This window comes from Halorubrum sp. CGM5_25_10-8B (assembly GCF_005435095.1).
GTDB lineage: Archaea > Halobacteriota > Halobacteria > Halobacteriales > Haloferacaceae > Halorubrum > Halorubrum ezzemoulense.
On record NZ_SGTY01000012.1, the window covers coordinates 20439 to 75381 of the forward strand.

The window sequence follows — 54943 nt, forward strand, 5'->3', positions numbered from 1 at the left end:
CGTCCTCGCCTTCTTCGTCCTCGCCTTCTTCGTCCTCGCCTTCTTCGTCCTCGCCTTCTTCGTCCTCGCCTTCTTCGTCCTCGCCTTCTTCGTCCTCGCCTTCTTCGTCCTCGCCTTCTTCGTCCTCGCCTTCTTCGTCCTCCTCTTCGCTCGCCTTGGCCTCTTCGTCGTCGCAATAAATCTCGAACGTCCGCGTCTTGTCTACGGTCGTTCCGGTTTCGATGACCGTTCCCTCAAACCTGAGCGTGAATTCCGCACGTCCGGATCTCTCGCATTCAACGGTAATGAATGCTTCCGCACCAATACAGAGGAGTCCGTCGTCATCTTCACACCTGTCATTCTCGTCGGCCTCCTCTCCACTGTCGTCCTCTTCATTTCTATCATCTTCAACTTTGATCTCTTCCCCCTCTATCTCGTCAATTGCGCTGCCTTTCTGATCGACCGTTATCGTTAGATCGAGTGCTCCGCCGAACTGGTTCGTGACCTGTATCACACGGGTTCTGTCGTCACCGGAGACCGTGTGAGCGATCTTGTCCAGACCCAGATACGCCTCATCGTCTTCGACGACGTTCACCTCCACGCCGCGCTCGGCCTCCACGCTGGAGAACGCCCCGGTGCCGACGCTCATCGCGCCGGAACTCGCGCCGCCGAGCAGCAGGATGAGGGTTCGTCGTTTCATATTGAGGGTGTCGTCACGCGTCGTTTGTCGTTTATAGCCCGTTTCGACCCTAAGTTATGCGGCGCCGGAACCGCAGAAGGCACCGCCTGAACCGCTGCGCCCTACGTCAGTTCCGGGGGTTCCTCGGGTTCGCCGACCTTCATCTCCGCGGTGTAGTACTTGTGCGTGATCGCGGAGAACGCGAACGCGACGACGATGGCGACCGTCCACGCCATCTCGGGCAGGAGGGTGAACGGCCACGCGCCGAGCCACACCGCGCCGGCGAGCGCGGCGGCGACGCCGGAGAGCCCGAGATAGTAGTCGCTCCACGGGATCTCCTTCCCCTCGACCACGTCCATGTACAGGTCGACGTTCTGAAGCGCGGGCGTCGGCTCGACGATCCCCCGGTCCTTGTTGAACTCGACGACGCCCGCGTCGTCCATCTTCGGCAGGTGGGACTGCTGGAGGGCGGTGTACACGCGCTTGCGCTCGTCGCCCGTGATCTCCGCCATGTCGGTCCCGTTCTCCCACGCCGCGATCTGTTCGGCCATGTCGCCGATCTCGACTCTGTCCTTCTCCTCCCGCTTCAACAGATGGACCGCGAACCGCCGACGCTGGTTCGCCAACACGTCGAACAGGTCGTCTTCTGACACCTCAGTCGTCGGTTCTGCCCCCCGCCCGTCCGGCCGCTGTACCGACGCCATTTCTGTCTGACATATATGAATAGGCCAACATAAATCCCGTGGTTATGATAATCTGCTAAACTTTCTCCTCGTTCACTCGCGGGTCAACACGAACGCGTAAGTCGGCTTTTGACGGTCTAAAAAGCAGATACGTGGCGTAATACGGATTCTATTCGCGGGCGCTCTCCCCGATATTATCAGGTTTCAGTAACTACCACCCTCGTCACACGGACGATGATCACCGCTTCAGGCCGGGCTTGAACGCGGTCTCAGGACCGGCCTGAACCGATCGAACCGGGGTTCAGGCGGGGTCGGAACGGAGCGGGCGGGGCTTCAGTCCCGCCCGGAAGTGTTTCTGGAAATTCATAACGATATGGGATAGGCCCCATGGGTGTAGTAGAGCGACCCCGGGTGACGCGGGATGTCTCGCGTCGGCGGCCCGCGGGTCGTGTGCGGACAACGAGGTTACACAACTATGGCAAACCGACGCAAGTTCCTCGCCGGAATCGGCGCATTGGCTTCAGGTAGCGCGGCCGCAGTGGGTACGGGAGCAGTAAGCCAGATCACTGCTGACCGTGACTTCAATCTGCGTATTGCGCAGGACCAGAACGCATACCTCGGTCTCACTCCGAAGTCAAATGCGAACGACTTCGTGAATGAAGCAAGTGATGGTACCCTGACGATTGACTTCACTAGCAGTGTCTCTGGAGCTAGCGGACAGGGTGTTAACAACCGTGCGGACACAACCCTTGCCGACGCATTCCAGATCACCAACCAAAGCGATCGAAAGCTCTACGTCTGGGCTGGCTTCGCCAATCCCAGTAATGGTAATGCTGTTGACCCGACAAGTGGCGGAGCACGCTCCGTTGAATTGCTCGCTGACGGTGACAACAGTACCGATAAAGACATCACGTATCCGGGTGGTGAGGACAAGACCAGTAAATCCGCAACCACAACAAGTCGCGTCTTAGGTCAGACCAGTACTGCCGGTGCTATTGAGCTGGGCTCGGGTAACAGCGCCGATGTTGATATTCGTCTCCTTGTGTACGGATCGAACAATCCGCGTAATAGCAACTTCCTGACCGTCTTCCGGGCGGAGGAAGACGACCCTGGCAGCACTACGATTAGTGATCACCAGTTCAACGTGAACATCTAAGGATCAAATTAATCACTCACACCCATGAAGCGAAGAAACCTCCTGCTCGGTCTTGGTACTGCGGCCTCGGTCGGAACGGGTGTGATCGGTACGGGGGCAGTTAGTCAAATAACCGCGGACAGAGAGTTCAATCTGAGCATTGTCCAAGATCAAGATGCGTATCTGGGTATCCAATCCTCAACCCCAACGGATCTGGTTGGTGAAAATAGCCCACCAACTGGGAGTGGAATTATTCAAATTGATTTGACTGAATTCAACGACCTTGCGGTTGGAAGTGGGTTTAATAAACGCGCCACAACCGAACTAACAGATCCGGCCGATAGGTCAGGGCCAGCTTTGTTCACCGTCCAAAATCAGTCAGATCGCGATATTCAATTTGCCGCTGCTACGGTCGGTGATACAGATGACCTCCAAGATATACGACCTATTGGGGCAGATGAGAAAATCCCGAAACCGGCGGATGATCAGATCCAGATTGAACTCTTCGATGTTACCGATAATCAAAGGAAGGCGATCAATCAGAATACTCCCCGTACTCTTGAACCGGGTGAAATTGGAATCGGAATCGGTGTCCGTGTGATCGTACCCAGTTCAGTCGAAACCGGTGAGCACAACGTTACTGTGCTACTGCGAGCGACGGAGCTCTAGTACCCCACCGGGCATATATTTCAATTCATATTGCTTATTTATAAATGCTGTCGAGATATCCGAATCCGGCTGCCACTTTATATTATCAAATTCTGTTGGTGTTCGTTATATTAACCAGAACCACCTAGTTCTATACGGCTCTGATTCCCCAATAAATACGATGTTTACCACTCGCCGCACCCTGACCCTCGCCCTACTCCTCGTAGCCGCAGGGTCGCTCGCGTTCGCTACGGGTGCGGTGGTGATCGACGGCGACGCCGACACCGTCGCCGACGGCGACCTCGCGATCCAGCCAGCCGACGGGCCGAACGGGCGGTACGCCTACCTGAACGACGCCAACGAGATCGCGATCGACGTCTCGGCGTCGAACCCGAACATCCGAGATCCCTCATTCGACGGCGTGAACGTCGACACGACCGGAAGGATCGACAACGTGTTCACGATCACGTACACGGCCGACCAGTACGCGCACGTCTGGATCGGGGACGGAAGCGAGAACGTCACCTTCGTCGCCGGCGGCGACTCGATCGAAGGCGAGGCGAACAACGTCACGCTCGCGCCGAACGAGACGGTCTCGGTCGGGCTGGCGTTCGACGCGCGCGGCGCGACCGCCGGGACGCGGCTGGACGCCGACGAGTTCTCGATCGAGGCGAAGGTCGCGGAGCCGGACGAGGTAGAGGGGACGGGCGGCGGCACTGTCCAGCGGCTCGGCGACGGCGGCCCGACCACGGCGGTCGCCTCGCCGAGCGCGGACCGCCGCGAGTTCGTCGCGAGCGGCGTCGAGTCCGGTGCGGAGGTCCGGTTCCGGGCCGACGGGATGCCCATCGACCGCGACAACGTCACGCTGGAGGGGATCGACCTGGCGGGCGTCCGGAACGACCGCGTCGAGCTGAACGCAGCGGGGAGCCCGGTCCCCTTCGCGAACGGGAGCGCGCTGACCGCGCCCACGCGTCCCCGTCCGGTCGGGTACCTCTCGCTCGCGCACGAGTTCGCGCCCGACGCGGTCGACGCGATGACGATCCGGCTCAGCGCGGACCGGGACTACCTCAACGCGACCGGGACCGACCCCGCGGACGTGACGCTCTACCGGCAGACGGACGCGGGCGACTGGGAGGCGGTGTCGGTCGAGGTCGTCGACGAGGCGGTCGTCGATATCCTGGGGCTCCCCGAGGACCGGGTCCACTTCCGCGCGACGACGACCGAGTTCTCGACGTTCGCGGTCGCGACGCGCGAGCCCCGGTTCGACGTGACCGCGGCGGCCGTCTCGCCCGAGGCGATCGATCCCGGCGAGAACGTCACCGTCCGGGCGACCGTCCGAAACGGGGGCGGCGCGGCGGGCGAGCGCGCGGTGCCGCTGACCGTCGACGGTAACTCGGTCGCGAGCGAGATGGTCGCGCTCGCGCCCAACGAGACGGCGACGCTCTCGTTCGACGAGACGGTCTCGGCCGCCGGCGCGTACGACCTCGCGGTCGGCGGGACCCCCGCCGGGACCCTGCTCGTCGGCGACCCCGGCGGCGACCCGGCGGGCGGTGAGGGGAGTAACTCCGAGGCGACTGGCGGCGACGGGGAGAGCGCCGAGACGGCGAGCGGCTCCGATGCGGCGAGTAGCGCCGCCGACACCGAGGCCGGGCCGACCGAGGAACCCGGGGGGATCGAGTTCGTCGAACTCGGCGGGCTGCTGGCCGCGCTCGCCCTCGCGGTGGCCGGACTCGCGCTGTTCCGCCGGATGCCGCGGTCGTGAGCCCCGGGCCGCATCCGGGGCGCGCGCCGACAGGTCTTAACCGCTGGTCGACGACCCACGGGCCGTGAGCACGTCTGCGACCGACGAGCGCGATCGCTCCGTCGACGGCGGCCCGTCGGATCGCTCCGTCGACGGTAGTCGGCCGGACCGCACGTTCAGTCAGGAGATGCTCGCCGGCGTCCGCGCGACCGACCTGCTCGTCCTGCTCGCGGTGCCCGCGGTCCTGCTCGCGGTCTTCGCGCTGCCGGAGGCGACCCGCCGCTCGCTCGCGTTCGCGTACGCGGACCCGACGGTGCCGTCGGCGTTCGCGGCGCACTACGTCCACCTCGGAACCGATCACCTCCTCGGGAACCTCGTCGGATACGGGCTCCTCGCCGGCGTCGGCTACGCGCTCGCCGTCCTTGGCGGGCGACGGCGGCTCTTCTTCACGTCGCTCGCGACGTACCTCGGCGCCTTCCCGTTCGCGCTGTCCGCGCTGAACCTCGCCGTCCCGCGGGACGCGATCGGCTTCGGCTTCTCCGGGATCAACATGGCGCTCGCCGGACTGCTCCCGATCCTGTGGTACTGCTACGCCCGCGAACACTTCGCGCCCGCGGCCTCGCTGCGCGCGCTGCCGGCGGTCTTCTTCGCGCTCGTCGGGTGGATCGCCCTCCTCGCGCTGCCGGTCTCGACGACGGGCATCGGGGTCGCGGGGCTGGCGATCGGCGTCGCGGGCGCGCTCCTCGCGGTGCTGTACGCGGCCAGCAGCGAGGTCCGGTTCCCGCCCGCGGTCCGGACGCACGCGGCCGCCGTCGCGTCGCGTCCCGGCTACGGGGAACTGCTGGTCGTCGGCGGGCTGGTGGCCGTCGGCTACCCCGTCGTCGGCTTCCCGTCCGACCCCTCGGGTGGCGGGAGCGTCGTGAACCTGTACGTCCACCTGCTCGGGTTCTGCCTCGGGTTCATCGGCCCGTTCGCGCTGCTCGCCGCCGGCGCCTTCGACGAGTAGGGCCGACGGCGGCCGCCCGATCCGGTTCGCCGCCACCCACGAAGTTATAAGGACACGCCGCCGTTCAGCGATCGACGACTACCTGACGGCCGCGCGACAGGTACCGCCTCGCGGCGGTCGCCGCCCCGGGTCCGTCTCCGAGCCGAGTTCGACACCATGTCACTCAAACGAACGCTGTCCGTCGCGCTCCAAGCGGCCGCGGTGCTGGTCGTCGTCTCGCTGGTCGTCGGACAGCTCCTCGGCCAACCGGTCCTCCTCAGCTACGTCGAGACCGGGAGCATGCAGCCGACGCTCGCTCCCGGCGACGGGTTCGTGGCGGTCCCGGCACAGCTCGCGGGCGGGATCGGGCCGGGCGACGTGGTGACGTTCGAGGCACAGGAGATCCAGGGCGGCGGGCTGACGACCCACCGGGTCGTCGAGGAGGCCGAGCGGGGCTACATCACTCGGGGAGACAACAACCCGTTCACCGATCAGGACGGCGGCGAGCCGGTCGTTCAGGACGCGGACGTGGTGGCGAAGGCGCTCCAGATCGGCGGCAGCGTCGTCGTGATCCCGCACCTCGGGACCGTCGCTATGGGGTTCCAGTCCGCGTTACAGTCCGTCCAGACGTGGCTCGCGGTGACGTTCGGCGTCCGTTCGTTCCAGGGAACGCAGGGGCTCGCGTACATCATCTTTGGGCTGTCGCTCGTCGCCTACGCGGTCGACTGGTATCTCAACGCCGGCTCGCGCGACCGCGACTCGCGCGACCGGTCGCGCGACGACGGCACCTCCGTGCTGGCGATCCTCGGCGCGCTGGCGCTGGTGCTGATGGCCACCGCGACGGCGGCGATGGTCCTCCCGGCCGGCACGCAGGAGTACGGCGTCGTGAGCGCCGAGTTCGAGTCCGAGAACCCGACCGTCATCGAGCGCGGCACGAGCCAAGAGATCGAGTACGTCGTCCCCAACGCGGGGCTCGTCCCCGTGTACGCGTACGTCACGCCGGCGAGCCCGGGCGTCGACGTCGAGCCGGAGCGGCTCTCGGTCGCCAGTCGCGGCGAGGCCTCGACGACGGTGACGCTGTCCGCGCCCGACGAGACGGGATACTATCGGCTGTTCGTCGTCGAACACCGCTACCTCGCCGTGCTGCCGCCCGGCATCGTCGACGAGCTGTACGGCGTCCACCCCTGGGCGCCGCTCGTCGCAATAAACGGGCTGCTCGGCGGCGGTATCGTCGGCGTCGGCCTCCTGCTCTTACGCGGCGAGCCCGCGCGGATCCGGTCTCGCGACTCCCGCGAGCGCCCCCCGCTCTACAAGCGACTCCTCCGCGAGCTCTACAGGTAACACATGTCTTCAGAACCAAACGAACGTCGACTCAGACTCCGCGCCGTGCTGAACGCACAGTCCGCCGCGATCCTCGCGGTCTGCCTCCTCCTCGCCGCGGCCGGCGCGGGGCTCGTGTACACGACGCACGTCGACCCCGGCACGGAGACGGAGCGCCGGACGGTCTCCTCGCTGACCGTCGAAAGCGAGTACCGCCACAGCGCGACCGTGACGGAGCCGAACACCGTCTTCGAGACCGGCGTGGTGCTGGACGGCCGCGACACGTACTTCACGCGGATCGCGCCCGAGCTCGACGTGAACGTGACGACGAGCTACGCGGCGTCGACCGCGGAGAACGTCACCGTCCAGCTCGACTCCGCGCTCGTCACCCGCAACGTCGGCGATGAGGGGACCGTCTACTGGCGCGAGACGGAACCGATCGCGTCGGAGACGGCCGCCAACGTCGCGCCCGGCGAGACGGTGGACGCCTCCTTCGAACTCAACAGCACCGCGATCGACGGGCGCGTGGCGTCGATCGAAGAGCAGCTCGGCGCCTCGCCGGGGGAGACGGAGACGTTCGTCACGACCGAGGTGGCCGTCGACGGGTCGATCGGCGGGGTTCCGACCGCGTCGACGCAGACGCTCGACATGACGGTCACGCACGGGGGCGACACCTACTCCGTCTCCGAGCCCGGCGTCCGGTCCGACACAACCGAGCGGACCGAGTCGGTGAGCGTCGAGCGGGAGTACGGCGTGCTCCGGTCGCTCGGGGGTCCCCTCCTCCTGCTCGCGGGGCTCGTCGGCGCCGGCGGCACCGCGTACGCGACGCGGGAGTTCGACCTCGCGCTCACGCCCGCGGAGCGCGCGTACCTCTCGTACCGCGACGACCGTTCCGAGTTCGCGGAGTGGATCACGACGTTCCGCCTCCCCGCGTCGGTCCACGAGCGTCCGACCGCCGAGGCGGGGTCGCTCCGCGACCTCGTCGACTTCGCGATCGACAACGACACCGGCGTCGTGGAGGACCCCGAGACCGGCGCGTTCCACGCCGTCGCCGGGGAGTTCGTCTATACCTATCGCCCGCCCGAGCCGACGGTCGAGGACGGTGACACTGCCGACGAGGACACGGTCGGCGGTGAGGGAGCGATCGGCGATGAGGAGACGGTCGACGACGCGGGAGCGGTCGGCGCCGCCGACTCGATGACGGCCATGACCGAGGGTGCGGACTCAACCGCGGCCGGCGCGGCGCCCGCCGAGGACGGCGACTCGCCGGGCGACGCGGCCGACTCGGAAGACCCGGCCGACGACTGAGCCTGACGTCCCCCGAACACCCCGGCTCGACCGCGATCCCCCCGCCTCGATCACCCGTCGTCGCGTTCCGCTCCCCGCTCTGCGCCGTCGCGCCACGAGTGGCCCGGTTCCCACCCGAGCAGGCGCTTCGCCTTCGAGCAGTCGAAAATCGACTCGTCGCCGTCGAGGTCGCACTCCGCGGGGAGTTCGCCGCGGACCGCCTCGATCGTCGCCGCGGTGTCGCGACCGAGGAAGTTCTCCGCGGCGACGATCAGCACCGCCTCGTGGCCGTCGACCGCTGTTTCGGGGTCGATCGCGGCCTCGACCGCCGCGACCACGTCGCGCACGTCGACGTACGACCAGCAGTTCCCGCTCGGGGCCGCGGTCGCGGGGTCGAACGTCTCGCGCGCCTCGCGGCGCCGCTCGTCGCCCGGGAACGTGACCCACGAGAGGCGCAGCGAGACGGCGGAGACGCCGTGTCGGCGGGCCGCCGCGGCGGCCACCTCCTCGCCGACGACCTTCGAGAGGCCGTACGGGTCCTCGGGCTGGGTCGGCGTCTCCTCGTCGATCGGGAGCCGGTCGGGCAGCCAGTCGTCCGCCGCGAAGACGGTGCCGTAGCAGCTCTCGCTCGACGCCCAGACGATCCGCGCGCCCGCGGCCCCGGCGGCGTCGAAGACGTTGTACGCGCTCTCGACGTTGTTCGCGAACACGCGCGACCCGGCGTGGTCCTCGGGGTGCGGGATCGCCGCGAGGTGGACGACCGCGTCGGGCGCGGCCGCGTCGACCACCTGTCGGGTCTCGCCGTAGTCGGTGAGGTCCGCCGCCACGTAGTCGACGCCGTCCCGGCGCTCCTCAGTCGGCGGCGCTTCGCGGTCGACGGCGACGACCTCGCGGCCCGCGTCGGCGAGCGCGTCGACCGTCCACGCGCCGACGCCGCCCGCGCCCCCGGTGACGAGTACGCTGTCCATGTCTCGGCGAGCGCGCTCGGGCGAAAAAAGTCGGCGGTTCGGGGTGTGCGGTGCTCCGTCCGCACGTCGGGTCTCCTACGCCGACGCCTCGTAGCCGGCGTCCTCGATGGCGGCCACGACCGCGTCTACGTCCACGTCGCCCTCGACGGTCGCGGTGCCCGCCTCGTGGTCCGCGCTCGCGGACTCGACGCCCGGCAGCTCGCCGAGCGCGTCGGTCACGTTGTCCTCGCAGCCGGTACACGACATCCCGTCGACGTCTATCGTCGTCATGGGTGCCCGTTCGCGTCCCGGGCACAACTGCCTTTCCGTCGCCCCCGACGCCGACCGGTTTCCCCGCCACCGTCCCGTGTTCCCGACGCCGACCGGGTCCCGCGACCGCCCGCCCCTCCCGGACGCCTTTTGCCCGCGCCGGGTGAACGCTCGCCCATGCGAACGCTCGACGAGACGGACCGGGAGATCATCCGGTTGCTGCTGGCCGACGCGCGGCGCCCGTACAGCGATATCGCCGAGCGCGTGGACCTCTCCGCGCCCGCGGTGTCGGACCGGGTCGACCGGCTACGCGAGGTGGGCGTCATCGAGGGGTTCACGCTTCGGATCGACGGTGACGCGCTCTCTGACGGGCTGCGGGTCCTCGCGACGCTCGCTGTCGCGCCCGCGGACGCCGAGCGCGTTCACGCGGCGGTCGCGAGCCACGAGCGCGTCGAGCACGCGTTCCTCACCGCAGACGGCGAGGTGACGGTCGTCGCGCGCGTCGAGGAGGGGACCGCTCGTGACCTCGTCGACGACGCGGTCGGACTGGCGGCCGTGCGCGACCTGTCGGTGCGGCTGCTCGACGCCCACGAGTGGTCGCCCGCGGTCGGCGACGCGGACCTCGCGGTCGAGTGCGTCGAGTGCGGCAACACCGTCACCGCCGAGGGGGAGTCGGCCCGGATCGACGGGACGCTGTACCACTTCTGTTGCGGCTCCTGTCGCGAGAACTTCGAGGAGCGGTTCGACCGGATTGAGGAGGGGGCGTAGCCGGGGCCGTCCCAGTCTCGTCGCGGAGAGTAACGTACTTGAGTGCCCGTCGGTTAGCCGAATACGAAGTCCCGTGGTGTAGTGGCCAATCATAATGGCCTTTGGAGGGAATCCGTCCGCGTCTGCGGCTCACGCGCGGCTGTCGGGTGTTCCATCAAGAACGCCCGTCGGATGCCCGAAGTCAGCCATTGACGGCGGTTCGAATCCGCCCGGGACTATCCTGCGGCGAGCAACTCCGCGAGCCGCAGGTGTCCGAATTGATTCGAGCCCAGAGGACGAGCGAAGCGAGTCCTCGCGGTTCGCATCCGCCCGGGACTATTTCCGTCGAGAGAAACCCCCGAGTCGCACGGATACGCGGCCGGAGCCGCCTACTCCTCGTCAAAGAACTCATCGAAGAGGTCGCGCACGCGCCCCTCGACCTCGTCGCGGATGTCCCGGACACGATCGATATCCTGCCCGTGCGGGTCGTCGAGCGCCCAGTCGCGCCCCTCGACGCCGTCCGGGAGCGTCAGCGTCGAACAACCCATCGTCGCGACCACGTCGCACGCGTCGAGCTCCGCGGTCGAGACCTCGCGGGGGACGCGGTCGGAGAGGTCGATGTCCACCTCCGCCATCGCCGCCACGACCTCGGGGTGGACCTCGTCCGCGGGGTGGGTCCCGCCGGTGACGACCTCCACGCGGTCGCCGAGGTCGCGCTCGCGGCGCTCGCGTTCGGCGAACGCGGCCGACATCTGGCTGCGACCGGCGTTCTGTACACAGACGAACCCGAACGTGGCGACGTCGTCTTCGCTCACACCTGCGCGTCCCGTCACGCCCGATTAAGGGTTTCTAAGAGGGATATAGAGTGGTATATACCCGACGCGGAAGACGCCGGGTCTCGCGGACGCCTTCCGCTCCGGAGCTACCTGTGTCATTTTTTACCATGCGGATCGTGGACGACCTATGGACATCCCAACCTACCGGGAGGCGGTCGCCGCGAACCGCCGCCGACACGGCTTCGAGGCGGTCGACGCGGACGTAGACGGACTCGACCACCTGTGGGAGAGTCGCGAGACGGACGACACGCTCGGCGACGTGGCGGTGTTCGCGGCGCTCGTCGAGGCGGACGAGACGGACGCGGAGACGCTCGTCGACACCGCGTCGGCGTTCCGCGACGTGCTCGTCGACCGGATCGACGCCCGACCCGAACGCGCTGACGGCGGCGAGTCGGCCACCCCGATCGGCTACGTGACGTTCGCGACGCCGGACCCCGACGCGTCGCTCCTCGGGGCGATGTCCGGATTCACGGTCGCGAGGGGGCGGACGAACGTCTTCCCGCTCGTGTACGACACGGCGGCGGAGCGGCTCCACCGCCACGAGGTGCCGCGGCTGAAGGGGCGCGGGATCTACCGCCGACAGGCGGACGACGCCGAGCGGCTCTTCGAGGCGTAGCCCGGCCGATGCGGCGCGGACATCCGTCAGCGACCGCCGCCGCTCGCGCACCTCAGAACAGTCCCGGGCTGGCGAGCAGCCCCGCCGTGACGATGAGCCCGACGGAGACGGCGGACGCGCCGTAGAGGAACGGCTTGGCGTCGCGGGCGGGCTCGCGGAGCTTGTCGACGTCGAGCCCGTCGGCCAGCTTCGAGCCGGCGACCTCGACGAGGCCGGTGCCGACGAACCACAGGCCGAGCATCGTCAACACGAGGTGGCCGCGGGGCGTTCCCGTCAGCCCCTCGAAGGTGTACAGCGTCCCCGCCATGTGACCGCCGGTGAGGACGAACGCGAGGGCGCCGATCCGCGTGATCCAGCGCAGCCGACCGACGACCGAACCGAGCGCGGTCGTGCCGATGTCGCCCCGGAGCGCGGCGGGGAGAATCGCGAGGGTGACGAACAGCACGCTGCCGACCCAGAGGACGGCAAAGCCGACGTGGACCGACCACATCACGGGGTTGAGAACGTCCATACCGCCGGAACGGCCCGATCCCACTTATAAACACGCGAGACGGGACGACCGGATCCCGGCGACGGTTTTTAAATATCTCGCACGTGTAGCCGCGGGCAATGGCCCTACTTCAGAAGCTCAAAGAGAAGCTCGGCTTCGGGAGCGGTTCGAGCGAGCGGGAGTCCGGCGAGACAGAAGTGACCGTCGAGCGCGAGTCGGAACCGGCCGCTGACGCGACGGCTACGGAGCCGGCCGCCGGGAGCGAGTCGGCGGCCGCCGCGGACGAGGGCGACCCCGCGGCGACCGACGCCGACGACGGAGGCGCCGAGGCCGACGCGGAAGCGGTCGCCGCCGAGACGGAGGCCGCCGCCTCGACCGGGTCGCTCGTCGACGGCGAGGCGTCCGAGCCCGATGAGGCCGCGACCGACGAGGCGGCCGAACAGGCGGAGGCCGCGGCCGGCGAGGGGGACGCAGTCGCGGTCGACGGCGACGACCGCGGGCCGAGCGTCGAGGAGATCAAGGGCATCGGCCCGGCGTACGCCGAGCGCCTCGCCGGGATCGGGATCGAGACGATAGACGATCTCGCCGCGGCGGACGCGGCCGCCGTGGCCGAGGGGACGAGCGTCGGCGAGAAGCGCGCCGCGGCGTGGATCGACCGCGCGAGCGAGTTCTGACGGCCGGGACGGGTCCGGTCGACCGCAACTGTTTCACCGCCACCGCCGAAGAGAGTCGCATGAACCGAACGGTACGCACCGACCGGGGCCGGTTCCGCGCGGTCGCGGCCGCGGCGCCGGACGGCGCCCGGGTCCCGGTCGAACTCCGGGTCGACGTCGACGACCCCTTCGCGGCCTACCGCCGGGCGCGGCGCGGCCCCGGCGGCGTCTTCTACGAGACGACCGGCGGCCAGTCCGGATGGGGCTACTTCGGCGTCGACCCGGTCGAGCGGCTGACCGTCTCCGACGAGGCGGTCGTCGCGACCGCGAGCGGCGAGGGGAAGGGGTCGGGCGGCGACACGCGGACGGCCTCCACCGGCGACTACCGGCGCCCGTCGCCCTCGCTGACGGCGCTAGAGGGACTCCTCGACGGCGAGACGCTGGCCCGCGGCGACTGCGACGTGCCGTACCCGTGCGGCGCGTTCGGCTGGCTCTCCTACGACGCCGCCCGCGAGCTGGAGGACTTCCCGCCGCCGGCGTCCGACGGTCCCGGAGCGGTCGACGACCGCGGCCTCCCGCGGCTCCAGGCCGCGCTCTTCGACCGGATCGCGGCGTGGGAGTGCCCTGTCGACGCCGACGGCGGTTCCGAGTCCGTCACGCTCCGAGTCACCGCCTGTCCGCGCGTCCCGGCAGGACTCGACGACCCCGACGCCGACCGCGACGCGCTCGACACGGTGTTCGACGGGGGCGTCGAGCGGGCGGCGGCGCTGATAGACCGTATTGAGGGTGGAGACCCGAGTTCGGGGCCAGTGCCCGACCCGGCCGCGGCCGGCGCGACCTTCGAGAGCGACGTGGGCCGCGAGGGGTACGCCGACGCAGTCCGCCGGGTCAAAGCGTACGTCCGTGAGGGCGACACGTTCCAGGCGAACGTCTCCCAGCGGCTGACCGCGCCCGCCGCGGTCCACCCGCTCGACGCGTACAACGCCCTGCGGACGGTGAACCCGGCCCCGTACTCCGGGCTGGTCGAGTTCGGCGAGCGCCCGAGCGGAGTCGACCTCGTGAGCGCGAGCCCGGAGCTCCTCTTGGAGCGCGAGCCGACCGACGACCCCGACCGCGGCGCTCGCCTCGTCACCGAACCGATCGCGGGGACGCGCCCCCGCGGGGAGACGGAGGCGGCGGACGCCAGGCTGGAGACCGAACTGACCGGCGACGAGAAGGAGCGCGCCGAACACGCGATGCTGGTCGACCTGGAACGCAACGACCTTGGCAAGGTGTCGCGGTTCGGTACCGTCGAGGTGAGCGAGTACCGCCGCGTCGACCGCTACAGCGAGGTAATGCACCTCGTGAGCCTGATCGAGGGGGAGGCGCGGCCCGACGTTGGGCTCGCGGACGCGGTCGCGGCCTGCTTCCCCGGCGGGACGATCACGGGCGCGCCCAAGCCCCGGACGATGGAGATCATCGACGAGCTGGAGCCGACCCGACGGGGCCCGTACACCGGGTCGATGTTCGCGGCCGGGTTCGACGGACGCGCGACGCTGAACATCGTCATCCGGACGCTCGTGCGCCGCGCCGCCGAGTACCACCTCCGGGTCGGGGCCGGGATCGTCCACGACTCCGACCCGGACGCCGAGTACGAGGAGACGCTCGCGAAGGCTCGGGCGCTGGTGAGCGCGGTCGACGAGGCGCTCGTCGCCGGCGAGATGGCGGTCGACGAACCCGCTGAGGGGGTGGCGGAGCGATGACGGTGGACGAGGCCGAGACGGGCGCTAGGCCCGATTCGGAGCCCGCGGCGGCGGGAGCCGGCTGGCGTCCCGGCGCTGGCGACGCCGACGCGCGGGTGCTCGTCGTCGACAACTACGACTCGTTCGCGTACAACCTCGTCCAGTACGTCGGCGAGGTCGCCGGCGCGGTGACGGTGCGCCGCAACGACGCGGTCGACCTCGCGGGGATCCGCGCGCTCGACCCGGACGGCGTCGTCGTCTCGCCCGGGCCGGGAACCCCGGCTGAGGCGGGCGTCTCGACGGCCGTCTTCGCGCTCGACCGCCCGGTGTTCGGCGTCTGTCTCGGCCACCAGGCGCTGTGCGCGAGCCGGGGGAGTCGGGTCGGCCACGCGCCGGAGGTCGTCCACGGGAAGCCCTCGACGATAACCCACGACGGCGAGGGCGTCTTCGCCGGCCTTCCCGACCGGCTCCGCGTCGGGCGGTACCACTCGCTCTCCGTCGAGCGCGAGGCCCTCCCGGACGAGCTGGTCGAGACCGCGCGAACCGACGAGGAGCGCGAGGTCGTGATGGGCGTGCGCCACCGCGAGAAGCCGCACGTCGGCGTCCAGTTCCACCCCGAGAGCATCCTCACGCCGCGCGGGAAGCGCATGGTCCGGAACTTCGTGGAGGTGTGCGAAGAGCATGAGTGACGACACCGACCGCTCGGCGGCGACCGGCGACGGCGAGCGACTGTACCACGTCGACGGCGACCTCGTCCCGGCCGCGGAGGCGACCGTCTCGGTGGAGGACCGCGGGTTCGCCTACGGGGACGCCGCCTTCGAGACGATGCGCGCGTACGGCGGCGACGTCTTCCGGTGGGACGCGCACGCTGCCCGGCTCGCCGACACCTGCGAGACGCTGAAGCTCGACCACGGGATCACCGACGCGGAGCTGAAACGCCGCGTCGACGAGACGCTCGCCGCGAACGACCTCGCGGACGCCTACGTCAAGCTCTCGATCACGCGCGGGACGCAGCCCGGCACGCTCGACCCGCGGCCCGAGGTCGACCCGACCGTGGTCGTCATCGCGAAGCCGCTCCCCCGGGGCGGCGTCGGGAGCGATCCGGTCCACGGCGGGCCCGCCGCGCTCCAGACGACCAAGACGCGCAAGCCCGCGAGCCGCGCGCTCCCGGCCGCGGCGAAGACGCACAACTACCTCAACGGAATCTTGGCCCGGCTCGAACTCCGCGTCACCGGCGCGGACGAGGCGCTCATGCTCGACCCCGACGGCAACGTCGCGGAGGGCGCGACCGCGAACCTCTTCTTCGCCGACGGGACAGCGCTCAAGACGCCCTCGCTGGACGGACCGATCCTGCCCGGCGTCACCCGGACAACGGTGATCGAACTCGCGGAGTCGGAGGGGATCCCGGTCGAGGAGGGGACGTACGCGCCGGACGCGGTCCGCGAAGCCGACGAGGCATTCCTCACGAACTCCACGTGGGAGGTCCGCCCCGTGGCGACCGTCGACGGCATCGCGGTCGACGGCGACGGCGAGGGGGTCGCCGGCCCGCTCACGACGCTCCTCTCGCGGCTGTTCGACCGGCGCGTCGAAGAGCGGTACTACGACGGTGAGCGGCTGTGACGGGCGGCGGCCGGGGAACGCGCAACGTTCAAGCCGGTCGCCGGCCTCCCACGGACATGGACGAGAGCCGCCGGATCGCCGGCGTCGAGGAGGTCCCGGAGGAGAGCACGCTGCTCGCGACGCTGCGCCCTGTCGACTCCGAGGCGGTCGACGAGGGCGAGGGCGACCTCGGCGAAGGCGAGGACGGCGCGCCGGAGGTCGAGGCGGTCCTCACCCGGGCCGCGGGCGAGGTGCGCGCGTTCCGGAACTACTGCCAGCACTGGACGGACGTGCGCCTCGACAAGGACGACGGGGCGTTCGTGCGCAACGGCGAGGTGTTCTGCCAGAAGCACGGGGCCACGTTCGAGGCCGACGGCGGCTACTGTAACTTCGGGCCCTGCGAGGGGGCCGTCCTCGAGTCGGTGGGCGTCGCGGTGGCGGACGACACGGTGTACCTCGACGACGACGCCTACGAGTTCGTCCGGCTCGGCCCCTCGGCCGGGAAGGGCGACGGTAGCGGCTCGCGGATCGACTTCACCGGGAACTGAGCCCTCGGCCGGCGAGCGCCGCCGACGCCGCGCCCCGATCAGAAGCGCGTCCGACCGCCGCCGCCGGCGTCGTCGCGGCCGAGCGCCTTCTTCAGGAAGTTCATCCAGCGCTTCCGGTCCGCGGCCTCCTGCCGCTTCGCTTCCGTCTCCGGATCGGGGGCGTCGAGCCCCTCCAGCGCCTCCAGCGCGCGGTCGATCCCGATGATCGACGACGCCAGCGCCTCGCCCTCCTCGTAGCTCACCTCGTTCTCCTCGATCGGTTCGAGCCGGTCGAGGCGCTCGCGACGGAGGTTCCGCTTCGCGCGGTCGACGCGGTCGCGCTCGCCGGGCGGAATCGAGTCGCGGCGCTTGATCTCGAAGACGAACGACCGGAGGTCGATCGCCTCGCCCTGGATCTCGATCGACTCCGGGATTTCGACGCCGACCGTCGAGGACTCCCGGTTGACTCGTTCTAGGAGCTGTTTTCGCTCGTACTCCTTCACGCCCCCTCGGTAGGTAGCGGCCGCACTTCGCTCCTTCGCCCGGAGCGCGCCTGCCACCGAGTCGCCCCGGTGATCGGAAGGGACGAGGTTAACCGCGAGGCGTCGCAACGGGGGCGTATGGAACCGCTCGAAGCCGAACTCGCCGCCGCCCGCGACCTCGACGTCGCCGATCTCGCGGACGCCATCGAGTCCATCGGCTTCGAGTGTACGCGCTGTGGCGGCTGCTGTACCGGCTACGCCCCCGACGAGCCGGGCGGTGCGCCCGCGGGTGAGGGAGTCGACGAGACCGAGTCGGGCTGTCGCGACGGTGCCGGTTCCGAGTCGGGCTGTCACGACGACGACGGCGACCGCGAGCCCCACACCGCGACCGTCTTCCCGGACGAGGTCCGCCGGGTCGCCGACGCCGCCGAAGCGGAGTCCGGCGAGGCGTACGACTGGCGCGACGTGGCCCGACCGATGCCGTTCGGGCTGGAACCGGACGCCGACGGCGAGCCGCGCGGCGAGACGTTCGAGTGGGCGCTCGCGACCGACGGCTGCGGCGACTGTACCTTCTACGAGGAGTCGGACGGCGAGGGCGCGTGTACGGTCCACGACGCCCGGCCGCTGATCTGCCGGACCTACCCGTTCAGCGTCGCCCTCAACGGGACGAGCCAGCCGATGGGCGAGGCCGTCGACGAGGCGGGCGTCGTCCGCGCCCACGAGTGCGAGGGGCTCGGCCGCGACATCTCCCGCGATGACGCCGAGGAGCTGGCCGCCGCATTGAAAGAGCGCGCGGTGCGCGAACTGGAGGAGGCGATCGGCGTCCGCGACGGCTACGACCCGACCGCCCGCGAGCGGACCGACGGCGATGTCGTCGTCTTCGACTCCGAGGGCCCGAAGGCGGCCGACGGGACACTGATCGGCGACGGGTAGCGGGCGAGGTGCGGGCGCGGGCGCGGTCGTTCGGAGGGCCCGTCCGCAGCGTTCTCAGACCACGTCCAGCGCCGCGTCCACGTCCGCGCGGATCTGCTCGCGCTCGGCGTCGTCCGGGAGCGTGAGCGGCGGCCGGACGCGGGGGTCGGGGACGAACCCGCGGTGCGCGGCCGCGACCTTCGTCGCCGGCGCGAAGCCGTGGTCGGCGCAGCGGGCGAAAAGCGGTGCGACCGCGCGGCGATGGCACGCAAGCGCGCGGTCGTCGTCCCCGTCGCGGATCGCCTCGGCGAGCGCGACGAATACCTCCGGGATAACCTGCGAGAGGGCGTGTATCCCGCCGTCGACGCCGATGCTCGCGCTCGGGTAGAGCTGCGCGTCGACGCCCTGGAACACGGCGAAGGAGTCCGGCGTCGCGGCGACCTTCGCTTCGAGGTCGGTGAGGTCGCCGGTCGTGTCCTTCATGCCGACGACCGACTCGCGACGCGCCAGGCCGGCGAGGGCGTCGAGGTCGATCGACTCGCCGACCGTCGCCGGGATGTCGTACAGGAGCACCGGGAGCGGGGCGTCGTCGACGACGGCCTCGAGGAACGCCCGCTGGCCCGCCGGTTCGGTCGACGCGTGGTAGTACGGGAGGGTGACGATCCCCGCGTCGGCCCCGGCCGCCGCGGCGGCCGACAGGTGGTCGCGGACCCGGGAGACCGCGGTGTCGGCCGCGCCGGCGATCACCGGGACCCGGCCGTCGGCCGCGTCGACGACCGCCTCGACCACGGTCCGGCGCTCGCCGTCGGAGAGGCTGGCGAACTCGCCCGTCGTCCCGCAGGGGACCATCCCGTCGAGCCCGGCCTCGACGAGCGCGTCGACGTGGTTCGCGAGGGCATCGGCGTCGACGCCGCCGTCGGCGTCGAACGGCGTGACGATCGGGGGCGACACGGCGGCGCGCGGGAGGTCCATCTCGTCCATGCGCCCCGGTTCGACGGGGTGAGAAAAAGTCCTTGCCGCCGCGGAGGGGAGCGTCGGCGTCGAAAGCGCGACCTGGACCGCGCCGTCAGTCGACGCTCACTGCCCCCGGATCGGGGTCGGTTCCGCGGTCGCGACCGCGGTACCCGTCGTACAGTCCGAGCCCGAGCGAGCCGAGCCCGAGGAGTAGGACGAGCAACTCCGCGATCCCGCCGACCCACGGAACGAGCCCGATCAGCGCGACCGCGACGACGCCGACGAGCAGGGCGAGCCACCGGCTCGGGCTGCCGAGCCGGCCGAGGATCAACGAGCCGAGGGCGTACTGTCCGTAGACGGACCCGACCCAGATCGCGACGCCGTAGGCCGCGAAGCCGACGAGCGCCAGCGGGAGCCCGACGATCGTGATCGCGAGGAGCAGGAGGGCGACCGGGGCGACGACGAGCGCGAGGATCCCGACCCCGCCGCTGACGAGCGGGTCGGTGCCGACGCGGTCTCCGACTCCCCGAGAGAATCGGGGGAACGCGAACAGGAGGACCGAACCCAGTACGAGGTTGGCGACGGCGCCGTAGACGGTGCCGACCCACGAGGGCAGGAGGTCACCGCCGCCGGCGATCCCGCTCCCGCCGCCGTCGCCGAGGCTCGGGTCCTCCACGACGCCGCCGGCGACCGACGCGTCCGGACTCCGGGTGAACGTCTCGGCGTCGTACCGGAACTCGCCGTCGACGGCCGCGTTCGGACCGAGGACGACCGAGTCGGCGCCCGCACGGACGTCGCCGCCAACCGCCCCGTCGACCGTTATCGAGCCCGCGCCGACGTCGAGCGAGCCGTCGATCCGCCCGGACTCGGTCAACTCGAAGGAGCCGGCCCCGACCTCGGCGTCGCCGCCGACCGTCCCCTCGACGACGACGGTCCCGGCGGCGGCCTGAACGTTCCCGCCGACGCGGCCCGTCTCGGCGATCCGGATCGACCCGGCCGCGCCGGAGACGTCCCCCTCGACAGTGCCGCGCACGACGATCGTCGCGGCCACGGTCTCGACGCCGTCGACCGTCTCGCCCTCGGCGATGACGACTGACCCGGAGGGGCTCTGTACCGACTGGGCCGCCGCGACTCCCGTCGCGAGCGGCGAGAGGAGCGCCACCGCCGCGAGGACGAGGGCGATCCGACGGCGCGTGCTGCTGTCTGAGCGGACCATACGCGAGGAATCTCTGTCGAAGTACATATGTGTATTTGTCAACTGGTATCGGACGGCTCGTTCGCGTCGAGCGGTTCCTCCAGCGTGCGAACGCGGACGCGGACCGGTCCGTCCGGTCGCGTGTTCACGCTCGCCCGCACCGAGAGGTCGGTCGTCACCGGCTCCAGCCGCAGCCGCCGGAGCAGCGTCGCGGTCGCGAGTCGGAGCTCCTGTCTCGCGAAGCGCATCCCGATACAGTGTCGCGGGCCGCCCCCGAACGGGAAGTACGCGTACTCGGGGCGCTCACCGACCGCCGGACCGGGAGCCTCGTCGCCGTGGACGGGCCCTCCCGCCTCGTCGCCGTCGGCGGGTCCCGCCGCCCCGTCGCGCAGCCAGCGCTCGGGGCGGTACGCGGTCGGGTCGTCCCACCACCGCCCGTCGCGGTGGACCGCCCACGGCGAGAGCGTCACGACGACCCCCGCGGGGACGCGGTACCCCCCGAGCCTCACCGCCTCGGTCGGCTCTCGGAAGAAGGTGTGGACGGGCGGACACAGCCGGAGCGCCTCGTCGACGGCCGCGGTCAACGCCGGGCACGCCCCGAGGTCGGCGGGGCGGGGGTCGCCGTCGAGCGCCGCGACCTCGCGCCGGACCCGCTCCTGAAATTCGGGTCTGTCGGCGAGACAGTAGAGCGCGTACGTGAGCCCGAGCGCGCTCGTCTCGTGGCCGGCGAACAGGAACGTCACCGCGTTGTCGACGAGCCGGTCGTCGTCCATCGCCCCGAGCTCCGCGGCCGCGACGAGCGTGCCGAGGAGGTCGTCCGCGGCGCCCGGGTCGGCGGGCGGGCCGGCCGCGCGGCGCTCGGCGACGAGCGTTCGGATCGTCGACCGAAGCGCCCCGATCCGCCGCCGGTACCGACGGTTCGCCGGGGTCGGCACCCATTCCGGGAGGAACGAGGTCATCCGCCCGGTGTCGAACCGCTCGGTGACGCTCTCGGCGGCCGCCCGCACGGTCTCGCGCTCCCGTTCGACGTCGCTCCCGAGCAGGCTCTCGGCGAGGACGGCGAACGCGTAGTCTGTCGCCGCGGCGTGGACGTCGACGACTTCGCCGTCGTCCCACTGCGCCGCCGCGCGGCGCGCGTGGTCGACCATCGCGTCGCCGTACTCGGCCACCCGCTCGCGGAAGAACGCGGAGCGTACGGTCGTCCGCTGCTCCCGCCAGTCATCGTCCTCCGCGAGGAACAGGCCGTCGCCGAGGAGCCCGCCGAGCCGGGACCGGGGCATCTCGCCCTTCTCGTACCGGTCGTGGTCGTCGACGAGCACTCGGCGGACGGCCGCGAGATCGGTGACGAGGTAGCTCTCCGTCCCGAACACGTCGTACCGGACGACGCCGCCGTGGGCCGCGGCGCGGCGCCCGTAGAAGCCGAGCGCGTCGCTCGCCAGTTCGTGGACGTTTCCGAGCAGCGGAAGCCCCCCGGGCGCCGGCGGACGCGGCGCGTCGGGTTCGGCGGCGGCGCCGCGCTCGGCCAACGGACCGGAGCCGTCGGCGCCGCGATCGGTCGCGGGGCTGGAGCCGTCGGCGCCGCGATCGGTCGAACGACCAGCGTCGTCGGGGGCGCGTCTCGGCGGCGGTTCGGCGTCGTCGACTCGCGTCGGCTGCTCGCCCATACGGATCGATCCGCGGCGCGGCGGACTGAGTCTTGGCACGCATCTGTCCGTGTATTTTAAAACGAAGCGACCGGCACCGCGTGAGTGACCCATGCGCTACGTCCACGTCGACTTCGAGTTCCCGCCGGGAGTCAGACACCCGATGCACGACTTCCTCGACGGCGGCGACGACCGGCGGAGCGAGCTGGTGACGTGGCGGCGGCTGCCCGACGAGACGCTCGCGACGCTGTTCCGGGTCGCGGCCCCGCGCGAGCGGTACCTCGACCGGCTGCGGGATATCGCCGCGATCGAGCGGTTCGAGACGTCTCCGGGCGAGCCACCCTTCTACCTCAAGGCGTACGAGCGGCTGGGCGGGCCGACGGAGACGTTCCTCGACGCGTTCGTCGACACCGAGTTCCTCTCGGTCCCGCCCGTCGTGTTCCGGCCGACGGGCCGGCTGTCGTTCGGACTGGTCGGCCCGCCGGAGCAGCTGCGCGACGCGCTCGCGGCCGTGCCAGACCGGATAACCGTCGAGGTCGATCGCATCGGGTCGTACGGGGGCGGGCGACGGCTGGCCGGGGTGCGACTCACGGAACGCCAGCGGGAGGCGCTGCGGGCCGCGAACCGCGTCGGCTACTACGAGGTCCCGCGGACCGGGTCTGTGGAGGACGTCGCGGCGGCCATCGACTGCTCGCCGTCGACCACGGGCGCACACCTCCGGAAGGCCGAGGCGGCGCTGGTCGACGCGTTCGTTGGCCGGTGGGAGTAGCGTCGCGACGCGCGACGGGTATATCCGGTCCCGATCGCGACGCGGGTCGATCCGGCCTGACTGTGTCGGCGGTACAACTATACTGGCCCGCGACTAGCCTTCGATGGAGTCTACTATGGAAATCTCCGAGAAGCTCCTCTGTCTGTTCAGCGCGGAAGTTCGCGAAACGGACGACGGCGAGTACGTCGTCGACGTCCCGAACCGAGAGATCGACGCCGGATCGCTGGAGCCCGGCGAGACGTACCGCGTCGCGCTCGTCGCCCGCGACGGGACCGAGGCGTCGGCTGGCGACGCCGACGAGACCGCCTCGCAAGCGGACGACGGGCCGCAGCCCCCGGTCGAGCCGGGTGAGATGCGGTACGTCGAGATCGAGGACCTCGGCAAGCAGGGCGACGGGATCGCCCGCGTCGAGCGGGGGTACGTGATCATCGTCCCCGACACCGAGGTGGGCGAGCGCGTGAAGATCGAAGTGACGGAAGTGAAGTCCAACTTCGCCGTCGGCGAGGTCGTCGAAGAGGCTGGCTGACCGGCGGCGAAGCGGGGAAGTGCCCCGGTGAAAACGAGACGGCAGGCCGCGGTGTCGTCGACGGGACAGGCCTGGCGCGTCGCGCTCACTCCTCGTCCGTCACCCGAGCGTCCCAGTACGACACCGAGGCGACGTAGTCGCCCGGAATCGTGTCGCCCGCGAGCTCGTCGAGGACCCGGAACGGCCTCGCGACCGGGCCGGGGAGTTCGCGGTAGAAGCCGTACGGCAACACGAAGTCGTGTTCCTCGTTCGCGAGCGTGAGACCCGCCTCGCCGAGCATCGCGGCCACCTGTCGCTCCGAGTAGAGCCGCGAGCCCATCGGGAGCAGCCAGGTGTACAGCGTCCGCAGGCTGCGGCTGTTGAACGTGTCGAAGAACACCTGATCGCGGCTGACCCGGCGCAGTTCCTCCGCGAACGGGACCGGGTCGTCCATCAGGTGGAAGAAGCGCATTGCGACGACCGTGTCGAAGTGGTCGTCCGGGAACGGGAGCCGCGAGGCGTCGCCGCGGAGGAACTCGACTGCGTCGGCGTGGCCGGCGGCGGCGACCTTCTCGCGGGCCTGTTCGAGCATCTCGCGGGAGACGTCGAGGCCGACCACGTCCGCGCCCTGGTCGGCGAGCATCGTCGTGAACCGTCCGGTGCCGCAGGCGACCTCCAGCACGCGGTGGCCCGGATCCATCGGCCCCAACGCGGCGAGGACGGCCTCCTTCTCCCGGCGGTCGATGAGCCGCCCGCCTCCCGAAAAGCGGACGTCGTCGTACTCTTCGGCGACCTCGTCGGCCTGGTACCAGTCCTGTCCCTTCACGTTGTCCGTGATGAACGCCGGACCGACAAAACCGTACTGGATGCGGTCCGGCGCCCACCCCGGTGCGGTCGGTCAGCTTCGACGCGACGGCGGCCGGGGCAAGCGCTCGAACGTTCGCCGAGAGCCCGGACTGTCAGCCGCTCGTGGCGACGTTCTCGGCCGGAATCTTGACGATGACTCGCGCGCCCTCCTCCTCGTCGTGGTGGGGGTACTCGTCGACGCCGAAGTACCGACGCGCGAGCTTGTCGATGTGTTCGCGCGCGCCCTCCTCGGTCAGCTTGGCCTCGCCGCGGACGGAGACGTACCGGTACGGGTCGTCGGGGTCGAGCACGCTGACGCCGACCTTCGGGTTCTCGCGGACGTTCCGCTCCTTCTGCCGCCCGCGGGCGGTGTTCACAAGGACGTACTCGCGGTCCTCGTGGTCGACCCACACCGGCGTCACGTGCGGGAGGCCGTCGGGCCCGACGGTCGCGAAGTGGGCGTACGACTCGGCTTCGAGGATGTCGACGTGAGACTCGGGGATCACGGGGTGAATGACGGGCCGCCCCCGGAAAACTCGCCTGATCGATCGTCTATGATAGCCCGGTGAGACGTGATATTAACACATTATATTATCACAGGCGGATTCCCCTATATGTAGCCAACCTTTACCACTACCCGTGGGATTCGTGTGAGACATGAGTACCAGTCCCGCGGAGACCGCTGACCAAGACCGCCTGTCCGAGTCTGAGTACCGCGACCGCCTGCGCGAGCTCCCCCCGAGCGCGAAGCTCGTGGCGAAGGTGCTGGAAGGGGACGCCCCCCTCTCGCAGGGCGGCCTCGCCGACGAGTCGCTGCTGCCCGACCGCACCGTCCGCTACGCGCTCAACCGCCTCGAGGAGGAGGGTCTCGTCGACTCGCGGTACAGCTTCAAGGACGCGCGCAAGCAGGTGTACTACCTGACCGTCTGAGCGGCTCGCGCGTCGTTGTCCCCGGCCCGCGATCGGTTCGGAGCCGACGCGGACCGGACACACACGCAGTCCTTTTTACCTCCTCGCCCCGATAACGAGACGTATGGACCTCTCGGTCGTCGTCCCGACGCTCAACGGTCGGGACCGGTTGGCCGCCTGCCTCGACGCGCTGGCGGCCGACGCGCCCGACGCCGAGGTGATCGTCGTCAACGGGCCCTCGGCCGACGGCACGACCGGCATGGTTCGCGACCGCGACGACGTCGACGTGTTGGTCGAGATCTCCGACCGAACGGTGAACGTCGCCCGCAACGCCGGCATCGAGGTTGCGACGGGCGACGCGGTCGCGCTGGTCGACTACGACAACCGGATCGAGCCGGGGTGGCGCGACGCGGTCGACGACGGCCTCGACGCGGCGCCCGTGGTCTCCGGACCGGTGACGCCGATCCCGCCGGGCGGGACGAGCGCCGCGGAGCCGGGAATCGAGGCGGACGCGGTGGAGTCGGGGGGCGGGACCGACGCCGCGAAGACCGGGTCGGCCATTCCGGACGTCCCGGACGCCGGCGACCGGAGCGCGCCTGAGCGTAGCCGGATCGCGGGGCAGAACGTTACCTACTTCGAGAGCGGGAACGTCGCGTTCCGGCGGGACGCCCTCGACGAGCTCGACGGCTTCGACGAGTACCTCCGGGTCGGCGGCGCGCGCGACGCCGCGCACCGGCTCGCCCGCATGGACCGCGAGGTGGCATGGCGGCCGGGACTCGCCGCGCGGGAGGAGCTCCCGACCCCGACCGCGGCGGACGGCGGACGCAGCGCGAGCGAGTGGGGCTGGAAGTACCGGGGGCTCGCCTATCGGCTGCTGAAGAACTACGGCGCCCGCCCGACGGCCCTCCTCCGGACCGGGTCGCACGCGCTCGCCGACGCGGTTGCCGCAGCGAAGGACGTGGTCCGCGGCGAGTCGACCCCCACGCGGTGGGCCGCGACCGGGCGCGACGTACTCTTAGGCCTCGCCGGCGGGACCTCCGACGGGCTGGTCGCGCGGCGCCGGGACCGCGGCCCCGCCCGGAACCCGAACGGCATCTCGACGCGGGCCGACCGCGCCGTCGCGAAGTACGACCGGCGGGCGGAGCGGGACCGCGGCGAAACGGAAGGAGCGGAGGACGGCGGCGAGCGGGCCGCGATCGACGACACCGAGTGAGCCCCGCGCATTTTAACCGAGGGCGCGGTCAACGAACCGACAACGAATGGGACTCACGAAGCGTATCATCCCCTGTATCGACGTCGACCTCGACGAGGACGGCGACGCCGCGGTGTACACCGGGGTCAACTTCGAGAACCTGGAGTACACCGGCGACCCCGTCGAACTGGCGAAGAAGTACAACGAGGCGGGGGCCGACGAGTTCGTCTTCCTCGACATCACCGCCAGCGCCGAGGGGCGCGAGACGATGCTCGACGTGGTGAACCGGGTCGCAGACGAGTGTTTCATCCCGCTGACGGTCGGCGGCGGTATCCGCACCAAGGCGGACATCAAGGAGACGCTCCGGGCGGGCGCGGACAAGGTCTCGATCACGACCGGCGCATTGGAACGCCCGGCGCTCATCGAGGAGGGCGCGGCCGCGTTCGGCAGCCAGTGTATCGTCATCTCCGTCGACGCGCGGCGGCGGTACGACGACGCCGGCGAGCACTTCTACGAGGACGAGGACGGGGAGACGGTGTGGTTCGAGTGCACGAAGAAGGGCGGCCGCGAGGGAACCGGGATCGACGCCGTCTCGTGGGCGAAGGAGGCCGAGGAGCGCGGCGCGGGCGAGCTGTTCGTCAACTCCATCGACAAGGACGGCACGAAGGACGGCTACGACATCCCCCTGATGAAGGCGGTCGGTGAGGCCGTGTCGACGCCGCTCATCGCCTCCTCCGGCTGCGGGAGTCCCGAAGACATGTACGACGTGTTCACCGAGGCGGACGCCGACGCCGGCCTCGCGGCCTCCATCTTCCACTTCGGCGACTACTCGATCGCGGAGACGAAGGCGTTCCTCGACGAGCGCGGTGTGCCGGTCCGGCGCTGAACGCGGCCGGTGCGACGCTAACTACGGTCGTAGTTTCTATTTTTCACCGATTGAAACCAACAGCTATTATCCGACCGCGAACCAAGCGTAACGTATGTCCACGTCCACGTCATCCGCACGTGTTCGCGACGGGTCGCCGGAACTCGTCTGTAAACGGACCGACGACGGCGACGGCGGCGGCGAGGTTACGTTCTTCGAGCGGGACGTCGACCCGGACGAGCGGACCACCCGGTGGATCACGGTCCGGGAGGAGGACTGCGTGCCGCGTGACGACTGGCGATAAGCGGCTTTCGTCGTCCTTGTGTTTTTATTTATAACCCGCTGTCAGCGGAGCGACTGCGATCACCCCGGAGCCCCAGCCGATCGCATAGCAGTCGTGAGTTGACGACCGACGGAGGCGACCTCCAAAGCTCCGCCCCGCACAGCGACCGCACCTCACGCCTCCCCAGCCTCGTCAGTCGCCGGAGCGAAGCGGAGGCGACTGACTCCCTCGCACGCGCACCTCGCGGCCGCCGGTGGCGGCCGCTCGGCGGCGCGCGCCGCTCCGCAGGTCTGATGTGTAAATAGTCGCCGGGGTTCAGTCAGTCGTCCGCGGTCGCAGCGTCGGCGAACTGCGGCAGTTCGTCGTCGAGCAGCGCCACCGTGGCCAGTCGGATCGCGTGCGGCCAGCCGAGCGGCGTCGCGCTGTCGGGCGTCCCGTCGTCGAAGTACTGCTCGGGGAGGTACGTCGTCGGCTCACAGAGCGACCCGCCGGGCGAGACGTGCGCGAGCAGGTCGCGGGCCCGGGCCGTCATCTCCGCGGCGCGCGGGTCGTCGTGCGCCGCGAGCAGCGCGGCGAGCTCCGCGCAGGCGTTCGCGCCCCACGCGGTCGAGACCGTCCACACCTTCTCCGAGAGCTGGTCGGCCCGCCGCCAGCCGTCGCCCTCGTACCGGATCAGGCCGGCGATGTCGTCGGTCTCGTGGGAGAGGCCGTCGACGACCGTCTCGACGTGCGAGACCAGTCGGTCGAGGCGCTCCTCGTCGACCGCGCCGCCGGCTCCGGACCCGTCGCCCGCCGCGCCGAGCGCGTCGAAGGAGCGGTGCGCGGCCGCGAGTCCGAGCGTCGCCGAGTCGAGCCGGTCGTCGATCCCGCCGGCGAGCGTCTCGCGGACGGCGTAGCAGCCGCGCTCGGGGACCCAGAGGTCGTCGAGCGCGTCGTACACCTCGCGGGCCCGGTCGCGGGCGTGCGCGGCGAGGTCGTCCGGGAGCGACGCCGCGCCGGGGACGGCGTCGGGGTCGTCGAGCGCGTCGACCGCGAGCCCCGCGCCGTGGCGGCCGAGCTCGCTGTACGCCTCGAGGAACGTCGCGGCGGTGTGGGCGAACCGGCCCGCGGAGTCCTCCCACGCGTTCTGACAGACGACCGGGCGGCCGTCCGGTTCGAGCGTGCGGTCGAGCCCAGCGAGCGCGGCGACGAGGGTCGAGTCGAGCCCCTCGACGTCGACGCCCGCCTCGCGGGCCCGCGCGAGGTACGCGACGACGCTCCCGGTCTGATCGGCCTGATAGTCCACGTCCGGCCCGTCCTCGATGCGAGCGTTCGCCCACCCGGGGGCGAGCGCGCCGTCGCGGGGCCACACCCGGTGGGGCCACGAGCCGTCGGGCCGTTGGGTGGCGACGTACATTTCGGCGGACCGCGCGTGCCAGTCGTCGAGGTCGAGGTCGACCGCGTCGGCGGCCCCGAGCAGGAAGCCGGATATCTCCGCGTCGTCGCGGAACCACGTGTAGCCGTAGCCGCCGGAGTGCTCGTAGTACGGGTCGAAGTCGGGGCCCGCGATCCGGAGCCCGGACGGCGCGGAGAGCAGCGAGAGGACCCGGAGGTCCGCGACGACCGACTCGCGGGCGGGAGCCGACTCGGGGACGGCTGGGAGCGCGTCCGCGGCCGCGTCCGCGAGCGCGTCGACGTCGTCGTGGTCGGCGAACAGCGCGTCGAGGCGCTCGCGGGCTGCCTCGCGGTCGGTCTCCGCGCGGTCCGTCAGTAGCGTGGCGACCGTCGCGACCCCGTCGTCGAACGGCACGTCGGCGATCACCTCGCCGGAGAGGCGCTCCTCCTCGTACCGGTCGCCGTCGCGGTCGCGCGGGAGCTCGGTGGGGTCGTCGGCGAGCAGCTCGGGGAACGTGGTCGGGAGCTGGCCGCGGAGGTCGGCGAAGCCGGTCGCGCTCGCGAGGAAGTCGTGCTCGTCGGCGTGGTACACCTCGACGGCGTCGTCGTAGCGGAGCTGCCCCACGCGGTCGTCGCGGCCGTCCGGCGCGAAGCGGGCGTAGACGACGAGCGACGCGTCCGCGGGGTCGACGGCGGCCCCGTCGTCGCCCCCGTCTTCCGCGCCGTCGTCCCCGCTGCTCGCGCCGTCGAACTCGACCGCGGCCCGCGTGAGGTGCGCGTCGCCGAGCGTCACGTCGTGGCGGGTGACCGTCGCGCGCGGCGTCTCGTGGACCGTCTCGACCAGCGCGGTGTCGCCGACGTACCGCTGCGTCGTGTCGGCCTCGTCGAGCCACGTGACCTCGTCGCCGACGGCGAGCCCGATCCGGGACCGAACGAGCCCGGTCCGACCGGTCAGCGGGTAGCCGAAGTCGCGGAGTTCGCCGTCGTCGCCGACGTGGACGAGTCGACCGTCCCCGCCCGAAAACCGGCCGGAGACGGTGCGCCGCTCGCCGGGGAAGCGCGTCCCGTCGCCGGCGTGGCGCTTGTAGTCGTCGAGCGCGTCGCGAAGCTGCATTACGCGAACACACGCCGCCGCTCCGTATGAAGCTTTGGTGTAATTATTGTTCACGCGTTTGCCGAACGGAAACCCTCAAATCGCGCCGCGCCGACAGGCGGGTCGTGTACGAACCCGGCCCCCCGCGAACGACGAGCGTCGGCGAGTCCGTCGAGCTGGCGGCGCGGTCCCCGGACGCCGACGGCACGTACCGCTGGCGCGTCCGCGACGCGCCCGCCGACAGCGCGCTCTCCGCCGGAGACGGCCCGGACCCGGACGCGACCGGCCCGCCGAGCACGGCGACGGCAGCGGGTTCGGCGGCCTCGACCGCGGTGCTCCACGCGGGCGAGACGAGCCGCGACGACGACCCGGTCGTCCACCTCGCGCCCGACGCCCCCGGCACGTACGTCCTCGCGCTCGACGCGCCCGACGGGACGCACCGACAGCGCGTCCGGGCCTTCCCGGACGAGCGACGGGAGACGGAGATCCGCGTCCCGGCCGCCGATATCCCGACGGACGGCGACGACGAGGTCGACCGCGTCTCCCTGCTGTGGCCCCACAACGAGAACCGACTCGGGCTCGACCGGGCCGAGCGCGACGGCGACGAGTGGGTCGCGACGGTGCGGGTCCCGCCCGGACGCCACGGCTTCGGCTTCGTCCCCGACGGCGACCGCTCGGCGGCGTACCACGGCGACTGCGAGGTCCCTGGCCCCGGGCGACCGCGGATATCGCTCGACGCGGCCGTCGTCGAGGGCGACGGCCCCGAGGAAAGTGACCGGCTCCGCCTGACGGCCGAGATCGAGCCCGCGCCCGCCGTCGACGACGTGGAGCGCGCCGGCGATCCGGACGCCCTCGACGTGACGTTCCTCGTCGACGACCGCGACGCCGACCCGGAGACGGTGGCGGCGATCGAGTCGCGCGCCGACGGCCGGACGCTCTCGGTCCCGCTCGACGAGCTCCCGGACTCGGTCCGGATCCGCGCGGCCCCGCACGGTGAGCGGTACGGGGCTGCGGAGACGGTGCGGGTGGAGACGGACGCGAGCGACGGAGACGCTGCGGAGGCGACGGCCGCGTCGGTCGCGGTCGCCGACCCGAACCCGACGCCCGAGTGGGCCGAGTCCCCGACGATCTACGAGGTGTTCGTGCGGTCGTTCGCGGGCGACACGCTGCCGACGACGTTCGCGGAGATCGAGCGCCGAGTCGAGTACCTCGACCACCTCGGCGTCGACGCGCTCTGGCTCACGCCCGTCCTCGCCTCGCCGACGGACCACGGCTACCACGTCACCGACTACTACGACACCGCCGCGGACCTCGGCTCGCGCGAGTCGTTCGAGTCGCTCGTCGACGCCTGCCACGACGCCGGCATCCGGGTCGTCTTCGATCTAGTGATCAACCACACCTCCCGCGACCACCCCGCCTTCCAGCTCCACTCGGCCGGCGTCGACGCGTACGCGGACCACTACCGCCGGACCGACGCGGCCGCCGACGTGACCGGGATCGAGTGGGCCGAACTCGACGGGGGCGCGGCGCCCGACTACTACTTCGAGTGGGGCCGCATCCCGAACCTCAACTTCGACAGCCCGGCGGTCCGCGGGTGGCTCCTCGACGTGGTCGACGAGTGGGCCGGCGTCGTCGACGGCTTCCGCGCCGACGTGGCGTGGGGCGTCCCGCACGGCTTCTGGAAGGAGGTGGCAGACCGCGTGCCGGACGACACGCTGCTCCTCGACGAGACGCTGCCCCACGACCCGTTCTACGGCGAGGGGGAGTTCCACCGCCACTACGACACCTCGCTGTACGAGACGCTCCGCGCGGTCGGCGCGGGCGAGGAGCCGGCCGACGCGGTCGAGGCCGCCCTCGCGCGCGGCGAGTGGCTCGGCTTCGACGACGGCCGCTCGCAGATGCGGTACGTCGAGAACCACGACGAGGACCGCTACCTCGCGGAGTACGGTCGCGACGCGCTCCGCGCCGCCGCCGCGGTGACGTTCACCCTGCCGGGGGCGCCGATGATCTACGCCGGGCAGGAGCGCGGCAACGAGACGTACCGCGGGCCGATCCGGTGGCACGACGGCGACAACGATCTCACCGACTTCCACCGGCGGCTGGTCGCGCTGCGCGGGGCCGAACCGCTCCTCCGCGACGGCGACGTGACGTTCGAGGGTCGCGCGGCCGACGTGCGCGTCGTCGAAGGGGACGCGGAGCGGGTGACCGCGTACGAGCGGACACCGGCGGGGGGAGACGGGAGCGAGGCCGATCCCCTGCTCGTCGTCGTCAACTTCGCGACGGAGCCGGCGACCGTCGCCGTCCCCGACGGGGTCGAGACGGACCTGCTCGGCGACGGAAGCGCGGTGGACCGCGACGGCGGCGGCGACGGCGATGCCGGGGTCCGGGTCGCGGTCGACGCCGCCGCCGTGCTCCGGTGACCGGTCGCCGCCGCCGCCGTGCTCCGGTGACCGGTCGCCGTCGCCGCCGTCGCGGAGCGGCGAAGCCGCCCGGTACCGACTCCTATAAGTGTCGCTCGCCAGAGGCGTGCGTATGGACGACCGGACGCTGACCGACCTCCTCCGTCGCTTCGGACTCTCTGATAAGGAGGTCGACACCTATCTCAGTCTGCTCGAACACGGCGAGGCGAAGGCGAGCACCGTCGCCGACGCGGCGGGCGTCTCGAAGCGGTACGTCTACAGCGTGAGCGAGTCGCTAGCGGAGCGCGGCTTCGTCGAGGTGAACGACCACGTCGTGCCGACGACGATCCGGGCGAACCCGCCGGACGAGGTGATAGACCGGCTCCGGTCGGACGTGGACGCGATGCGACCCGGGCTCGCGGAGCGGTACTCCCGCGTGGAGCGCCAGGCCGAGCAGTTCGAGGTGATCAAATCGCGGGTCACGGTAATCAAGCGGATCCGGTCGCTGCTCGCGGACGCCGAAAGCGAGGTGACGCTCTCGATCACCGCGAAGCAGCTCCCCGAGGTGCGCGAGGCGCTCGCCGACGCGGTCGACCGCGGCGTCCTCGTCCTGCTCGTCGTCTCCGACGCCGACGCGAGCCTCGACGCGGACGACCCCGCGCTGTCGGGCGTCGCGAACGTCGTCCGGACGTGGAGCGAGGCGATGCCGACGCTGCTCACGGTCGACTCCGCGGCCGGTGTCGTCTCCCCGCCCGAGCTCCTCCGGCAGTCGACCACCGACCGACAGGCCATCGCCTTCGCCCAGGAGCAGCTCGCGCCCGTGATCGTCGGCTCCTTCCTCGGGAACTACTGGCCCGCCGCGACCGAGATGGCCGTCGCCGAGCCGGCGCCGCTCCCGGTCGAGTACACCGACTTCAGACACACCGTCCTCCAGGCGACCCTGCGGCTCCGCGCCAGCGACCCGCCGCGGGTGACCGTCGGGGGGCGGTGGACCGACGACGACGAGGCGGCCGAGATCGTCGGCCGCGTCGTCGAGACGAAACAGGGGATGGTGGAGCCGAGGAACAACGAGTTCCCGGTCGAGCACTCGCTCGTCGTCGAGACCGACGACGGCGAGGTCACCGTCGGGGGACAGGGCGCGTTCGTCGAGGACGTCGAGGCGGACCTCGTCCGGATCGAGTCGGACGAGGAGTAGGGCGGCGACGCGGGGTTCCGGAGGCCCGGGACGCGGACCCCGAGACGCGGAGATCCGGAACACGCGGCGGAGCGACGCGTCCTCCCGGCGGCGGTCAGCTCTCCGAGGGAACCGACGAGCTCGACGGGCCGCCGTCGAGGGAGGGAGCGTCCGGATCGACCCTGAACCAGCAGTCTGAACCGGTCGCGTCGCCGCCGCCCCCGAGCAGCGCCACGCCGGCGAGCCGACCGCGCGGGTCGCGGCGGCACACCTCCAGCGCCACCGGCAGCGTCGGGACGCGGCCGTCCGTCGGAGACAGCGCGTACCCGGAGACGCGGACGGTCGCGCCGCGATCGGCCTCGGCGGCCCGGTCGGGGTCGTCGGCGCGTTCGGAGCCGCCGACGCGCTCGTAGTCGTCGACGAGGCCGACCGCCGCGAGCCGGTCGAACGCGGCCGCGACCGGGTCCGCGGCCGGCGTCGGCCCGGGGTCCGGGAGGCGCTCGGCGGCCGCGGACAGCACCGTCGCCTGCGCCTCCGGATCGAGGTGGCGGTCGAGCGCTATCGCCGTCGCTTCGAGCAGGCAGAGACAGAGGTCGTCGGGGTCGGAGAGCCGTTCCGCGAACGCGAAGTACGCGTCCATCACCGCCGACTCGACGCGGTCGTGGCCCGCCGCGGAAAGCGCTTCGAACGCCGCCGCCGCCGCGGCGTGACAGAACTCGACGCGGTCGCGGCGCGGGCCCCGTCCGGGCGGTCCGGACCGGGTCGGTGCGTCTGGGTGCGGATCCGCGTCGCCATCGAGGGCGCTCCCGTCGCTGCCCTCGGCGTCGCGGTCGCCCTCGGCGGGACGGTCGTCGACGGCCTCCACCACGCGGTCGGTCAGCTCGTCGGCCGCGCCGACGTCGAGGTCGGGGACAAATCGGTCGAGGCCCGGGTCCCCGGTCGCCGTCCCGGTCGTCGGCTCCGCGAACTCCTGTCTGACGATCACGTCGTAGAAGGGGAGTTCGGGGTCGTACCGACGGAGCGTGTCGCGGTACTGCTCCGTCGCCCGGGCCGCCGCGCGGGCTGTCTCGCGGCCCTCGAAGCGCAGCCCCGCGGCCGGGACCGGCCGGTCGCCGTACCGCGCGCAGACGAGCGAGAACTCGCCGTCCTCGCCCGCGAGCGATTCGATGTGGTCCGCGATGTCGAGCAGCGTCGTTCCGATCACGGCCGTGTCCTCGGTATCGGGTCGGTCACTCCTCTAGGCTCGGGTGCGTCTCCTGTGGGTCCGGGTGCGGTTCGGCGAACCGGTCGCGCGTCGCGTCGAGCGCGGCCGACTCCCGCGCCTCGCGCTCGGCGGCGGCGATCTCCTCGCAGCCCGGCGGCACGTCGCGGTCGCGGTCGGTGAAGTACCCCTCGGGCGCGACCCAGTCGTGGTAGAACGGCTCGTCGGACTCCTCCAACAGCGTCACGGCGACCTCCGCGCCGTGGCCCGCGCACACCGCTGCCTGGTGGGGTTTGCGGGCGAGCCGTCCCGCGGCGTACAGCCCGTCGACGCCGGTCCGCCCGCGCTCGTCGGCGTCGACGTACGCCTTCCCGCGGTCGACGATATCGACGCCGTCGAGCTCCGTCAGATACCCCACCTCGTTCTTCGTCGCCGCGACGACCCGTCGGGCACCGATCCGGTCGCCCTCGTCGGTGGTCACGGCGAAGCGGGCGCCGTTCGCCGCGTCTCCGTCGTCGGCCGTGTCGGGGTCCCCGTCGGCGAGCGAGACCCGCGTGACCCGGGCGTCGAGCCGGTCCGCGCCGGCGGTCTCCGCCTGCTCGCCGAGCAGGTCCAGCAGGCGGCGCGGGTCGACGCCGAGCGGGAAGCCGGGGAAGTTCTCTAGGCGCGCGTTCCGGCGGGGGATCGACCCGCCCGGGTCGACGACGAGCGTGTCGAGCCCCTGCCGAGCGGTGTACACGGCCGCAGAGAGCCCGGCGACGCCGCCGCCGACGACGACCGCGTCGCGCTCGCGCGGGCGCTCGTCGGTCGGGCCGTCCGGGCCCTCGGCCGCTCCGGTCGCGCCCGCCGTCATCGCCCGCTCACCCGTCCACGTCCGAAGGCGTCGCCGGTCCGATTGCGGTTCGAGTCCATACCCGTTGACGCCGCCGCGACGAGATACGGCCTTCGGTCGCGGGTCGCGTCGCCGACGCGACCCGAGCGGGCCGAGGCGTCGATCGGGCGCGCCGGAGCGGCCGACGATCCCGCGGTCATCGGCGAACTCGGACCGGCCGCTCCGCGGCGATGAAGGGCTCGTCGCGGTCGGTCGCCGCGAACGCGATCCCGCCGCACTCGCCGCGCTCGACGCGCCACGTCGGCAGCGCGGGCACGTCGTAGTCGGTCGGGTCGCCGTACGTCGCCGCGACGGTCCACTCGCGGGCGCGCATCTACAGCTCTCCGTTGATCGCGTCGGCCACCCGTTGCCGGTCGAACAGCCGCTCGCCTTCGGGGATCTCCGGGTACGGGCCCTCCTCGTAGCGGGGCCACGCGCCGAACGCGTCGGGGTACAGCTGCTTCGCGGTCATCTCCAGCTGGAAGAGGTTCAGGATCGGTCCCTGATACCGCGCGCCCTGCGGGTGGATCCGGTCGTTCTTCACCGCGGTGACCTCCGAGCCGACGGGGTCCTCCTCGAAGGCGGCCCGCCGCCCGGCCATGTCGGTTCCGGGCTCGAAGCCGCCGAGGTAGAGGATCACGTCGGGGTCGGCTTCCAGTATCGTCTCGAAGTCGACGACCGTGCCGGACTCGACGCTCCCTCCGAAGGCGTCGCGCGGCCCGAGCGGGCGCGTGTGCGACGTGAGGAAGCCGGGGTTGCTCAGCGTGTACGCGTAGATCTGCTCGATGTCGGCGGCCGCGACCATGATCGCGGTCGGGCGCTCCGACTCCGGCGGGAGCCCATCGTCGATCGTCGCGAGGAGCTCCTCGCGGACGGCCGCGAGCGCCTCGTAGCGCTCGCGCTCGCGGAACGCCTCCGCGACGATTTCGAACTGCTCCCAGAGGCCGTAGTACTGGTACCCGTCGGCCCACTCGCCCGTCGGCTCCTGGTGGCGGTCGGAGAGGGAGTTGCCGAACCACGGCGAGACGCGCTCGGCGATCTCGTCGACGTCCTCGCGGCTCCACGCGTCCTGCCGGGTGATCCACGCCGGGTCGGCGAGGTGGACGTCGCTGTCGAGTTCGTACAGCTTCTCCTTGTCGGGCTGCCACGAGGAGTAGAGCCCCGACCAGTCGAGCGAGACGCCGGGGAGCCGCTCGACGAACTGGTTCCAGAGCCCGTTGTAGTAGTCCGGCGCGTGCATCGCGGTGAGCCCGTCGCTCCGTCCGAGGGCGAACGCCATGCCCGCGTGGTGAGTGAGCCGCGTGAACACCGTCTCGGGCGGCGACTCGAACGTCACCTCGCCGGTCGGCGAGATCGACGCGGCGTAGCTCTCGTCGCCGCCGTCGGACCCCGACGGATCGGACTCCGCGCCGCCGCCGGCACAGCCGGCGAGTAGTCCGCCGAGGGCGACCGTCCCGCCGTACTTCGCGAACGCTCTCCGGGTGTGTCCGTCGACTGCCTCGTCGATTCTGCGCATACTTTTAGGCTAGCCTAAACCAATTTAACCGTTCCGATCTTTAGGGCGACCTAAAACCGTGTCGCTCCCCCGCACCGGTTCCGGTCACTCTTCGTGGCGCGCGCGGATCGGCGTGACTCGCGGCCCGCGGTCGGTGCCGACCACGTCGGCGTCGACGCGGAACACCTCGGAGAGCAGGTCCTCCGTGACGACCTCCTCCGGCGGGCCGCGCGCCCGGACTTCCCCGCCCTTGAGCGCGACCACGCGGTCGGCGAGCCGCGCGGCCTGCTCGATGTCGTGGAGGACGACGACCACGGTGACATCGCTCTCGTCGCGGAGCGTCTCGATTACCTCCATCACCTCCATCTGGTGGTGAAGGTCGAGGAACGTCGTCGGCTCGTCCAAGAGGAGCACGTCGGTGTCCTGCGCCAACGCCATCGCGATCCACGCCAACTGCCGCTGCCCGCCGCTCAGGCTCCCAACCTCGCGGTCGCGCAGGTGGCCGCAGCCCGTCAGGTCGATTGCGCGCTCGACCGCGCGAGCGTCCTCCTCGGTCGTCCGCTCGAAGAACCCCCGGTGCGGGTAGCGACCGTGGTACACGAGGTCCTCGACGGTGATGCTCTCGGGCGACGTGCGCTCCTGCGAGAGCAGCCCGAGCCGCTTCGCGAGCGGCTTCGCGTCCATCGACTGGACGTCGCGCCCGTCGAGCAGGACCGAGCCGTCGTCGGGCGCTATCTGGTCCGCCAACCCCTTCAGGAGGGTGCTCTTCCCGGAGCCGTTCGGCCCGACGAGCGCCGTCACCGCGCCCGGCTCGGCCGCGATCGACTCGCCGTCGATCACCGGCTCCGGGGCGGTCGGGTAGCCCACCACGAGGTCCTCGGCGTTGAGGTCGCTCGCGTCGGTCGCGTCGCCGGCTCCGGTCGGTCCGGTCGCGTCACCGGCCCCTGTCTGTCCGGTCCCGTCGCGCGGGCCGTTCGCGCCGCGCGTTTCGGTCTTGCCGCTCGATCCCTCCGGTTCGGTCGCGTTCGCACGGAATATGGACACTCAGAGCTCACCCACGTTCTGCCGCCGCCGCATCAGATACAGGAAGTACGGGCCGCCGACCAGCCCGGTGACGATCCCCACCGGGATCTGTGCGTCCGCGCCGGTTAGGACGCTCACCCCGAGGCGCGCGCCGACGTCGGCGCCGACCATCAGCGCCGGGCCGACGAACAGGCAGCCGACGATCACCCGCTTGTAATCGCTGCCGACGAGGTTCCGGACCACGTGCGGGACGATGAGGCCGACGAAGCTCACGATCCCCGCTACCGCGATGCTGGCGGCGGCCGCCAGCACGGCGACGCCGGAGAGCGCGAACCGGACCCGCTCGATCGACATCCCCAGCGACTTCGCCGTCTGCTCGCCGAGGAGGAGGAGGTTCAGCTGCCGCGAGCCGACGAGCGACAGCACGACCGCCACGAGCGTCCACGGGAGCGCGGTCCGGACCTGCTCCCAGTCGGTCCCCGTCAGCGACCCCGTCGTCCACTGGATCGCCGACTGGACGACGCCGATGTCGTCGGCGAAAAAGAACAGCCCCGTCTGGAGGCTGTTGAAGACGGTCCCGACGATGACGCCCGCGAGCACGAGCCGGACCGGGCTCGTCCCGTTCTTCCACGCGATAGCGTAGACGATCAGGAACGCGACCGATCCGCCGAGCGCCGCGATCAGCGGGAGGAACGCCGAGAGCCCGCCGAACACGACGAGCGTGAGCAGGATGGTCAGCCCGGCGCCCGAGGAGACGCCGAGGATGAACGGGCTCGCGAGTTCGTTGCGCGTCACCGCCTGGAAGATGGCGCCGGAGACGGCGAGGTTCATCCCGACGACGACGGCGACGAGTACTCGCGGCAGGCGGATGCTCCAGACGACGAGCGTCTCGCGCGCGAGCTCCGGCAGCTCGCCCCGGAACCCCGTGACCGCCCGCATCGGCTCCTCGCCGAGGAGGAAGTTGAGGAACCACCGCGGGTCGAGCAGGACGGCCGGGTCGAGGACGGCCCGCCACGCCTGCCCGACCGTCATCGAGTATGCCCCGAAGCTCACCTGAACGAGCCCCGCGAGGACGACTATGAAGAGGCTCACCGCGGCCACGGTCGCGAGCCGCGGCTCGAAGAGCCACCCGAGCCGACCGCGCCCGCCCGGTCGACTCGCGGTCGACTCGCCGCTGACCGCCCGACCCTCGCCCTCCGTCACCCGCCCGCCGTCGGTCCGCGACCCCTCACTGCTCATCGCGGGCCTCCGTCGGCTCGCGGCGCGTCGACCCGTCGCCGCCCGCGTACGCCGCGACCGCCCCGTCGTCCAGCGCGTCGAGCAGCGCGGCGGGCCCGTGTGCGTCGACGACCGCCTCGGGGTCGAGTCGCTCGGCGAGCGCGCGGTGACCGGCCGCGGCGCGCGCGGCCGCCTCGTCCGCGTCGACGTACGCCGACAGGGCGTCGTCGACCGCGGCCTCGCGGACGCGCGCGAACCGCTCGGAGTCGGGGTCGACCGGGCCGTCGGCGTGGGTCTCGTCGAACCACTCGACCCAGCGCTCCCGGTCGGTCCACTCGCCCTCGCGCTCGGCCTCGCGGCGGACCCAGTCGACGCCCTCGGCCGCCGCCGGCCACCAACCGTCGTCGATCCGGGCGTCGGCGACCACCCGCTTGCCGACCCGCGCGCCCCGGCCCGCGGCCGTGACCGCCTGCCGGTCCGCGTCCGACGGAGACGCGACGTACAGCCCCTCGACCGGCGTCTTCCCGTCTCGGTCCGCGTACTCCCGGTCGAAGTCCTCGCGCGTCTCGCCGTCGCGATCGCGTGCCTCGAACATCGCGCCGTCCTCGTCGAGCCCGCGGAGGTACTCGCCGTCGTAGCGCGTCGCCGCGACCACCCGGCGGGCGGTGACCGGGTCGCCCTCCTGCGGGGTCACGACGAACCGAGGCGCGTCGCCCTCGGGGGGCTCTCCGGGCCCGCCGTCGGTCGCCCGCTCGACGGTCTCGACGAGGTCGTCGACGACCGCACAGCCCGCCCGCTCGGCCTGCTCGCGCATAAGGTCGGAGAGGGTTCCGACGTCGACGCCGGCCGGGAAGCCGGGGTAGTTCTCGAGGTGCGCGCACCGCGCGAGCGACGACCGGCCGCGGTCGAAGACGGTCACGTCGAGGCCGTCGCGCGCGGCGAACACCGCGGCGGCGCAGCCGGCCGGCCCACAGCCGACCACGACGACGTCGCGGTCGGCGGCCTCGGGCTCGGCGGGGCCGCTCATTCGCCCCCTCCGGCGACGATCGAGGCGACCTCGCCGCGGTCGAACAGCTGTTCGTCGGCGGGGATCTCCGGGTAGTCGTCGCCGCGTTCGTACGTCGGCCACTCACCGAACCGCTCCGGGAACAGCTGTTTCGCGGTCATCTCCAGCTGGAACAGGTTCATGATCGGGCCCTGAACCGGATCGCCGGAGGGGTAGAAGCGGTCGTTCGCTATCGCGGAGAGGTCGCCGGCGACCGGGTGGTCCGACAGCTCCTCGCGGACAGCGCCCACGTCGTAGTAAGAGGCGATCCCGTACTGGTGGAGGACGACGTCGGGGTCGACCTCCAGCAGTCGCTCGTGGTCGTATGCCGTCTCGTAGGTGACGTCGTCGCCGGCGAACGCGTCGGGCACGTCGAACGGACGCACGTGCGCGTTCGCGAACCCCGGCTCGTCGGTCCGCGAGGGGTAGTATGTCCCGTCCATGTAGATGAGCGTCGCGACGGTCGGCCGCTCCTCGGCCGGGGGGAGGTCGCTCCGGATCGTCTCGATCAGGTCCTCGCGGACCGCGTCGAGCGCGGCGAAGCGTTCCGACTCTCGGAACGCGGCGGCGACCCGCTCGCCGATCTCGGGGAGGGTGTAGTACTCGTACCGGTCGCGGTACGCCTCGGGCGGCGCGGCGTGCCGGCGGCTGTAGCTGTTTCCGAACCACGGCCCGACGCGCTCCCGGACCTCGGCCACGTCCTCCTCGTCCCAGCCGTCGAAGGAGGCGAACAGCGCCGGGTCGGCCAGGTGGAGGTCGGAGTCGAGCTCGTAGAGGAGCTCGCGGTCGACCGAGATGCCCCCGCCCGAACCGGAGTTGAGCTGCGTGATCCCCTCGCGATCGAAGGAGACGCCGTCGAGGTTCGCGTAGTAGGCGTCGAGCGTGTTCCCGCCCGCGTCGGCGTCGAACCCGAGAGAGTTCACCGCCCCGCCGTGGCCGAGCGCCACGGCGAGGTCGGCGTACAGCAGGCTGTACACCGACACGCTCTCGGGGACCGCGTCGAACTCGACCTCGCCCACCGGGGCCATCGCGGCCGTGTACGTGTCCGGCGAGTCGCCGCCGGAGCCTCCGTCCGCGGAACCGGCCTCATTCTCGGACCCGCTCGGCGTCGTCTCCCTCCCGCTACACCCGGCGAGGAGCCCCGCGCCGGCGACGGCGCCGCAGTACCTGATCGCGTCGCGTCGCGTGCCGGTGAGTCGGTCCGCGTCTGGTTGCATACGATTTAGGCCACCCTAAAGGATTAAAGCGGTTTCGAATCTTAGGTATGCCTAAAACCTCGCCAGACGGTCGGCGAGACCCCGCGGACCGGTGCGGACGTGACGAACGGCAGCCGAGCGGGACGAACCGCGGCCAAGCCGGATTTCGTATCGCGCTATCCGCTTTATTCGGCGCCGAACGACCGCACGCTCTCGAACGAGCCGTCGGCGATAGCGGCGGCGATGCCCTCGATGTCGGCCTCTCGCGGCACCTCGTGCGGGTACTTCCGACCGAAGTACCGGACGAGGTTCTCCACGTCGCGTTCGAGGAACTCCCGCGCGTTCTCGTGGTCGACGGGCACCGCCTGCGGCCAGTCGAAGATGGTGATCCCGCTCTCGGCGACCGCGACGTTGTGCTCGGAGGCGTCGGCGTGGATCCAGCCGAGTTCGTGGGCGGTCGCGAGTTCGCGGCAGATCAGATCGAGGACGCCGACCGCCTGCTCGGGGTCGAGCTTCGCGCGCGAAAGTTCGACGCCCGCGAACTTCTCCATCACGATGGCGTGTCGGTTGTGGTCGACCGGCCGGGGGACGGAGACGTCCGGATACAGCGACTCCATCGCCTCGTACTCGCGCTCGGCCGCCTTGCGCGCGGTGTACAGCCATGAGACGTGGTCCCGGTCGGCGGTGTACTCGCGCTCGCGGTTCACCTCGCGGAAGTTGGTGTACCCCTCGCGGTGGTACTTCAGGGCGAGCGGCCGGAACGACTGCGCCTCGTACACGTCGCCCTCCTTGCCGAGCCCGAGCGGCGCCCCCACACCGTCTATCGTCTCCCGCTCCGCGAACGTCCGGAGCGCCAGGGCGTCGTACCCCTCGAAGGTGAGCTGGTACCCCTCGTACTGGATCGTCTTCCGCTCGATCAGCTCGCGGTCGAGGCAGCGGTCGATGCGGTAGTCGACCTCCTCGCGCGTCAGGTCGGCGTAGTCCGGGAGCTTGTCGCGACGGACCCACTCCGAGAAGCGCATCCCCTGCTCGACGCCCGAGAGAAGGTAGAAGTCCTCGGGGTCGAGGTCGGCCATGTCGCCGGCGACGTTTCGCACCATACGCGCCCCTACTCCGGCGATTCGTAAAAGGGGCGCGCGTTCGACGACATCCACTGGTATAGCGTATATCGCGATATCGAATTTCGTTCGGGCCGACCGCTGGGCCGAGCGCAACCGCTTTCGGAGCGGCGGCCGACGGTGTCGACATGACCGCGCCCGCCGTCGACTGGCGGCTGATCCGCGAGGAGACCCGCCCTGGCCCAATGCAGATGGCGTTAGACGAGGTTGCCGCCGAGACCGCCGCGGCCGGCGGCCCCGCCACGCTCCGCACCTACCGCTGGGAGCCGAGCTGTCTCACCCTCGGCCGCCACCAAGACCCGGAGACGGTCGACTGGAGATTCTGCGAGCGCGAGGGGATCGACGCAACGCGCCGGCAGACCGGCGGCGGCGGCATCTACCACGACGAAACGGGTGATATCGCCTACTCTATCGCGGTCCCCGCGGAGACGGTGCCGGGCGAACTGCTCGACTGCTACCACCTTCTTTGCGAGCCGGTCCTCGACGCCTTCGACCGGCTCGGCGTCGACGCGGACTACGTCGACGAGTCGGTGCCGGAACTGTATCACCCCGCCTGCTACCTCCGCGAGCTCCACCCGGCACACGACGTGGTGGCCCCGGGACCGGAGGGCGACGAGCTCCGCAAGATCGCCGGAAACGCGCAGTACCGCAAGCGGGAGGCGGTGATCCAGCACGGGTCGTTGACCTTCTCGGTCGACGCGCCGCGGCACCTCGGCGTCTTCGCCGATCCGTCGGTGACTCCCGAGGCGTTCCGAGACCGGGTCGTCGGGATGGACGAACTGGTCGATGTCGACCGCGCGGCCGCGGTGGCGACCGTCGAGGCGGCGCTGGCCGACTGGGCGGACGCGACTCCGGGAGCGACGGTCGACGCGGACGGGTCGTGGGCCGACGACGAACTGGAGCGGGCCGAGGAAATCGCCGCGGAGAAGTACCGGAACGAGGAATGGGCCCGGACGCGACCCGGGGGCGGCGCGTAAGATGCGGAAAGCGGGGAGCGGCGGCAAGACGTGGAAAGCGGGGAGCGGCGGTAAGACGTGGAAATCGGGGAGCGGCGGCGGGTGACGGCGGGGACGACCGCGAACGACCGCGGACCGCCCGGTTCCGAAGGGGCTTTTTCGACCGCCCCCGTGTGATCGGTATGAGTCTCAAGGTCGGCGCGCACGTCTCCATCGCCGGCGGCGTGGACAACGCCGTGGCGAACCAGGTCGAGGTCGGCGGCAACTGTGGACAGATCTTCACCCACTCGCCGCAGGTGTGGCAGGACCCGGACATCGGCGACGAGGAGGCCGAACGGTTCCGCGAGGGGACCGAACGCGACTTGGAGGGGCCGTGGGTGATCCACACCTCCTACCTCGTGAACCTCTGTACGCCGAAGGAGGGGCTCCGTGAGAAGTCGCTCGACTCGATGCAAAAAGAGGTCGACGCGGCCGACAAGCTGGGCATCCCGTACGTGAACGTCCACCTCGGCGCGCACACGGGGGCCGGCGTCGAGGGCGGCCTCGATAACGCCGCGTCGGTGATAGACGACCTCGACGTGCCCGACGGCGTGACGATCCTGATCGAGAGCGACGCGGGCGCGGGAACGAAACTCGGCGGCGAGTTCGAGCACCTCGCGGGGGTCATCGACCGCACCGAGACCGACATCGATGTCTGCGTCGACACCGCACACGCGTTCGCGGCGGGCTACGACCTCTCGACGCCCGAGGCGGTCGACCAGACGATCGGCGAGTTCGACGACGTGGTCGGGTTAGAACACTTGGAGTACGTCCACCTCAACGACTCGAAACACGAGTGCGGCACCAACAAGGACGAACACGCCCACATCGGCGAGGGGCACATCGGCGAGGCGGGGATGGAGCGGTTCCTCAACCACCCCGATCTGGCGGACGTGCCGCTCGCGCTGGAGACGCCGACCGAGGACGGAAAGAGCTTCGCGTGGAACATCGACCGAGTGCGCGAACTCCGGCGCGACTGAGGCACCGCGACCGAGACGCCGCCGTCTCCGCGGACGCCGTCCGTCCGACGCAGTTTTAAGTTATCTCGCGGGCGATCCGCGGGCATGTCCACCACGAGAGCGCTGCTGGTCGGCCGTCGCCGCGGCCGCGCGGTCGGACTGGTGGTCGGATTCGCCGGGGTCGTGGCCCTCGTGCTCGTCGCCGCCTTCGTCGCCGAGTCAGTCGGCGCGACGACGGCGGCCGCGCTGACCGACCGGCTCCTCCCGCCGTTAGTGTTCTACGCGCCCGGGCCGCTGGCCGCCGCCGGGGCGTACGCGCGCTGCGGGGGGCCGGCCTGTCTGACCGTCGGCGTCGTGCCGGCGGTCGTCCTCGGGGGGTTCGTCCTCGTCGGGACGGTGGTCGGCGTCCCCGGCGTCAACGGCGGGAACCCGGCGCTCGGCGACGTGACGGTGAGCTTCGCCGCGATCGGGCTGAGCAGCGCGTTTGTCGGCTACTGCGCCGGGGTGACCGCCGTCCTCGCCGCCGACATGCTGGGATTCGGCGGCCACGGCAGCGGAGGGGAGACGGACGGCGGCGAGGGGGACGCCGACGAGCCGTGACGGCCCGACCGGGAATCGAGCGGCGGTCGATCTCCGGACGTTTATTTTCGCCCGCGCCGAAGCGGGGGCGTGCGACGCTTCTCCGCCGAGTACCTCGAACACACCCGCCGCGGGATGTGGGAGGACGGTCGCGACGCGCTCGCCGACTTGGAGCTATCGAGCCGCGAGCGCGTCCTCGATGTCGGCTGCGGTACCGGAGAACTGACCCGCGTGCTGGCCGCGGAAACGGACGCGGACGTACTCGGCGTCGACGCGGACCGAGAGCTCCTCTCGGTCGCCCGCGAGGAGAGCGACGGCCGGATCGGCTACCTCGCGGGCGACGCCACGCGGCTCCCGGTCGGTGACGACGCGGTCGACCTGGCCGCCTGTCAGGCCCTGCTGATCAACCTCCCGGACCCGACCGCCGCGGTCCGAGAGCTCGCCCGCGCCTCCGGGGACCTCGTCGCCGCGGTCGAGCCGGACAACGCCGACGTGCGGGTGGCCTCGACGGTCGACGCCGAGGAGCGACTGGAGCGCGAGGCCCGCGAGGCGTACGTCGACGGGGTGGACACCGACGTGGCGCTCGGCGACCGGGTCCGCGAGGCGTTCGACGCGGCGGGACTCGTCGACGTGCGCACTCGGCGCTACGTCCACGAGAAGCGGACCGAGCCGCCGTACGCCGAGGCCGCGCTGCGGTCGGCGGCGCGGAAGGCCTCCGGCGCGGGGCTGGCCGACCACCGCGACGAGTTGGTGGCCGCGACCTCCGAGCGCGCGTACGACGACCTCCGCGGGCGCTGGCGCGAGATGGGCCGCGAGGTCGTCGACGCCATCGGCGCCGCGGAGTACGAACGCGTCGAGTACGTCCCGTTCGACGTGACGGTCGGACGAGTGAGCTGAGAGAAAGAGGAAACCAGAACCGACGCCGACGGGCGGTTGTTTATAAGTCAGAGAGGCTGACTCCGAATTTGATATATAAATGAACGGTAGCAGATCGGCGGCCGACACCGCCAAAGCCCCAGCCGTCCGGGTATAAATGACTGGTTGTAGATCGGCGGCGAACTCCTCCAAAGCCCCAGCCGCGAGGGCTCGCGCGGCTCGTTGCGCTCCTCGCTCGCGCGGCTCGTTGCGCTCCTCGCTCGCGCGGCTCGTTGCGCTCCTCGCTCGCGTTGCTCGCTGCGGTGCGTACTGCGCCGTGCTTCGCCCTCGCGACTGCCACTTTGAGTCCCGCCCCGCACCGCGCCTCACGCCTCCCCAGCCTCGTCGGCCGGCCTCCGCTTCGCTCCGGCCGGCCGACTCCCTCGCGCGTGCTGTCTCGCGGCCGCCGAGGGCGGCCGCTCGGAGGCGCGCGCCACCGCACCGGGTTCGATTTATAAATAGCGTCGCGGTGCGTCCGCCTTACACCATGTCGCCGCGAACCGAGGCGCCCTCCTGCTCTGTGCGCTGTCGTTTCAACACGTCCGCGGCCTCGGTCGCGGCCTCCTCGTCGGCGCCGAGCATCCCGAGCGCGGCGGGTAGCGTCGGCATCGCGAGCGAGGCCTCGCGGAGGCGGTCGAAGGCCTCGTCGTCGCGCTCCCCGTCGACCCACAGGCAGACCCCGCGGGGGTCGAGCACCTCCTCGTAGGCGTCCCGGGCGAGCGCGCCCTTCAGGCGCTGCCGGACGTTGTCCTCGAAGCCCGCGTTACACACCTCCAAGTGGATCGGCTCGTCGTCGTCAAGGAGTTCGGCCGCGAGGCACTTCTCGGGTGCGGCGTACCCGTTGTCGCTCGTCCGCACGCGGTCCGGGTGCGCCTCGGCCCACTCGGCGTCGACGGTGGTGCCGACGCCCTTCACGCCGTACTCGGCCTCGAACGCCGCGGCCGCGTCGCCGTCGCCGCCCATGATCACGTCCTTGGTGAGATAGACGTCGAGCCGGTCGACCGGGTCGAGTCCGAGCGCCACGTCGCCGAACGCCCACACCTCGCGGACGGGCACCGGCATCGGTTCGCCCGCGACGCGGTCGACGAGCGACTCCAGACGGTCGACGGCCCCTTCGCGTTCCATTGGCGACGACTACGCGTCGGGCGGGCAAACCGGTTACGCTCGGCGGGGCGGTCAGATCTCGTCGAGCCGCGCCGCCACGTCGTCCCAGTGCCCCCCTTTCCAGAACCACTGGCCGCACTCGGTGCAGCGCCACCCCGGGCGCTCCGACCCTACGTCGTCCGGGACGTACTCCGGACGGTCGGCCGACGGGTCGCCGACTTCGAGCGAGTCGACGCGCTCGACGGGCCCGTTACACGAGCCGCACCGCGTCGGCTCGTCGGCGAGTTCGACGCGGAGACCGGCGGCGGCGAGTTCCCGGAGCTGGTCGAGCACGTCGCGCTCGGCGAGGAGGACGGCGTCGACGGCGGGGTCGCCGCGGGGGGCGCGGTCCGCGAGGTCGTGGTCCCGAGTGAGGAGGACGCGGTCCTCGGCGGCCGCGACCTCGCGGAGCCGGTCGTCGGCCTCGATCCCCCGGTCGAGCGCGTAGGCGGCGTCGTACCCGCAGAGCCGGAGGTAGGTGGCGAGCTTCCCGCACATCACGTCGAGCAGGACCGGCGGGCGGTCGGCGGCCGAGGGGGCGCTCCCGTCCCGGTCCGTCATCTACAGCAGGAACGACCGGAGCCCGTCGAGCGAGCGCGCGTTGAGCACGTCGGCGGCCCGCGCCCACCCCCGCCGCGCGGTGTGGACGCCGTACCGCGCGTTGTCGAGTTCGCGCGGGGCGTGCGCGTCGGTGTTGACGGCGATCGTCGCGCCCGCCTCGACCGCGGCCCGGACGAACTCGCCGTCGGCGTCGAGCCGGGCGGGGTTCGCGTTCACCTCGATGGCGGTGCCCGACGCGGACGCCGCCTCGGCGACCGCCTCCACGTCCGGGTCGAGCCCCGGTCGCTCGTTGATCAACCGGCCGGTCGGGTGGCCGAGCACGTCGACGTGAGGGTGCTCGACCGCCCGGACCAGTCGCTCGGTGGCCGCCTCGGCGTCCTGCCCGAGCGCGGCGTGCGGCGACGCGACGACCAAGTCGAGGGCGGCGAGCGTCTCGTCGTCGGTCGAGAGGTCGCCGCCGGCGTCGATGTTCGCCTCGATCCCGTGGAGGAGCGGGATATCGACTTCGTCGGCCGCCTCGGCGACCGCCGCGGCCTGCGCCTCGATGTCGGACTCGTCGAGCCCGACGCCGCCCACCATTCCCGGTCCGGTCGCGTGGTCGGTGACGACGTGGTAGTCGTAGCCGCGTTCTTCGGCCGCCGCGGCCATCTCGGCGATCGAGAAACCGCCGTCGGACCAGTCGGTGTGGGTGTGGAGGTCGCCGCGGAGCTCGTCCGGGCCGACGAGCGGCGGCAGGCGACCCTCGGCGGCGGCCTCGACCTCGCCGCGGTCCTCCCGGAGCTCCGGCGGGACCGGGTCCATGTCGAGCGCGCGGTAGACCTCGTCCTCGCTCTCCCCCGCGATGCGCTCGCCGGCACGCGTCGCGTCGGCCTCCGCGCCGTCCGCGGCGGCTCCGTCGGCCGCCTCGCCTTCCGCGTCGTCGTCGGCCGCCTCGCCCTCCGCGTCGCTCACGTCGAAGAGCCCGTACTCGTTCAGCTTGCGCCCGCGGTCGATCGCGCGGTTGCGGACGGCGACGTTGTGTGCCCGCGACCCGGTGAAGTATTGGAGCGCGGCGCCGAACTCGTCGGGGTCGACGATCCGGAGGTCGACGCGGGTGCCGTCCGCGCGCACGCTCGCCTTCCCGGTGCCCGCCTCGATCGTCGCGTCCGCGGCCTCCCAGTCGGTGAACGCCTCGACGATTGGATCGCGCTCCTCGCTGGCGACGAGCAGGTCGATGTCCCCGATCGTCGGCTTCCACCGCCGGATCGAGCCGCACACCTCGACCGACTCGACGGCGTCGCGGTCGGCGAGGTACGCGAGCGCGTCGTCCGCGACCGGCCGGGCGTCGCCGAGGCGGGTCCGCTCGCGGGCCTCGCGCGCGAACGGGATGTTGTCGAGGATGTTCTCCTCCGTCTTGGCCCCGAAGCCGGAGACCTCCCGGATCTCCTCCGCCTCGGCGGCGGTCTCCAGCTCGTCGAGGTCGCTGATCCCGAGCGCGTCGTACAGCGAGCCGACCGTCTTCGGCCCGACGCCCTCCACCGCGGTCACCCCGGCCATGTCGACGGGCAGCTCCTCGCGGAGCTCGGTTAATTCTCCGATCTCGCCGGTCTCGACGTACTCGACGATCTTCGCGGCGATGGCGTCGCCGACGCGGTCGATCTCGGCGACCGCGTCCTCGCTGTCGGCCGCGAGCCCCTCGATCGGCGCCGGGTGGTCGCGGACGTTCTCGGCCGCCCGTCGGTAGGCGGTCGGTTTGTACTCGACGCCCGTCGCCTCGAGGAGGTCGGCGAACTCCTCCAACCGCGTCGCGACCTCGTCGTTCCGGCTCATCACGCGACCGTTCGGCGGGACGGCACTTATACCGCCGGGCGAACGCCCGCGATCGGCGCCGTCCGCGGGCCACGTCGACCGGTCGCTTATTCCGACCGAGACCGAACCCGGTAGTATGTCGAGCGACCACGGCGGCGCCGACGGCACGGCGGACCGAAACGTCCTCGGGGGCGAACTGGCCCCCTGCGGCCGCGACCCGACGACCGGCTACCTGCGGGACGGACACTGTCGCGACGTGGACGGCGACGCCGGCGAGCACACGCTCTGTGCGGTCGTCACGGCCGAGTTCCTTCGGTACAGCCGCGACCGCGGCAACGACCTGATCACGCCCCGCCCCGAGTTCGAGTTCCCCGGGCTGGAGCCGGGCGACCGCTGGTGCCTCTGCGTCGGCCGGTGGCTGGAGGCCGCCGAGGCGGGCGTCGCCCCGCCGGTCGTCCTCGAAGCGACGGACGAGTCCGTGCTGCGCGCGGTCGATCCCGACCGACTCCGCGAGCACGAGTTCGACCCGGCGGCGTTCGATCCCGGAACGCTCGACTGAGGTGGGCGCGCGCCGGGGCGGCGTTCGGAGGCGACCCCGGAGGCTTTTTCGCCCCGGCCCGGGACTCCGAGACATGGCCGAGACGGGCGACGTGCCGGACGACAGCGTCCGCGAGCGCGCCGATCGGAGCCGCGTCGCGCTGTGGCTCCTGCTCGACGCCGACCGACGGCTCGTCACGGCCGTCATCCTCTCGCTCGTCTTCCTCGGACTGGTGGCGGCCGGAGCCGTCCTGCCCGGCGCCGCCGAGACCCTCCGCGGCGGCGACTCCGTCGACACGCTGTTCCAAGGGCTCCTCACGGCCACGATCACCGGCGTCACGCTCGTGCTCACGCTGAACCAGCTCGTGCTCTCACAGGAGCTCGGCGCCGTCGGCGACCAGCGCGAGCGCATGGACGGCGCGATGGCGTTCCGGGACGACGCGGCGGCCGTCCTCGGCGAGCCGGTCAGCCCCGCCGAGCCGGCGGTGTTCCTCGGCGCGCTCGTCCGGACGGCGAGCGACCGCGCGACCGCCCTCCGCGAGGCCGTCTCCGGGACGACCGACGCGGAGTTGGCCCGGGCGACCGACGACCTGACCGACGCCGTCGCGGAGAACGCTGCCCGGACGACGGACGGGCTCGACGGGGCTCAGTTCGGCGCGTTCGAGGTGATATCGGCGGTCCTCGACTTCAACTACTCGTGGAAGCTGTTCGCGGCCCGGCGGCTCCGCGAGCGCCACGGCGAGGCGCTGAACGAGACCGCGGCGGCGGCGCTCGACGACCTGATTGAGACGCTGCGGCTGTTCGGCCCCGCCCGTGAACACTTCAAGACGCTGTACTTCCAGTGGGAGCTGATCGACCTCTCGCGGCGGATGCTCGTGTCCGCCGTCCCGGCGCTGCTGACGGCGGCGGCGATGGTCGCCTTCTTCGACGCCGAGCGCTACGCCGGGTCTATCCTCGGCGTCGAGGCCGTCGCGTTCTGGGTGGCGCTCGCAGCCGCCGTCTCGCTCGTCCCGTTCGCGCTGCTTTTAGCCTACATCCTCCGGATCGCGACGGTGACGAAGCGCACCCTCTCAGTCGGCCCGTTCATCCTGCGCGAGACCGACGGCGAGGCGTGAGCGGCCGTCACTCCCTCGACTCGGTCAGCCAGAGCCCGGCTGCGACGGCCGCCGCGACCCCCATCGACACGGCCAGCAGCGCGAACGCCGGGCGGAACCCGGCGGCGTCGGCCACGACGCCGACCGCGCTCGGCGCGAGCGCGCCGGCCCCCATGAGCAGCGTCCGGACCACGCCGAGGCCGCCGCCGGCGAGCCGCTCGGGGAGCAGCTCCATCAGGTAGGCGCCCCGGACCGGGCGGAAGCCGTGCGACCCGAGGCCGAAGGCGGCGACGACCGCGCCGGCCGCGAGCGCGCCGCCGCCGAGCGCGGGGAGCGAGACGAGGGCGACGAGCGTCGCGGCCGCCAGCCCGAGCGTGGCGACCATCACGGGGAAGCGGCCGACGCGGTCAGAGAGATCGCCGGTGACGAGCTGGACGAGCGTCATCGCGAACACGAGCGAGTACAGCAGGCTCGCCGTCGGGCTCGTGAGCTCGACCGCCTCGGAGAGGTACAGCGGCAGGAACGCGACGAGGCCGTTGTAGGCGAACGAGAAGCCGACCGTCACGAGGACGAACGCCGCGAACCGGGCGTCCCCGAACAGCCGGAGGTAGTCGCGCGCCCCCGGATCGCCGCCGTCGTCGCCCTCGTCCGCCGCCCCCGTCGCCGCCGGGGACCCGGCGAGCCGGACCGCGGCGACGGCCGCGAGCGCGACGGCGAGCGTCCCGGTGAGCAGGAAGGGGGCGCGCCAGTCGGCGCCGGGCAGGCGCGCGAGGACGGCCGCGAGCGCGGGCGGCGCCGAGAGGACGGCGACGACGACCGCGGGCGCGGCGACCCCGCCCATCGCGCCGAGCGTGTCGTGCGCGCCGAGCATCCGCCCGGTGCGAGCGGGGTACACGCGGGCGATCAGCCGCACCGAGACGGTCTTGTGGACGCCCGTCCCCGCGCCGATGACGAGCATCGCGGCCACCAGCGCGGCGAAGGGGGCGTCGACCACCAACGCGAGCGACCCCGCGCCCGCGACGAGCGCGCCGGCGACGATCACCCGTACCGGACCCACCCGGTCCGCGACCGCACCGCTCGGGAACTGTAACAGCGCGTACACGATCATGAAGCCGGTGAACGCGGTCCCGACGGTCGCGTTGCTCACGCCGTAGGCGCCCCGGATCGACTCGAACAGCGGCGGGAAGAGGTACCGGACGAACTTCCCGAGGAACCAGACGAGCGAGACGAGGAGGAGGGCGTCGTACTCGCCGATTCGACGGGAGCGCATCGGGCGTTCTTGCCCGGTCGACGGCATAAAAGGTCTGAAGCGTCGGGCGGCCCGCGGTCGCGCGGCGTGTGGGCTCCCGTCGCCGCGTTGCGTTCTCTGTACTCGTGCCGCGTTACCTGCCGCCGCGATGGCGAACGCCGGCGCGGGCGCTATCCGCCACCGCCGCCGTACGACCCCTTCTGCGCCTCTAGCTCGCCCTCGCGACGGCCGTCGGCCTCGTCGGCGTCCGACGGCGGTTCGGCGTCTCCCGTCGACCGGCGGACCGCGAGCACCCACCCGAGGCCGTACGCCGCCGTCCCGCAGGCGACGCCGCCAGCCGTCCCGAGGGCGGACGCCCCGGCGAGCCCCGAGAGGACGGCCACCGCCGGACCGCCGAGGAGGGCGTATCCGAGGTTGTCGGTCACCACGTCGCGCACGGTCACGCCGGCCTCAACTCGCCCCCGTCAGAAGTGTTTTGTCGTCGCCCCGACCGGGCGGAGCGGACAGCCGCACGGGAACCGCCTCGCGGCGCCGCTCAGAACGGGCCCTTGCCGCCGCCCATCATGTCGCCGAGGCCGCCGCCCTCGCCGCCCATCTTCTTCATCATGCGCTGCATGTCGCCCTCGCCCATCCCTTGGAACTGGCTGATCGTCTGCTCCATCATCGAGTGCTGTTCGAGCAGCTGCCGGACGGTCTCTTCGTCGGTGCCCGAGCCGCGGGCGATACGCTCCGTGCGCGACTGGCCGACGACGCGCGGGTTCTCGAGCTCCTCCTCCGTCATCGAGTCCATGATGCGCTCGAAGCGGCGCATCCGGTCTTGGGTGACGTCCATCGCGTCGTCCGGGAGCTCGTCCATCATCCCGCCGCCGAGCCCCGGGATCATGTCCATCACCTGGTCGAGCGGCCCCATCTTGTTCATCGCGTCCATCTGCCGTTTCATGTCCTTCAGGGTGAACTCGCCCTGAAGCATGTCCTCGGGGTCCCAGTCTTCGTCCTCCTCCTGGGTCTCCTGCATCGCGCGCTCGACGCGCTCGGAGAGCTGCTTCAGGTCGCCCATGCCGAGCAGCCGGGAGATGAACCCCGACGGCTCGAACCGCTCGATGTCCTGGACCGTCTCGCCGGTCCCGAGGAAGGCGATCGAGGAGTCGGTCTCGTTGACCGCGGTCAGCGCGCCCCCGCCCTTCGCGGTCCCGTCGAGCTTGGTGATCACGACGCCCTCGATGCCGATCGACTCCTCGAACTGTCGGGCCTGCTCCTTCGCGCCCTGCCCGATCGCGGCGTCCAAGACGAGCAGCGAGCGGTCGGGGTCGACGACGCCTTCGATCTCCTCGATCTCCGCGATGAGGTCGTCTTCGAGCGCGTGCCGCCCCGCCGTGTCGACGATGTGAACGTCCGCGTCGGCCGTCTCTTCGAGGCCGGTGCGGGCGATGTCGACCGGGTCGTCGTTGTCGGGGTTCCCGTAGAAGTCGACCTCCGCGCGCTCGCACATCTGCTTCGCCTGGTCGTACGCGCCCGGCCGGAAGGTGTCGGTCTGGACGACCGCGGGCCGGAGCCCCTTCTTCGAGAACCACCACGCCATCTTCGCCGCGGAGGTCGTCTTCCCCGACCCCTGGAGGCCGGCGAGGAGGATCGTCTGGTTTTCTAAGGGGAGCTCGGTCGAGTCGCCGACCAACTCGACCATCTCCTCGTAGACGATCTTGAGGACGTGGTCCTTCGCCGTGGTGCCGCCCGGCGGCTCCTCTTCGAGCGCGCGGGACTTGATCGAGTCCGACAGCTCCATCACGAGGGAGACGTCGACGTCGGCGGACAGCAGGGAGCGCTGGATCTCCTTGACGATCTCCTCGACGTCGCTCTCGGAGAGTCGGGACTTCCCCTGGAGCTTGTCGAGGCTGCTCCGCAGGGACGTGCCGAGGTCGTCGAGTACCATTTGCCGGAGCTAGGCAGGCGACGCGGTAAAGCTTTGTTCGTCGGCGGGCGCTGCGAGGAGGCCGCGTCGAGGGCAGCGACTGGGACCTCGACGGGAGAGAGCGGCTTCGAGAGACGGCGGTGTACCGGTCGTCGCGATCGGACGGGACGGGGAGATACAACTGTGCGAGGGGTTCCACCGGGCGGCGGTCGCGTCCGTGTTCGAACTCGACGAGATTACGGTGAACGTCCTGTGTCGCCACGAGGAGTGGCAACGGATCCGGGACCGGATCGCCTCCGATCCGTCCGCGGCCCGGAGTCAAGAACCGCCGATCGAACCCCGCGAACACCCGGACTTGCGGGACCTCTTTCCGGACGAAACCCGGTAACCGATCACGCGGGAGACACGGTCAGCGACGGTAAGTACGTCGAGTAGAACTCCTCGTCGAAGCTGACCAGTCCGTCGCAGTCGACTGCGGCGTGCGCGCCGATGAGGAAATCGGCGGCGACGTGCTGGCGCGGTGAGAGCGACTTGCCGCACGCCTCGCAGTCGACGGACCGCTTCTCACCGCACGCGGGACACTGGATTCCGT

General features: G+C 71.3%; 56 protein-coding genes, 1 tRNA gene and 1 pseudogene (1 of these 58 running past the window's edge). 29 read left to right on the plus strand and 29 right to left on the minus strand.

Features of this window, described 5'->3' with window-relative positions; all coding sequences use genetic code 11:
* Together EXE51_RS17540 and EXE51_RS12110 are read right to left on the minus strand one after the other, a co-directional pair.
* Nucleotides 1-679, minus strand: a pseudogene (locus EXE51_RS17540) (hypothetical protein); the annotation flags it as partial.
* Nucleotides 680-780: 101 nt separating this feature from the next.
* Nucleotides 781-1362 carry a hypothetical protein gene (locus EXE51_RS12110; protein ID WP_137692746.1) on the minus strand — a complete coding sequence of 194 codons (582 nt, stop codon included), beginning with the start codon at nucleotides 1360-1362 and terminating at the stop codon, nucleotides 781-783.
* Between the two features lie 454 nt (nucleotides 1363-1816).
* Between EXE51_RS12110 and EXE51_RS12115 the strand changes: the two genes are divergently transcribed.
* The 6 genes from EXE51_RS12115 (at nucleotide 1817) to EXE51_RS12140 (ending at nucleotide 8478) form a co-directional block, all read left to right on the plus strand.
* Entirely contained in the window at nucleotides 1817-2497 is a 681-nt protein-coding gene (locus tag EXE51_RS12115) for a hypothetical protein (RefSeq protein ID WP_137692747.1), read from the plus strand.
* A 24-nt stretch (nucleotides 2498-2521) separates the two neighbouring features.
* Complete coding sequence (locus EXE51_RS12120) at nucleotides 2522-3145, plus strand: hypothetical protein (RefSeq protein WP_137692748.1); 624 nt, start codon at nucleotides 2522-2524, stop codon at nucleotides 3143-3145.
* Between the two features lie 160 nt (nucleotides 3146-3305).
* Nucleotides 3306-4886 (plus strand): CARDB domain-containing protein, encoded by a 1581-nt coding sequence (locus EXE51_RS12125; RefSeq protein ID WP_137692749.1) that lies wholly within the window; start codon nucleotides 3306-3308, stop codon nucleotides 4884-4886.
* A gap of 64 nt (nucleotides 4887-4950) precedes the next feature.
* On the plus strand, nucleotides 4951-5871 hold the full coding sequence (locus EXE51_RS12130) for a hypothetical protein (RefSeq protein ID WP_049932333.1): 921 nt from the start codon (nucleotides 4951-4953) through the stop codon (nucleotides 5869-5871).
* Between the two features lie 156 nt (nucleotides 5872-6027).
* Nucleotides 6028-7191, plus strand: coding sequence for a signal peptidase I (locus EXE51_RS12135; RefSeq protein WP_049932334.1), 1164 nt, complete (start codon nucleotides 6028-6030; stop codon nucleotides 7189-7191).
* Nucleotides 7192-7194: 3 nt separating this feature from the next.
* Nucleotides 7195-8478 carry a DUF5305 domain-containing protein gene (locus EXE51_RS12140; protein ID WP_137692750.1) on the plus strand — a complete coding sequence of 428 codons (1284 nt, stop codon included), beginning with the start codon at nucleotides 7195-7197 and terminating at the stop codon, nucleotides 8476-8478.
* Between the two features lie 50 nt (nucleotides 8479-8528).
* Here the strand turns inward: EXE51_RS12140 and EXE51_RS12145 are convergent, their stop codons facing one another.
* Complete coding sequence (locus tag EXE51_RS12145; protein WP_137692751.1) at nucleotides 8529-9425, minus strand: NAD(P)-dependent oxidoreductase; 897 nt, start codon at nucleotides 9423-9425, stop codon at nucleotides 8529-8531.
* Nucleotides 9426-9500: 75 nt separating this feature from the next.
* Nucleotides 9501-9695 carry a heavy-metal-associated domain-containing protein gene (locus tag EXE51_RS12150; protein WP_007344879.1) on the minus strand — a complete coding sequence of 65 codons (195 nt, stop codon included), beginning with the start codon at nucleotides 9693-9695 and terminating at the stop codon, nucleotides 9501-9503.
* A gap of 156 nt (nucleotides 9696-9851) precedes the next feature.
* Here EXE51_RS12150 and EXE51_RS12155 point away from each other — a divergent pair, with 156 nt between their 5' ends.
* Together EXE51_RS12155 and EXE51_RS12160 are read left to right on the plus strand one after the other, a co-directional pair.
* Entirely contained in the window at nucleotides 9852-10442 is a 591-nt protein-coding gene (locus tag EXE51_RS12155; RefSeq protein WP_049932338.1) for an AsnC family transcriptional regulator, read from the plus strand.
* A 67-nt stretch (nucleotides 10443-10509) separates the two neighbouring features.
* Nucleotides 10510-10660, plus strand: a tRNA-Gln gene (locus tag EXE51_RS12160).
* Between the two features lie 150 nt (nucleotides 10661-10810).
* Here the strand turns inward: EXE51_RS12160 and EXE51_RS12165 are convergent.
* Complete coding sequence (locus EXE51_RS12165; RefSeq protein WP_094521395.1) at nucleotides 10811-11236, minus strand: low molecular weight phosphatase family protein; 426 nt, start codon at nucleotides 11234-11236, stop codon at nucleotides 10811-10813.
* A 148-nt stretch (nucleotides 11237-11384) separates the two neighbouring features.
* Here EXE51_RS12165 and EXE51_RS12170 point away from each other — a divergent pair, with 148 nt between their 5' ends.
* Nucleotides 11385-11873, plus strand: coding sequence for a hypothetical protein (locus EXE51_RS12170; protein ID WP_137692752.1), 489 nt, complete (start codon nucleotides 11385-11387; stop codon nucleotides 11871-11873).
* A gap of 52 nt (nucleotides 11874-11925) precedes the next feature.
* Here EXE51_RS12170 and EXE51_RS12175 read toward each other — a convergent pair whose 3' ends face one another.
* Nucleotides 11926-12384 carry a hypothetical protein gene (locus tag EXE51_RS12175; protein ID WP_049932345.1) on the minus strand — a complete coding sequence of 153 codons (459 nt, stop codon included), beginning with the start codon at nucleotides 12382-12384 and terminating at the stop codon, nucleotides 11926-11928.
* 98 nt (nucleotides 12385-12482) lie between these two features.
* On the opposite strand from EXE51_RS12175, the gene EXE51_RS12180 reads away from it, so the two are divergent.
* The 5 genes from EXE51_RS12180 to EXE51_RS12200 are packed head-to-tail and all read left to right on the plus strand — an operon-like array spanning nucleotide 12483 to nucleotide 16884.
* The gene (locus tag EXE51_RS12180; protein WP_137692753.1) at nucleotides 12483-13037 is read left to right on the plus strand and encodes a helix-hairpin-helix domain-containing protein; all 555 of its coding nucleotides are present in this window, start codon (nucleotides 12483-12485) and stop codon (nucleotides 13035-13037) included.
* Between the two features lie 59 nt (nucleotides 13038-13096).
* Entirely contained in the window at nucleotides 13097-14758 is a 1662-nt protein-coding gene (locus EXE51_RS12185) for an anthranilate synthase component I family protein (RefSeq protein ID WP_137692754.1), read from the plus strand.
* On the plus strand, nucleotides 14755-15426 hold the full coding sequence (locus tag EXE51_RS12190; RefSeq protein WP_241990633.1) for an aminodeoxychorismate/anthranilate synthase component II: 672 nt from the start codon (nucleotides 14755-14757) through the stop codon (nucleotides 15424-15426). The genes EXE51_RS12185 and EXE51_RS12190 overlap by 4 nt, the downstream gene beginning before the upstream one ends.
* Nucleotides 15419-16357 (plus strand): aminotransferase class IV, encoded by a 939-nt coding sequence (locus EXE51_RS12195; RefSeq protein WP_094495267.1) that lies wholly within the window; start codon nucleotides 15419-15421, stop codon nucleotides 16355-16357. The genes EXE51_RS12190 and EXE51_RS12195 overlap by 8 nt, the downstream gene beginning before the upstream one ends.
* A gap of 56 nt (nucleotides 16358-16413) precedes the next feature.
* Nucleotides 16414-16884: a Rieske 2Fe-2S domain-containing protein gene (locus EXE51_RS12200; protein WP_137692755.1), complete on the plus strand. Its 471-nt coding sequence runs from the start codon at nucleotides 16414-16416 to the stop codon at nucleotides 16882-16884.
* A 38-nt stretch (nucleotides 16885-16922) separates the two neighbouring features.
* Here EXE51_RS12200 and EXE51_RS12205 read toward each other — a convergent pair whose 3' ends face one another.
* Nucleotides 16923-17366: a DUF5788 family protein gene (locus EXE51_RS12205; RefSeq protein WP_049932494.1), complete on the minus strand. Its 444-nt coding sequence runs from the start codon at nucleotides 17364-17366 to the stop codon at nucleotides 16923-16925.
* Between the two features lie 117 nt (nucleotides 17367-17483).
* Here EXE51_RS12205 and EXE51_RS12210 point away from each other — a divergent pair, with 117 nt between their 5' ends.
* Entirely contained in the window at nucleotides 17484-18278 is a 795-nt protein-coding gene (locus EXE51_RS12210) for a YkgJ family cysteine cluster protein (RefSeq protein WP_049932355.1), read from the plus strand.
* 54 nt (nucleotides 18279-18332) lie between these two features.
* On the opposite strand, the gene EXE51_RS12215 is transcribed toward EXE51_RS12210, so the two are convergent.
* From EXE51_RS12215 to EXE51_RS12225, 3 genes are all read right to left on the minus strand, one after another.
* Nucleotides 18333-19238 (minus strand): dihydrodipicolinate synthase family protein, encoded by a 906-nt coding sequence (locus tag EXE51_RS12215; RefSeq protein WP_137692756.1) that lies wholly within the window; start codon nucleotides 19236-19238, stop codon nucleotides 18333-18335.
* Between the two features lie 85 nt (nucleotides 19239-19323).
* Nucleotides 19324-20427: a polymer-forming cytoskeletal protein gene (locus tag EXE51_RS12220; RefSeq protein WP_137692757.1), complete on the minus strand. Its 1104-nt coding sequence runs from the start codon at nucleotides 20425-20427 to the stop codon at nucleotides 19324-19326.
* Nucleotides 20428-20465: 38 nt separating this feature from the next.
* A complete protein-coding gene (locus EXE51_RS12225; RefSeq protein ID WP_137692758.1) occupies nucleotides 20466-22070 on the minus strand; it encodes a cytochrome P450 in 1605 nt (534 codons plus the stop codon).
* A gap of 91 nt (nucleotides 22071-22161) precedes the next feature.
* Between EXE51_RS12225 and EXE51_RS12230 the strand changes: the two genes are divergently transcribed.
* A complete protein-coding gene (locus EXE51_RS12230; protein ID WP_137692759.1) occupies nucleotides 22162-22818 on the plus strand; it encodes a helix-turn-helix domain-containing protein in 657 nt (218 codons plus the stop codon).
* 115 nt (nucleotides 22819-22933) lie between these two features.
* Nucleotides 22934-23344, plus strand: a complete 411-nt coding sequence (locus tag EXE51_RS12235) for a TRAM domain-containing protein (protein WP_049932362.1) — start codon at nucleotides 22934-22936, stop codon at nucleotides 23342-23344.
* An 85-nt stretch (nucleotides 23345-23429) separates the two neighbouring features.
* Here EXE51_RS12235 and EXE51_RS12240 read toward each other — a convergent pair whose 3' ends face one another.
* Both EXE51_RS12240 and EXE51_RS12245 read right to left on the minus strand, forming a co-directional pair.
* A complete protein-coding gene (locus tag EXE51_RS12240) occupies nucleotides 23430-24149 on the minus strand; it encodes a class I SAM-dependent methyltransferase (protein WP_049932363.1) in 720 nt (239 codons plus the stop codon).
* A 133-nt stretch (nucleotides 24150-24282) separates the two neighbouring features.
* Nucleotides 24283-24675 carry a PPOX class F420-dependent oxidoreductase gene (locus tag EXE51_RS12245; RefSeq protein WP_137692760.1) on the minus strand — a complete coding sequence of 131 codons (393 nt, stop codon included), beginning with the start codon at nucleotides 24673-24675 and terminating at the stop codon, nucleotides 24283-24285.
* 151 nt (nucleotides 24676-24826) lie between these two features.
* On the opposite strand from EXE51_RS12245, the gene EXE51_RS12250 reads away from it, so the two are divergent.
* The 4 genes from EXE51_RS12250 to EXE51_RS12265 all read left to right on the plus strand — a co-directional run bounded on the left by EXE51_RS12250 (nucleotide 24827) and on the right by EXE51_RS12265 (nucleotide 27439).
* Nucleotides 24827-25099 carry a helix-turn-helix domain-containing protein gene (locus tag EXE51_RS12250; RefSeq protein ID WP_008004753.1) on the plus strand — a complete coding sequence of 91 codons (273 nt, stop codon included), beginning with the start codon at nucleotides 24827-24829 and terminating at the stop codon, nucleotides 25097-25099.
* A gap of 103 nt (nucleotides 25100-25202) precedes the next feature.
* Nucleotides 25203-26291 (plus strand): glycosyltransferase, encoded by a 1089-nt coding sequence (locus EXE51_RS12255; protein ID WP_137692761.1) that lies wholly within the window; start codon nucleotides 25203-25205, stop codon nucleotides 26289-26291.
* Between the two features lie 46 nt (nucleotides 26292-26337).
* A complete protein-coding gene (gene hisF / locus EXE51_RS12260; RefSeq protein WP_049932368.1) occupies nucleotides 26338-27156 on the plus strand; it encodes an imidazole glycerol phosphate synthase subunit HisF in 819 nt (272 codons plus the stop codon).
* 94 nt (nucleotides 27157-27250) lie between these two features.
* The gene (locus EXE51_RS12265) at nucleotides 27251-27439 is read left to right on the plus strand and encodes a hypothetical protein (RefSeq protein WP_049932369.1); all 189 of its coding nucleotides are present in this window, start codon (nucleotides 27251-27253) and stop codon (nucleotides 27437-27439) included.
* Nucleotides 27440-27737: 298 nt separating this feature from the next.
* On the opposite strand, the gene EXE51_RS12270 is transcribed toward EXE51_RS12265, so the two are convergent.
* A complete protein-coding gene (locus tag EXE51_RS12270; protein ID WP_137692762.1) occupies nucleotides 27738-29906 on the minus strand; it encodes a glucan 1,4-alpha-glucosidase in 2169 nt (722 codons plus the stop codon).
* A 104-nt stretch (nucleotides 29907-30010) separates the two neighbouring features.
* Here EXE51_RS12270 and EXE51_RS12275 point away from each other — a divergent pair, with 104 nt between their 5' ends.
* Together EXE51_RS12275 and EXE51_RS12280 are read left to right on the plus strand one after the other, a co-directional pair.
* Nucleotides 30011-32305 carry an alpha-amylase family glycosyl hydrolase gene (locus tag EXE51_RS12275; protein WP_137692763.1) on the plus strand — a complete coding sequence of 765 codons (2295 nt, stop codon included), beginning with the start codon at nucleotides 30011-30013 and terminating at the stop codon, nucleotides 32303-32305.
* A gap of 112 nt (nucleotides 32306-32417) precedes the next feature.
* Complete coding sequence (locus EXE51_RS12280) at nucleotides 32418-33479, plus strand: TrmB family transcriptional regulator sugar-binding domain-containing protein (RefSeq protein WP_137692764.1); 1062 nt, start codon at nucleotides 32418-32420, stop codon at nucleotides 33477-33479.
* A 94-nt stretch (nucleotides 33480-33573) separates the two neighbouring features.
* On the opposite strand, the gene EXE51_RS12285 is transcribed toward EXE51_RS12280, so the two are convergent.
* The 9 genes from EXE51_RS12285 to EXE51_RS12320 form a co-directional block, all read right to left on the minus strand.
* Nucleotides 33574-34662 (minus strand): hypothetical protein, encoded by a 1089-nt coding sequence (locus tag EXE51_RS12285; protein WP_137692765.1) that lies wholly within the window; start codon nucleotides 34660-34662, stop codon nucleotides 33574-33576.
* A 25-nt stretch (nucleotides 34663-34687) separates the two neighbouring features.
* A complete protein-coding gene (locus tag EXE51_RS12290; RefSeq protein WP_137692766.1) occupies nucleotides 34688-35512 on the minus strand; it encodes an FAD-dependent oxidoreductase in 825 nt (274 codons plus the stop codon).
* A gap of 175 nt (nucleotides 35513-35687) precedes the next feature.
* Nucleotides 35688-35864: a hypothetical protein gene (locus EXE51_RS17785; RefSeq protein ID WP_169514834.1), complete on the minus strand. Its 177-nt coding sequence runs from the start codon at nucleotides 35862-35864 to the stop codon at nucleotides 35688-35690.
* Nucleotides 35865-37046: an ABC transporter substrate-binding protein gene (locus EXE51_RS12295; RefSeq protein ID WP_137692767.1), complete on the minus strand. Its 1182-nt coding sequence runs from the start codon at nucleotides 37044-37046 to the stop codon at nucleotides 35865-35867.
* 84 nt (nucleotides 37047-37130) lie between these two features.
* Nucleotides 37131-38069, minus strand: a complete 939-nt coding sequence (locus tag EXE51_RS12300) for an ABC transporter ATP-binding protein (RefSeq protein ID WP_094579876.1) — start codon at nucleotides 38067-38069, stop codon at nucleotides 37131-37133.
* Entirely contained in the window at nucleotides 38070-39287 is a 1218-nt protein-coding gene (locus EXE51_RS12305; protein WP_137692768.1) for an iron ABC transporter permease, read from the minus strand.
* A complete protein-coding gene (locus EXE51_RS12310; RefSeq protein ID WP_137692769.1) occupies nucleotides 39277-40293 on the minus strand; it encodes an FAD-dependent oxidoreductase in 1017 nt (338 codons plus the stop codon). The genes EXE51_RS12305 and EXE51_RS12310 overlap by 11 nt, the downstream gene beginning before the upstream one ends.
* A complete protein-coding gene (locus EXE51_RS12315) occupies nucleotides 40290-41528 on the minus strand; it encodes an ABC transporter substrate-binding protein (RefSeq protein ID WP_137692770.1) in 1239 nt (412 codons plus the stop codon). Before EXE51_RS12315 ends, EXE51_RS12310 begins: the two co-directional genes overlap by 4 nt.
* A gap of 164 nt (nucleotides 41529-41692) precedes the next feature.
* Complete coding sequence (locus tag EXE51_RS12320) at nucleotides 41693-42607, minus strand: serine/threonine-protein kinase RIO2 (protein WP_089307962.1); 915 nt, start codon at nucleotides 42605-42607, stop codon at nucleotides 41693-41695.
* A 146-nt stretch (nucleotides 42608-42753) separates the two neighbouring features.
* On the opposite strand from EXE51_RS12320, the gene EXE51_RS12325 reads away from it, so the two are divergent.
* From EXE51_RS12325 to EXE51_RS12340, 4 genes are all read left to right on the plus strand, one after another.
* The gene (locus EXE51_RS12325) at nucleotides 42754-43602 is read left to right on the plus strand and encodes a biotin/lipoate A/B protein ligase family protein (RefSeq protein WP_137692771.1); all 849 of its coding nucleotides are present in this window, start codon (nucleotides 42754-42756) and stop codon (nucleotides 43600-43602) included.
* A gap of 161 nt (nucleotides 43603-43763) precedes the next feature.
* Nucleotides 43764-44600 carry a deoxyribonuclease IV gene (locus EXE51_RS12330; protein WP_049932392.1) on the plus strand — a complete coding sequence of 279 codons (837 nt, stop codon included), beginning with the start codon at nucleotides 43764-43766 and terminating at the stop codon, nucleotides 44598-44600.
* Nucleotides 44601-44684: 84 nt separating this feature from the next.
* Nucleotides 44685-45179, plus strand: a complete 495-nt coding sequence (locus EXE51_RS12335) for a hypothetical protein (protein WP_049932393.1) — start codon at nucleotides 44685-44687, stop codon at nucleotides 45177-45179.
* Nucleotides 45180-45248: 69 nt separating this feature from the next.
* Nucleotides 45249-46055 (plus strand): class I SAM-dependent methyltransferase, encoded by an 807-nt coding sequence (locus EXE51_RS12340; RefSeq protein ID WP_137692772.1) that lies wholly within the window; start codon nucleotides 45249-45251, stop codon nucleotides 46053-46055.
* Between the two features lie 498 nt (nucleotides 46056-46553).
* On the opposite strand, the gene EXE51_RS12345 is transcribed toward EXE51_RS12340, so the two are convergent.
* Genes EXE51_RS12345 through EXE51_RS12355 form a run of 3 tightly spaced genes read right to left on the minus strand, consistent with a single transcriptional unit; the run spans nucleotide 46554 to nucleotide 49586 of the window.
* Complete coding sequence (locus EXE51_RS12345) at nucleotides 46554-47198, minus strand: hypothetical protein (protein WP_049932397.1); 645 nt, start codon at nucleotides 47196-47198, stop codon at nucleotides 46554-46556.
* Between the two features lie 51 nt (nucleotides 47199-47249).
* Nucleotides 47250-47777, minus strand: a complete 528-nt coding sequence (locus tag EXE51_RS12350; protein WP_089307958.1) for a Mut7-C RNAse domain-containing protein — start codon at nucleotides 47775-47777, stop codon at nucleotides 47250-47252.
* Nucleotides 47778-49586: a helix-hairpin-helix domain-containing protein gene (locus tag EXE51_RS12355; protein ID WP_137692773.1), complete on the minus strand. Its 1809-nt coding sequence runs from the start codon at nucleotides 49584-49586 to the stop codon at nucleotides 47778-47780.
* Between the two features lie 115 nt (nucleotides 49587-49701).
* Here EXE51_RS12355 and EXE51_RS12360 point away from each other — a divergent pair, with 115 nt between their 5' ends.
* Entirely contained in the window at nucleotides 49702-50124 is a 423-nt protein-coding gene (locus EXE51_RS12360; protein ID WP_049932401.1) for a DUF2237 family protein, read from the plus strand.
* A gap of 73 nt (nucleotides 50125-50197) precedes the next feature.
* Nucleotides 50198-51217, plus strand: a complete 1020-nt coding sequence (locus EXE51_RS12365; RefSeq protein WP_137692774.1) for a hypothetical protein — start codon at nucleotides 50198-50200, stop codon at nucleotides 51215-51217.
* 7 nt (nucleotides 51218-51224) lie between these two features.
* Here the strand turns inward: EXE51_RS12365 and EXE51_RS12370 are convergent, their stop codons facing one another.
* The 4 genes from EXE51_RS12370 to EXE51_RS12390 all read right to left on the minus strand — a co-directional run.
* Nucleotides 51225-52466, minus strand: a complete 1242-nt coding sequence (locus EXE51_RS12370) for an MFS transporter (RefSeq protein WP_094495250.1) — start codon at nucleotides 52464-52466, stop codon at nucleotides 51225-51227.
* Between the two features lie 149 nt (nucleotides 52467-52615).
* Nucleotides 52616-52888 (minus strand): hypothetical protein, encoded by a 273-nt coding sequence (locus tag EXE51_RS12375; RefSeq protein WP_049932405.1) that lies wholly within the window; start codon nucleotides 52886-52888, stop codon nucleotides 52616-52618.
* A gap of 92 nt (nucleotides 52889-52980) precedes the next feature.
* Nucleotides 52981-54372 (minus strand): signal recognition particle protein Srp54, encoded by a 1392-nt coding sequence (locus EXE51_RS12380; protein ID WP_049932406.1) that lies wholly within the window; start codon nucleotides 54370-54372, stop codon nucleotides 52981-52983.
* A gap of 371 nt (nucleotides 54373-54743) precedes the next feature.
* Nucleotides 54744-54943 carry the final stretch of a PIN domain-containing protein gene (locus tag EXE51_RS12390; RefSeq protein WP_137692775.1) on the minus strand. It continues 277 nt past the right edge of the window, so the window shows 200 of its 477 coding nt (coding positions 278-477); its start codon lies off the right edge, out of view — the gene reads right to left on this strand; the stop codon is at nucleotides 54744-54746.

What these genes read in the sequence shown, in the direction of transcription:
- EXE51_RS12110 (WP_137692746.1), bottom strand. Translation starts at nt 1,362, where the DNA reads ATGGCGTCGGTACAGCGGCCGGACGGGCGGGGGGCAGAACCGACGACT.
- EXE51_RS12115 (WP_137692747.1), top strand. Translation starts at nt 1,817, where the DNA reads ATGGCAAACCGACGCAAGTTCCTCGCCGGAATCGGCGCATTGGCTTCA.
- EXE51_RS12120 (WP_137692748.1), top strand. Translation starts at nt 2,522, where the DNA reads ATGAAGCGAAGAAACCTCCTGCTCGGTCTTGGTACTGCGGCCTCGGTC.
- EXE51_RS12125 (WP_137692749.1), top strand. Translation starts at nt 3,306, where the DNA reads ATGTTTACCACTCGCCGCACCCTGACCCTCGCCCTACTCCTCGTAGCC.
- EXE51_RS12135 (WP_049932334.1), top strand. Translation starts at nt 6,028, where the DNA reads ATGTCACTCAAACGAACGCTGTCCGTCGCGCTCCAAGCGGCCGCGGTG.
- EXE51_RS12140 (WP_137692750.1), top strand. Translation starts at nt 7,195, where the DNA reads ATGTCTTCAGAACCAAACGAACGTCGACTCAGACTCCGCGCCGTGCTG.
- EXE51_RS12145 (WP_137692751.1), bottom strand. Translation starts at nt 9,425, where the DNA reads ATGGACAGCGTACTCGTCACCGGGGGCGCGGGCGGCGTCGGCGCGTGG.
- EXE51_RS12150 (WP_007344879.1), bottom strand. Translation starts at nt 9,695, where the DNA reads ATGACGACGATAGACGTCGACGGGATGTCGTGTACCGGCTGCGAGGAC.
- EXE51_RS12155 (WP_049932338.1), top strand. Translation starts at nt 9,852, where the DNA reads ATGCGAACGCTCGACGAGACGGACCGGGAGATCATCCGGTTGCTGCTG.
- EXE51_RS12170 (WP_137692752.1), top strand. Translation starts at nt 11,385, where the DNA reads ATGGACATCCCAACCTACCGGGAGGCGGTCGCCGCGAACCGCCGCCGA.
- EXE51_RS12175 (WP_049932345.1), bottom strand. Translation starts at nt 12,384, where the DNA reads ATGGACGTTCTCAACCCCGTGATGTGGTCGGTCCACGTCGGCTTTGCC.
- EXE51_RS12180 (WP_137692753.1), top strand. Translation starts at nt 12,483, where the DNA reads ATGGCCCTACTTCAGAAGCTCAAAGAGAAGCTCGGCTTCGGGAGCGGT.
- EXE51_RS12185 (WP_137692754.1), top strand. Translation starts at nt 13,097, where the DNA reads ATGAACCGAACGGTACGCACCGACCGGGGCCGGTTCCGCGCGGTCGCG.
- EXE51_RS12190 (WP_241990633.1), top strand. Translation starts at nt 14,755, where the DNA reads ATGACGGTGGACGAGGCCGAGACGGGCGCTAGGCCCGATTCGGAGCCC.
- EXE51_RS12195 (WP_094495267.1), top strand. Translation starts at nt 15,419, where the DNA reads ATGAGTGACGACACCGACCGCTCGGCGGCGACCGGCGACGGCGAGCGA.
- EXE51_RS12200 (WP_137692755.1), top strand. Translation starts at nt 16,414, where the DNA reads ATGGACGAGAGCCGCCGGATCGCCGGCGTCGAGGAGGTCCCGGAGGAG.
- EXE51_RS12210 (WP_049932355.1), top strand. Translation starts at nt 17,484, where the DNA reads ATGGAACCGCTCGAAGCCGAACTCGCCGCCGCCCGCGACCTCGACGTC.
- EXE51_RS12215 (WP_137692756.1), bottom strand. Translation starts at nt 19,238, where the DNA reads ATGGACGAGATGGACCTCCCGCGCGCCGCCGTGTCGCCCCCGATCGTC.
- EXE51_RS12220 (WP_137692757.1), bottom strand. Translation starts at nt 20,427, where the DNA reads ATGGTCCGCTCAGACAGCAGCACGCGCCGTCGGATCGCCCTCGTCCTC.
- EXE51_RS12225 (WP_137692758.1), bottom strand. Translation starts at nt 22,070, where the DNA reads ATGGGCGAGCAGCCGACGCGAGTCGACGACGCCGAACCGCCGCCGAGA.
- EXE51_RS12230 (WP_137692759.1), top strand. Translation starts at nt 22,162, where the DNA reads ATGCGCTACGTCCACGTCGACTTCGAGTTCCCGCCGGGAGTCAGACAC.
- EXE51_RS12235 (WP_049932362.1), top strand. Translation starts at nt 22,934, where the DNA reads ATGGAAATCTCCGAGAAGCTCCTCTGTCTGTTCAGCGCGGAAGTTCGC.
- EXE51_RS12250 (WP_008004753.1), top strand. Translation starts at nt 24,827, where the DNA reads ATGAGTACCAGTCCCGCGGAGACCGCTGACCAAGACCGCCTGTCCGAG.
- EXE51_RS12255 (WP_137692761.1), top strand. Translation starts at nt 25,203, where the DNA reads ATGGACCTCTCGGTCGTCGTCCCGACGCTCAACGGTCGGGACCGGTTG.
- hisF (WP_049932368.1), top strand. Translation starts at nt 26,338, where the DNA reads ATGGGACTCACGAAGCGTATCATCCCCTGTATCGACGTCGACCTCGAC.
- EXE51_RS12265 (WP_049932369.1), top strand. Translation starts at nt 27,251, where the DNA reads ATGTCCACGTCCACGTCATCCGCACGTGTTCGCGACGGGTCGCCGGAA.
- EXE51_RS12270 (WP_137692762.1), bottom strand. Translation starts at nt 29,906, where the DNA reads ATGCAGCTTCGCGACGCGCTCGACGACTACAAGCGCCACGCCGGCGAC.
- EXE51_RS12280 (WP_137692764.1), top strand. Translation starts at nt 32,418, where the DNA reads ATGGACGACCGGACGCTGACCGACCTCCTCCGTCGCTTCGGACTCTCT.
- EXE51_RS12290 (WP_137692766.1), bottom strand. Translation starts at nt 35,512, where the DNA reads ATGACGGCGGGCGCGACCGGAGCGGCCGAGGGCCCGGACGGCCCGACC.
- EXE51_RS17785 (WP_169514834.1), bottom strand. Translation starts at nt 35,864, where the DNA reads ATGCGCGCCCGCGAGTGGACCGTCGCGGCGACGTACGGCGACCCGACC.
- EXE51_RS12295 (WP_137692767.1), bottom strand. Translation starts at nt 37,046, where the DNA reads ATGCGCAGAATCGACGAGGCAGTCGACGGACACACCCGGAGAGCGTTC.
- EXE51_RS12305 (WP_137692768.1), bottom strand. Translation starts at nt 39,287, where the DNA reads ATGAGCAGTGAGGGGTCGCGGACCGACGGCGGGCGGGTGACGGAGGGC.
- EXE51_RS12310 (WP_137692769.1), bottom strand. Translation starts at nt 40,293, where the DNA reads ATGAGCGGCCCCGCCGAGCCCGAGGCCGCCGACCGCGACGTCGTCGTG.
- EXE51_RS12315 (WP_137692770.1), bottom strand. Translation starts at nt 41,528, where the DNA reads ATGCAACCAGACGCGGACCGACTCACCGGCACGCGACGCGACGCGATC.
- EXE51_RS12320 (WP_089307962.1), bottom strand. Translation starts at nt 42,607, where the DNA reads ATGGTGCGAAACGTCGCCGGCGACATGGCCGACCTCGACCCCGAGGAC.
- EXE51_RS12325 (WP_137692771.1), top strand. Translation starts at nt 42,754, where the DNA reads ATGACCGCGCCCGCCGTCGACTGGCGGCTGATCCGCGAGGAGACCCGC.
- EXE51_RS12330 (WP_049932392.1), top strand. Translation starts at nt 43,764, where the DNA reads ATGAGTCTCAAGGTCGGCGCGCACGTCTCCATCGCCGGCGGCGTGGAC.
- EXE51_RS12335 (WP_049932393.1), top strand. Translation starts at nt 44,685, where the DNA reads ATGTCCACCACGAGAGCGCTGCTGGTCGGCCGTCGCCGCGGCCGCGCG.
- EXE51_RS12345 (WP_049932397.1), bottom strand. Translation starts at nt 47,198, where the DNA reads ATGGAACGCGAAGGGGCCGTCGACCGTCTGGAGTCGCTCGTCGACCGC.
- EXE51_RS12350 (WP_089307958.1), bottom strand. Translation starts at nt 47,777, where the DNA reads ATGACGGACCGGGACGGGAGCGCCCCCTCGGCCGCCGACCGCCCGCCG.
- EXE51_RS12355 (WP_137692773.1), bottom strand. Translation starts at nt 49,586, where the DNA reads ATGAGCCGGAACGACGAGGTCGCGACGCGGTTGGAGGAGTTCGCCGAC.
- EXE51_RS12360 (WP_049932401.1), top strand. Translation starts at nt 49,702, where the DNA reads ATGTCGAGCGACCACGGCGGCGCCGACGGCACGGCGGACCGAAACGTC.
- EXE51_RS12365 (WP_137692774.1), top strand. Translation starts at nt 50,198, where the DNA reads ATGGCCGAGACGGGCGACGTGCCGGACGACAGCGTCCGCGAGCGCGCC.
- EXE51_RS12370 (WP_094495250.1), bottom strand. Translation starts at nt 52,466, where the DNA reads ATGCGCTCCCGTCGAATCGGCGAGTACGACGCCCTCCTCCTCGTCTCG.
- EXE51_RS12380 (WP_049932406.1), bottom strand. Translation starts at nt 54,372, where the DNA reads ATGGTACTCGACGACCTCGGCACGTCCCTGCGGAGCAGCCTCGACAAG.